This is a genomic window from Armatimonadia bacterium (assembly GCA_039679385.1).
Lineage (GTDB): Bacteria > Armatimonadota > Zipacnadia > Zipacnadales > JABUFB01 > JAJFTQ01.
The window spans coordinates 1-57671 of record JBDKVB010000138.1 but is presented as its reverse complement, the minus strand read 5'-3'; the positions used below and the strand labels follow the sequence as shown (position 1 = coordinate 57671).

Annotated in this window: 38 protein-coding genes (1 of these 38 running past the window's edge); 19 read left to right on the top strand and 19 right to left on the bottom strand. The window is 64.6% G+C overall.

What is annotated here, in order from left to right:
- Positions 1-760, bottom strand: the beginning of a protein-coding gene (locus ABFE16_15395; GenBank protein MEN6346685.1) for a phosphodiester glycosidase family protein. Its footprint begins 1367 nt before the window's first position; 760 of the gene's 2127 nt are visible here — the first part of the coding sequence; the start codon lies at positions 758-760; the stop codon falls past the left edge of the window.
- 150 nt (positions 761-910) lie between these two features.
- On the opposite strand from ABFE16_15395, the gene ABFE16_15390 reads away from it, so the two are divergent.
- Complete coding sequence (locus tag ABFE16_15390) at positions 911-4648, top strand: DUF6259 domain-containing protein (protein MEN6346684.1); 3738 nt, start codon at positions 911-913, stop codon at positions 4646-4648.
- A gap of 6 nt (positions 4649-4654) precedes the next feature.
- Here ABFE16_15390 and ABFE16_15385 read toward each other — a convergent pair whose 3' ends face one another.
- The 3 genes from ABFE16_15385 to ABFE16_15375 all read right to left on the bottom strand — a co-directional run bounded on the left by ABFE16_15385 (position 4655) and on the right by ABFE16_15375 (position 7434).
- The gene (locus ABFE16_15385; GenBank protein MEN6346683.1) at positions 4655-5899 is read right to left on the bottom strand and encodes an FHA domain-containing protein; all 1245 of its coding nucleotides are present in this window, start codon (positions 5897-5899) and stop codon (positions 4655-4657) included.
- A gap of 132 nt (positions 5900-6031) precedes the next feature.
- Entirely contained in the window at positions 6032-6694 is a 663-nt protein-coding gene (locus ABFE16_15380) for a Mov34/MPN/PAD-1 family protein (protein ID MEN6346682.1), read from the bottom strand.
- 14 nt (positions 6695-6708) lie between these two features.
- On the bottom strand, positions 6709-7434 hold the full coding sequence (locus ABFE16_15375) for an RING finger protein (GenBank protein ID MEN6346681.1): 726 nt from the start codon (positions 7432-7434) through the stop codon (positions 6709-6711).
- Positions 7435-7738: 304 nt separating this feature from the next.
- Between ABFE16_15375 and ABFE16_15370 the strand changes: the two genes are divergently transcribed.
- From ABFE16_15370 to ABFE16_15300, 15 genes are all read left to right on the top strand, one after another.
- The gene (locus ABFE16_15370) at positions 7739-12760 is read left to right on the top strand and encodes a hypothetical protein (protein ID MEN6346680.1); all 5022 of its coding nucleotides are present in this window, start codon (positions 7739-7741) and stop codon (positions 12758-12760) included.
- A gap of 72 nt (positions 12761-12832) precedes the next feature.
- A complete protein-coding gene (locus ABFE16_15365) occupies positions 12833-17389 on the top strand; it encodes a hypothetical protein (GenBank protein ID MEN6346679.1) in 4557 nt (1518 codons plus the stop codon).
- 195 nt (positions 17390-17584) lie between these two features.
- A complete protein-coding gene (locus ABFE16_15360; GenBank protein MEN6346678.1) occupies positions 17585-18634 on the top strand; it encodes a zinc-binding alcohol dehydrogenase family protein in 1050 nt (349 codons plus the stop codon).
- 194 nt (positions 18635-18828) lie between these two features.
- Positions 18829-19860, top strand: coding sequence for a DUF933 domain-containing protein (locus ABFE16_15355; protein MEN6346677.1), 1032 nt, complete (start codon positions 18829-18831; stop codon positions 19858-19860).
- A gap of 180 nt (positions 19861-20040) precedes the next feature.
- Positions 20041-21357 carry a sulfatase-like hydrolase/transferase gene (locus tag ABFE16_15350; protein ID MEN6346676.1) on the top strand — a complete coding sequence of 439 codons (1317 nt, stop codon included), beginning with the start codon at positions 20041-20043 and terminating at the stop codon, positions 21355-21357.
- A 218-nt stretch (positions 21358-21575) separates the two neighbouring features.
- Positions 21576-22406, top strand: a complete 831-nt coding sequence (locus ABFE16_15345) for a DUF6544 family protein (GenBank protein ID MEN6346675.1) — start codon at positions 21576-21578, stop codon at positions 22404-22406.
- A gap of 21 nt (positions 22407-22427) precedes the next feature.
- The gene (locus tag ABFE16_15340; protein MEN6346674.1) at positions 22428-23453 is read left to right on the top strand and encodes a C-terminal binding protein; all 1026 of its coding nucleotides are present in this window, start codon (positions 22428-22430) and stop codon (positions 23451-23453) included.
- Between the two features lie 101 nt (positions 23454-23554).
- Positions 23555-24391: a site-specific DNA-methyltransferase gene (locus ABFE16_15335; GenBank protein MEN6346673.1), complete on the top strand. Its 837-nt coding sequence runs from the start codon at positions 23555-23557 to the stop codon at positions 24389-24391.
- 29 nt (positions 24392-24420) lie between these two features.
- Positions 24421-24969 carry a BglII/BstYI family type II restriction endonuclease gene (locus tag ABFE16_15330; GenBank protein MEN6346672.1) on the top strand — a complete coding sequence of 183 codons (549 nt, stop codon included), beginning with the start codon at positions 24421-24423 and terminating at the stop codon, positions 24967-24969.
- 24 nt (positions 24970-24993) lie between these two features.
- A complete protein-coding gene (locus ABFE16_15325) occupies positions 24994-26091 on the top strand; it encodes a Gfo/Idh/MocA family oxidoreductase (GenBank protein ID MEN6346671.1) in 1098 nt (365 codons plus the stop codon).
- 91 nt (positions 26092-26182) lie between these two features.
- Positions 26183-27496 carry an aspartate aminotransferase family protein gene (locus ABFE16_15320; protein MEN6346670.1) on the top strand — a complete coding sequence of 438 codons (1314 nt, stop codon included), beginning with the start codon at positions 26183-26185 and terminating at the stop codon, positions 27494-27496.
- Positions 27497-27780: 284 nt separating this feature from the next.
- A complete protein-coding gene (locus tag ABFE16_15315; GenBank protein ID MEN6346669.1) occupies positions 27781-28482 on the top strand; it encodes a hypothetical protein in 702 nt (233 codons plus the stop codon).
- Positions 28483-28608: 126 nt separating this feature from the next.
- The gene (locus tag ABFE16_15310; GenBank protein ID MEN6346668.1) at positions 28609-30048 is read left to right on the top strand and encodes a hypothetical protein; all 1440 of its coding nucleotides are present in this window, start codon (positions 28609-28611) and stop codon (positions 30046-30048) included.
- 62 nt (positions 30049-30110) lie between these two features.
- Positions 30111-32078, top strand: coding sequence for a hypothetical protein (locus tag ABFE16_15305; GenBank protein MEN6346667.1), 1968 nt, complete (start codon positions 30111-30113; stop codon positions 32076-32078).
- Positions 32075-33826 carry a hypothetical protein gene (locus ABFE16_15300; protein ID MEN6346666.1) on the top strand — a complete coding sequence of 584 codons (1752 nt, stop codon included), beginning with the start codon at positions 32075-32077 and terminating at the stop codon, positions 33824-33826. The genes ABFE16_15305 and ABFE16_15300 overlap by 4 nt, the downstream gene beginning before the upstream one ends.
- Positions 33827-33915: 89 nt before the next feature.
- Here the strand turns inward: ABFE16_15300 and ABFE16_15295 are convergent, their stop codons facing one another.
- Together ABFE16_15295 and ABFE16_15290 are read right to left on the bottom strand one after the other, a co-directional pair.
- Positions 33916-34509 carry a nitroreductase family protein gene (locus ABFE16_15295; protein ID MEN6346665.1) on the bottom strand — a complete coding sequence of 198 codons (594 nt, stop codon included), beginning with the start codon at positions 34507-34509 and terminating at the stop codon, positions 33916-33918.
- A 58-nt stretch (positions 34510-34567) separates the two neighbouring features.
- Positions 34568-35311, bottom strand: a complete 744-nt coding sequence (locus tag ABFE16_15290; GenBank protein MEN6346664.1) for a class I SAM-dependent methyltransferase — start codon at positions 35309-35311, stop codon at positions 34568-34570.
- A 146-nt stretch (positions 35312-35457) separates the two neighbouring features.
- Here ABFE16_15290 and ABFE16_15285 point away from each other — a divergent pair, with 146 nt between their 5' ends.
- Positions 35458-37146 (top strand): DUF4091 domain-containing protein, encoded by a 1689-nt coding sequence (locus ABFE16_15285; protein MEN6346663.1) that lies wholly within the window; start codon positions 35458-35460, stop codon positions 37144-37146.
- Positions 37147-37209: 63 nt separating this feature from the next.
- Here the strand turns inward: ABFE16_15285 and ABFE16_15280 are convergent, their stop codons facing one another.
- From ABFE16_15280 to ABFE16_15225, 12 genes are all read right to left on the bottom strand, one after another.
- Positions 37210-37899 carry a response regulator transcription factor gene (locus ABFE16_15280; GenBank protein MEN6346662.1) on the bottom strand — a complete coding sequence of 230 codons (690 nt, stop codon included), beginning with the start codon at positions 37897-37899 and terminating at the stop codon, positions 37210-37212.
- The gene (locus tag ABFE16_15275) at positions 37871-41344 is read right to left on the bottom strand and encodes an ATP-binding protein (protein MEN6346661.1); all 3474 of its coding nucleotides are present in this window, start codon (positions 41342-41344) and stop codon (positions 37871-37873) included. Before ABFE16_15275 ends, ABFE16_15280 begins: the two co-directional genes overlap by 29 nt.
- A gap of 206 nt (positions 41345-41550) precedes the next feature.
- On the bottom strand, positions 41551-42489 hold the full coding sequence (locus ABFE16_15270) for a type II secretion system F family protein (protein MEN6346660.1): 939 nt from the start codon (positions 42487-42489) through the stop codon (positions 41551-41553).
- A 23-nt stretch (positions 42490-42512) separates the two neighbouring features.
- Positions 42513-43472, bottom strand: coding sequence for a type II secretion system F family protein (locus ABFE16_15265; GenBank protein ID MEN6346659.1), 960 nt, complete (start codon positions 43470-43472; stop codon positions 42513-42515).
- 49 nt (positions 43473-43521) lie between these two features.
- Positions 43522-44850, bottom strand: a complete 1329-nt coding sequence (locus ABFE16_15260) for a CpaF family protein (GenBank protein ID MEN6346658.1) — start codon at positions 44848-44850, stop codon at positions 43522-43524.
- An 87-nt stretch (positions 44851-44937) separates the two neighbouring features.
- Positions 44938-46095 carry an AAA family ATPase gene (locus ABFE16_15255; protein MEN6346657.1) on the bottom strand — a complete coding sequence of 386 codons (1158 nt, stop codon included), beginning with the start codon at positions 46093-46095 and terminating at the stop codon, positions 44938-44940.
- Between the two features lie 61 nt (positions 46096-46156).
- A complete protein-coding gene (locus tag ABFE16_15250; protein MEN6346656.1) occupies positions 46157-49429 on the bottom strand; it encodes a BON domain-containing protein in 3273 nt (1090 codons plus the stop codon).
- 97 nt (positions 49430-49526) lie between these two features.
- Positions 49527-50618, bottom strand: coding sequence for a Flp pilus assembly protein CpaB (gene cpaB / locus ABFE16_15245; protein ID MEN6346655.1), 1092 nt, complete (start codon positions 50616-50618; stop codon positions 49527-49529).
- Between the two features lie 629 nt (positions 50619-51247).
- A complete protein-coding gene (locus ABFE16_15240; protein ID MEN6346654.1) occupies positions 51248-51757 on the bottom strand; it encodes a TadE/TadG family type IV pilus assembly protein in 510 nt (169 codons plus the stop codon).
- Between the two features lie 37 nt (positions 51758-51794).
- Entirely contained in the window at positions 51795-52328 is a 534-nt protein-coding gene (locus tag ABFE16_15235; GenBank protein ID MEN6346653.1) for an A24 family peptidase, read from the bottom strand.
- A 79-nt stretch (positions 52329-52407) separates the two neighbouring features.
- Complete coding sequence (locus ABFE16_15230; protein ID MEN6346652.1) at positions 52408-52575, bottom strand: Flp family type IVb pilin; 168 nt, start codon at positions 52573-52575, stop codon at positions 52408-52410.
- 452 nt (positions 52576-53027) lie between these two features.
- On the bottom strand, positions 53028-53210 hold the full coding sequence (locus ABFE16_15225) for a Flp family type IVb pilin (GenBank protein ID MEN6346651.1): 183 nt from the start codon (positions 53208-53210) through the stop codon (positions 53028-53030).
- Between the two features lie 404 nt (positions 53211-53614).
- Here ABFE16_15225 and ABFE16_15220 point away from each other — a divergent pair, with 404 nt between their 5' ends.
- Positions 53615-54805 (top strand): glycosyltransferase family 9 protein, encoded by a 1191-nt coding sequence (locus ABFE16_15220; GenBank protein MEN6346650.1) that lies wholly within the window; start codon positions 53615-53617, stop codon positions 54803-54805.
- Here the strand turns inward: ABFE16_15220 and ABFE16_15215 are convergent.
- Positions 54802-56646 carry a glycoside hydrolase gene (locus ABFE16_15215; GenBank protein ID MEN6346649.1) on the bottom strand — a complete coding sequence of 615 codons (1845 nt, stop codon included), beginning with the start codon at positions 56644-56646 and terminating at the stop codon, positions 54802-54804. The two genes, ABFE16_15220 and ABFE16_15215, sit on opposite strands and share 4 nt — an antisense overlap.
- A 126-nt stretch (positions 56647-56772) precedes the next feature.
- Between ABFE16_15215 and ABFE16_15210 the strand changes: the two genes are divergently transcribed.
- On the top strand, positions 56773-57671 hold an 899-nt coding region (locus ABFE16_15210), incomplete at its 3' end, for a sulfatase (GenBank protein MEN6346648.1).

Below are 57671 nucleotides of genomic sequence, written 5' to 3'. Positions count from 1 at the left end.
GAAGGTCCGGTGTGTCGAGCTTGAGCGTCACTGCGTCGCCGGGCTTCAGCCGCGACAGAGCGTCCTGAGCAGTGCCGGCAGCACGGAGGATCAGCTCGCCTTCGGCGGCTACGCGATTGCTCCCGGCCGCCGGCGTCTCGGTGACGGTTGCCTTCCACTGACCGGTCGGCGTCAGCGGCAGGCCCTCACCTTTCAGGACCACACAGGGCAAGGTCTGTACCCAGCCGTAGCGAGCCGTGAACACGCTGACACTGTCCTTCGGCGGCTCCTGATTGACCCCGCCGACTGTGACAGTCCCGGCCGGTGTCTCCAGGGACCCCGTGGTGTTGAAGGTGCCAATCCGGGGAGTACCGTCGGCCATCAGCACAGCCGCCGGACGGTTGCGGGCGGTCATCACCAGCTCCCCGTGGCGGAGCGTCAGACCGCAGAGCGTTCCTGCGAGCGGGTTGCCCGCCATGACGAAGAAGTCGGCGTTGACTGCAGCGACCACATAGTCTCCAGGCTGCGTCTCGCGCTTGATGGTGGCCGAGAGTGCCTCCACGCCCTTCACGGTGCCCTGAGCCAGGGCGGTCTCCAGACGGACACGCTTCTCGTCGCGAGCGACCCGCAGGACGCGGATCTCCCAGGGTCCGGCCTCTCGGCGCAAGGCCGTGTATGCCACTCCGGGCGCAACCATGCGCTCGGATACCGTATCTGCAGCGCAGGTGGCTGCGACGAGCGCCAGCAGCACTAGCCACAGTCTTCGCAACTCAAGCCTCATCGTCTAGCCTCCATCACGACCAGATGAACGCTTCATACATACGTTGAGCAGCGGCCGTGGCGAATCCTTCCTTGTGCACGGAGGGTAAGCCAGAGGCCGGGACGAATCACCTGAGTGGACATGACCAGCGATCGACAGGAGGCCCCTCCCGTGAACAGCCGTCACTATCTACTCCTCGCGACAGCGCTTTTCTGTGCGGCCTTGTTGCCTCTCGTGGCATCCTCTGACGAGGAGGCGCGAGACGACTTCACTACCCTTGAGGGCTGGACCGCGCGTCCGGACTGGATGGGAAGCGCAGCGGATCCCCAGGCCAAAGCGGAGGTCAGTGATGGAGTCGGGCACTTCACCGCCGGGCCCTCAGGGCGTGGGATGAAGTGGCGCAAGGACTTCGACGACATTGAGACGGGGCTCGCGCCCTGGCTGGTGATCCGGTATCGGGCCACGGGGTATCCCTCCAGCGTCGATTACCTCCTGTGGCTGGGTGACTCCTCGAAGGGCCGCGATGGACTGCGGCTGATCCGCGACACCGACCTGATGGCCGACGGTAAGTGGCATACCCGTGCCCTCAACCTCTCCGAGGCGGGCGCGGTCGCTCCGGTGCGGGCTGTCGCTCTGGCCTGCCAGGCAGGCGGAGCTCCGAAAGCTGAGTTGTGGGTGGACTGGCTGGCCTTCACCGATGCCCCGCCGACGGATGCCGAGGGCTATCGTCCACCTCAGGGCGAGGGGCAGCGCTGGCCGGTGTCCCTGGATGAGCCGACCTCCTGGACAGCGCAGCCCGGATGGCTGGGCAACTACGCGCCCGATAGCCACATCGAGAAGACCCCAGAGGGCCTGCGTTTCGCCGTGCCGGAGGCCGGGATGGGCTGCAAGTGGTCGCGTACGCTGGCAGAGCCGGTGACCGGTGCCCGAAGGGTGGCCTTCCGCTACCGTGCTCGCGGTGTTGGCGGCGCGACCAGCGACTACGCCCTCTATGTAGCGAACCAGGCCGGTGGACGTGCGCCGGAGGAGCAGTACCTCGTCCAGTTCGGGGACCTCAACTCGGATGGTCTGTGGCACGTGTCCTCGGCAGCGATTGCGGTCGCCTCGATCAACACCTTAGCGGTGCAGGTGCAGGCGGCAGCGCCCGACGCAAGTCTTGAGATCGCCGGCATCACCTTCATGGAGGGGGTTCCGGCGGTGCGCCTTGCGGACGTTTTCCCCTACACTCAGGGCTGGCCTAACGAGGCCGCCGGTTGGCGTCCGGTATCGCTACCGCCGGGCAACCAGGAGGGCCTGGGCCTCTCCACTCGTCTGGGCTTTGAAGGCTGGATCGAGGGTGAGCGCATCACTGCACAGGGCATCCCCTTCTCCCTGCGTTCCGGGCTCGATGCGGCGGTGATGACTCCCGTCAAGGACGTGGGCAGCATCGAGGTCCCTGTCGACGGCAAGGCTGCAGAGCTGTACCTGATACTGGCCGCCAAGCTTCCGCCTGTTGAAGAGCCTTCCTTCGGGGGAGGCAACCTGAGGGCGATCCGACAGGTGGAGCGGTTCGTGGCCGGTGTCGCCTATGCGGACGGGAGCTCCGAGGAGCAGTTCCCGGTGATCCTCCCGACCGGTCTTCACCAGGTCACGCCTGGGCTGGCAGTGTATGCCCTGGCTCTTGACCCGACCAAGCCCCTGAAGACTGTGACCCTTCGCGATGGAATGCGCAACGCCGCCTTCGGAGTCGTGGCTGCAACGCTCAGCGACAAACCGGGACCTGCCACCAGCGCGAGCATGCTCACTCCGACCGCGGCAGCCGCGCCGCGCAAGGCAGCAAGAGACCAGGAACCCGGCTTCCGACGCGAGGGCGGCCGCTTGCGATTCGATGCCGGCAAGCTCAGCCTGCTGCTAGACGTCACCGAGGGTCTGCGGGTGATCGGCCTCGAGAACCACGACGGATCCGGCGCGTTGCTGGGCATCACACCTGGGCCACTCTTCCATCTCGAACTGGGAGACCAGAAGGTCACCTCCGAGGACTTCCGCGTCGAGAGCGTGCGACCGAGCAGTGCAGCGCAGCCCGGTCCCGTGGAGATCAGTCTGGTCTGGGACAAGCAGAACCCGCCGGTGCGCGTCACGGTGAAGATAGACCCGCGCCCGGACACCTCGGGCGAACTGGCACTCAGCGCCGACTGCGATACCGGCGGTCGTGACCCGCTCACGACGCGCTTCTTTTTTCCCGAAGTCGGTGGTCTGAGCTTCAGCGACAAGCCCGACGACACCTGGTACTGGATGCCCCGACGTGGTGCGGTCATCAGCAACGTCCCGATTGGTCTGCGCGAGACCTACGCAGGCGCCGGGAACCCGCTGCAAATCATGGGAACCTTCGCGCCCCGTCTGGGGACAGGGCTCTACCTGATGACCAGGGACCTGCAGGCGGTGCCTCGGTTCTACCGACTCCAGAAGGGCAACACGGGTGTGCGCCTGGCAGTCGAGTGGACGCCCTACGGAGGCGACCTCGCGGTCTGGGACACCTCTGCCGGTCTCGGGCGCCTGGCCTCGACGCGTCAACGCCAGACAGGAACGCCCTGGGTTCGCCTCGGGTGCCTGCAGGGAGACTGGCACGAGCAGCTTGAGCGTTACCGCCAGTGGGTCGCCGAGTGGTACACGCCGGCCACGCCGCGGAAGGCGTGGTTCCGTGAGGTGTTCAACTTCCGCCAGCACTTCCTGCATTTCGGCACGCCCAACCCGAGCGGCATGTTCGATGCCCAGACAAAGACGCTGCACGTGAAGCAGGTCGTGGATCAGGACCGCGAGGCCTTCGGCGGCGTGGACTACCTGCACCTGTTCGACTGGGGATGGGACCCGGTCCACGGGCGCTGCGGAGACTATGCGCCGTGGGACTATCTCGGCGGTGCAGAGGCCCTCCACAAAGCGGTGGCGGAGGTGAAGCAGGACGGCACTCCGGTCGGCCTGTACATCGAGGGCTACCTCGTCGATCCGCCCTCGGACCTGGGCAAGGCTCACGGAAAGGACTGGCAACTCCTGGACGAGAAGGGCCGGCCCTACACCTACTTCGCCCCGAGCTACAATATCTGCCCCTGGGTGAAGGACTGGCAGGACTATCTCTCGGCCACCTATGCCCGCGCGAAGTCACAGACAGGTGCGGTCGGTTTCTACATCGACGAGTACGGGTTCAGCGCGACCAACCACCTGTGCTACAACCCGGCGCATGACCACCCTCTGGGCGCGACACCGATCCTCGGGGAGCGCGAGATGACCCGGCGAGTGCATGAGGCCCTGGGACCGGAGTGCGCGCTCTACACGGAGGAGAACCCGACCGACGTCAACTCGCAGTTCCAGGATGGCAGCTTCACCTATGCCATCTCCTCGGTGTCCGATGTCTGGTCGCCCAGTCACGTGAACCTGTACCGATTCGCGATGCCGACCTTCAAGACCATCGAGATCATCACCTGTGATCACCCACTGGGGAGCAACACCGAGGCCCTGCGGCGCATCCTGTTCAATGGCGAGGCCGTGTGGCTGGAGGGGATCGCCGACCGGTGGTTCACGCCGGAGGCCCGAGCCTACATCGCCCGGAGCCACAAGGTGCTGCGCGACAATCGGAGCTGCTTTTCCGGGGACTACCCGCGTCCGCTGGTGCCGACGCTGCTGGAGGGCATCTACGCCAACGAGTTCGCCGAGCGCGCCGATGGCCGGGGGAAGACCTGCTGGACGGTGTACAACACGAACTACCGGACCGTGCGAGGTGGGCTGCTCCGCGTTCTGTACCAGCCCGGTGCACAGTACCGCGACGAGATGACCGGACGCGAGGTGCCCTTCCGCGTGGCAGGTGCGTACGCTGAGCTGAGCCTGGAAGTCGGTCCGAGGGACGTTACCGTAGTGTCGCGACAGGTGCCGCTGCCCTGAGGCAGATCAGCTCAAGGGGCCGGAGGCGAAGGGACGCGTCTGGTACTGTAGCATAGTGCTACCCAGTTGCAGGACGTCACCAGCCACGAGCCTCCGGTCCGTCGGTGGCATGCCGTTGACCGCGGTGCGACCGCCGGAGAGATCGCGCAAGACGTGACCGCCGCCTACCTGCTCCAGTGAGCAATGCTTGGGCGCCAGGGTGCGGTCCTTGAGCAGCGGAAGGTCCATGCCCGGAGCGCTGCCGATCCAGGTGACCGGCTTGTAGAGGATGAACTGCTTGCCGGTCAAGGGTCCACCAACGATCAGCAGCCAGGCCTCCTTGCGGATCTCCTCGACCAGACCGATCCCTGCGCCGGTGGCCATACCCATCACGAGGATGCCCACAAAGCGCGAGGGCGTGCCGACGAAGCTGCCACTGGCCATCAGAACGGCCCCGAGCGGATCGAAGAGCAGGCCACCGAGGAAACCACCGGCTGCCCCGCCAATCAGCCCATTGAGTATCTTGCGGGGCACCATCATCATCACGCCCGGGCCAAGGCCAACACAGGCGCCAACCAGAGCCCAGCCGAGGGCCCGCGCAAGGACAACGCGAAACATGGTGCCGGCGCCCGGACTGTGCCCGACGCCGCTGAGAAGCATCGAGAAGATCGCCTGACCGGCCAGGCCACCAAGGGCTCCGCCGACGCCGCCGATCAGCAGCCCCAGGGCCGCTCCAGTGGCTGCGCGTCCCCAGGCCGAGACCACCAGCCCCTCCACCGCGCCCAGAGCCATGCCGATCATTCCGCCCAGGGCCGCCCCGAAGAAGGTGACGTTGGCCAGCATCGCCCCCAGGCCAGGACTCTCGAAGCCCCGGTGCAACTCACTGTAGCGGAGCCCGGGCTCAACCATCAGCCAGGCCAGGAAGGCGCCCACGGCACCCGCGATGATCATCTGCAGCATCATGGAGCCGACGAGGCCGCCCGACAACAGGCCCGGCTTGACCTTCTTTTTCGCCGCCCACATCCCCATCGGCGACGTATCCACGGGTGGGAAGTACCCGGCCTCCGCCGCCGGGAAGGGCTGATCGTCAAGGTCGGCCAGGTCCTCGGTGTCGATGACCAGCACGTCCTCCTGCGCCGGCGCAGGAGGGAGCGCATCTGTGTCTTCGCCCGGCGGCTGAGCAGGCGCAGTTGGAGGCTGGAGCTCGATCTCGAGCTCGCCGTCGCTGTCGTCCTCGGGCAGATTGTTGGGTGCGGCGTCAGGGGTGTCCATGGGTGTTCGCAGTCAGTCGTGTGCTTGCCCGTCAGGCCGTCAGGGCAGCGCTGCTTTGCCGCTCAAGGCATCCTTGTAAGTCTCAACGGTACCGGCGCAGTCAGTGGTTCCCCTCACTGCCGTCCAGCAGGCCTATCGGTCGGCTCCTCCCGCAGCCTGACTGGCCGGACGCCCACGCAGGTGATTCAGGACCGCCGGCAGGCGCAAGGTATCCGGCGTTTCCTCGGCATAGACCCAGAACCCTTGCAGCATCCGTAACTGCTCGCCACACCAGCCGAACACCGCCCATTCGCTCCCCTGCAAATCCAGGACCACGGCGATGTCCCGAGGACCGTGGAAGAAGCTGTGGTGGATGAACTGGTCCGGGCCGGACAGGAACACTTTGAGCCCCGGATGGGTATGGTACCAGCCGACGACGGACGCATCGGGATAGAGCTCCTCCGCGGTCGTGAGCATTCCGTTCCAGGCTTCCTGGGTGAAGGTCAGACTGGTGCTCGTGCCGACCGCATGATGCGCCGCGATGGCGTCAACGACCTTGAGGTACTCACCCCGAGAGTCCTCGCAAGGCTGGCCGACGAGAAGCCCGCCGGTCTCAAGGTTGGGGAACTGCTGGGCGAAGACAAACATGGCCTCGATGGAGCGCAGACTCAGATAGACCGCAAGCTCACCGGGCGCGCTGACGCCGACAACCTGTGCCGCTTCCTCACCAAGGCCGGGACGCGGACGCCACAGGGGAGCAGCAGCCGCCAAGGGCGTCAGCTCAATCGAGAGATCGTCGTCGGGGACCTGAACCATGAGAGCACTCGCTACTAGTGGAGGGATCCCGAACCAGCAGTGCCGGAGATCCACAGCGCAGCCCACGCGATGGGGATGGCAGCACCCACGATGAGCGCCCAGGTGGCCTTCATCTTTACGCTGGGGCTGTCGATACCGATGCGGGTCATCGTTCCGAAGACACTCACGGCCATGAAGAAGCCGACCAGCGACGGAGCACCGCAGCAGAAGACACCCAGGATGCTCCAGAGCAGGGCGTTCGTTGCACTGCGCTCCAACTCAGCGACCATCAGGGCGATTGGTGACCCCGTCGGAGAGGATGATGACGGTCTGGGCGGCCTGCCGGGGTAGCCCGGAAAGGGTCCAGGCGGCATCGTTCCCTGTTCCGCCGACTGGGCCGCAGCCGTGCGTGCCTGCGGCGACCGTGCACACCCATAGGTTGTGCAGCCGTCGTTCTCCCGCCAGCAATCAGCATGGTGGGGTACGCCGCACTCCGGGCAGACGATGACCTGCTCGCCCACGGAGATCGGGTACTGGTCAAAGGGGCAGGTCTTGCCAACGGTATGTGGGCCGGAAGGCTCAATCGGCGGCTCAGCAGGCTGCTGCAAGGTCGGCACTGCCCAGGGAGGCGTCGTCGGCGCCAGCGGTCGAGGCGTCACCGGAGGTTCGGGCGTAGCCGGTAGGCCGAAGATCTGCCGTCCACAGCGGGGGCAGAAGCGTCCGGCCACACGGATATCATGTCTGCAGTACGGGCAGCGCATGGGTCTAGTTTGCGGTGTGTCGGCGCACCTGTCAAGGGCGCTGCCGTCTACCGACGTGAAGACGCCGCTTCAAGCGACCAGATACACGAATCGCCATCGCCTTCGCCGAGTACTCCAGGGCGTCGTGTTACTGCTGCGCTGCTGGTAAAAATGTCGGAGGCACAGGAAGGAAGCCATACCGACAACGCGAATAGCCCACTATTCTGCCTGCTATGAGTGATAAGTCTCTTGCCTGGACGAGTCCCGGCGACCCTCTGGGGCGCCGGTAGGAGTGTCACCTCGTCGGGCATCAGGAGGCAAGGCAATGGCGGCTGACAACTCTGAAGGCCGTTCCCTGCTCAAGGTGGCAGCTCTTCGTGAGAACCTGCTGCCACGTCCCCTGCAGACGGCGCCTACTCTTGGTGAGATCGCCACTGCGGGTCTGGACGTGCCGATGTCCCGTCGTCATATGCTGGGACTCGCCGGCACCGCGGCCGTAGCCGCCTCACCGCTCTCACGAGCTCTGAGCGGACGCATGGCCGGTCCGGTGGAGTACTCGGCCGACCGGCACCGCGTCGTCTTCCGGCTGGGCGGCCAGGAACGCTGGGTGATCGACACGCGGCGCTTCGCCGGTGCGCCGAAGCTGCACTTCGAGCGCACGGGAGAGACGGTGCACCTGGCCTTGAGCGGGGCTCGTTTCCCCGGCACCGAGTTGCCTGCCGACTTCACCTGCGAGCTGTCCCGAGGCCTAACGGGCTGGACCATGAAGGTGCAGACCTCGCTGGGAGGCTTCCGGGCGGAAGTTCCCTTCGAGCGCTGGCTCAGCGGGTCTGAGGCCGCTCGTGGGCACCTGCATGGTCGAGCGGTGTCGGCGCAACTGGGTGACGTCGGCCGACTGCGGGTGGAGAGTGCTGCCGAGGCGGAGTTCCGCCCCGACTGGACGCTGCGGCTCACCGGCACATCCGTCGCGCGGCTCGATCTCACGGCACCGGCGGTTCGGGATGCCGGGAGCCTCGGGGCCGAGGCGGTGGTGCTCAGCTTGCTGGCGACCCAGGAGCCGAGCCTGCTGGAATCGCCTCAAGGCCCCAGGTGTCTGGTCTGCCTCGAGCGCGGGGAGCGGAAGTGGACGCTGCACAGCACCGCTCCCGACCCCACAGGCGGTGAGATCCAGGCTCAGGGCGAACCCTTCGATGTGGTGCGGCTTGAGTTCGCGGAGCTTGACCCCTCACGGGTGCAGCAAGCCTTGGTAGCGCTCGCGAAGGACGGTGACCCGCGGCTGGCCTTCGTCCCGCGTGGGCTCACTGGTGCCGACGGCGGTGCTGCCCGGCTGCCACTGGCGCACCCTCGCTATGCCGTGGCCTTCGACGATGGCCACGGCGAGAAGGCGCTGATGGCGGGGTTTGCCGAGGAGCCGGTGTGGGTGCAGGCCGGAGACCTATCGATCCAGGTCGGCTCGCCCTCGGATGCCTCGGCCTTCGAAGTCTTCGCCCGTGCGGGCAAGACGCTTGTCAGCCACTGCGTACCGGCGCTGCTGGGAATGGCTGCTCCCCTGGCCGGAGCGCTGGTCTCACCTGCACGAGCCCTGGCCGACACCCGGGTGGAACTCATCACTGACGGAGACCGGCTCGCGCAGAACACACCCGTCCTCAAACCGGCCCCTGTGGAGGAGCAGCCCAAGCCGCTCCCCAAGCCGACCCTACGGCCCGGGGTACGCGTTCCGCCTGTGACGACCCCTGCGACCGGTGCAACGACGGTCACTCCGGGTGCGGCCACTCCCGGAACGATCACGCCGCCAACGCGGATCACCCCGGACGCCACTCGTATCCAGATCTCGCCTGACCGCCTGGCCGGTCTGCTGAACCTCGAACCCTTCACGGTACAGGTCACGCGAACCGCAGACCTGCTGTCGCTGACCTTCCGCTTCGCCAACCTCGTTCTCAAGACCGAGGCCGGGAAGCCGGCGGTTCTGCAGCGGTCCAAGCCCAACGAAGCCGCCTACCTCGTCGTCCAGTTCCCGCCCCAGCATGTGGGTGAGGAGGCCATCCTGGAGAAGGCCCCGGAGATCGCCGGGAAGCCCGACAACGACGGGGTCAGCACTCTCCCCGGTGTGAATAGCCCAGTCCAGACACGCCTCAGTGGCGCCTCGCGACTGGTGTTCAAGCTCCCGGCGAGTACGCAGCAGATCCCCTACACTCTGGAGGCGCTTCTCGACTGGACGCAGATGGAGCTCTCGGTGGCGCCGAATGCGCTGCCGCCACCGATACGCGCAGTGGCCATCCGCCCCGGGGCCCTGCAGGGAAGCCAACTGCGTCCCTTCCTGCCGGCCGGTGCCCTACCAGCCACTGGAGTCCCGCGGACACCAACGACCGGCGGACCGGCCACACGCGCTCTGCCCCCAGGTGCCGTCGCTCCGGCCACCGGAGCCGCTCCTGCAACCGGCACAATCCGCATGCGCCCCGATCTGGTGAGGGCGACGCCGGTCACAGCGACTACCCGCACGGCCGCGGACATTCCAACGAAGCGCGTCGAGTGGGTCAAACCCGGCACCGACTACATCGCACCTGTTGCGACCGGGGTGGTCATGCTACCCTCTGCGCCACCTCGTCCAGCGGCGCCAGACCCGACACTCCATACCGCCATCGAGGCGCCCTACCGGCTCATCCTGTCGCCGCACTCCGGCGCCGGTTGGGTACATGCTCTTCAGCCGGTCACGCGGGGCACTCGTACGGAGCTATGGCATACTCGGCTGGGTGTGAGATCCGGCCCGAACCGCATCTGGGACCGGCAGTATGCCTACGAGGTCAGAAACGGTGTCTTGCAGGTCGTGGAGGTGGCCTCGGTCCCAGACCCGGCCGGGTACTACCGAACGCTCCGCGCGATCTGGTCACCTGACTGGTCCGACCCCTCTCCCGATCGGCCTAACACACCGCAGCCCTTCCGCATGTCGCTGGACAAGCGGGATCGCTCAGACCTGGTCACGCTCACCTCGGACTTCCAGAAGATCACGGATGCCCGGGAGCGCGTGATCGAGGCCAACCGGGTCATGCTCAGCTCCCTGGGCGCCTGGCTGGATGTTCACTACGGGGCGCCCAAGCCGATCGGCATCAGCATCTCCCTGATCGAGTGGGTCCACCAGGCCACAATGGGCCGCGACCAGTACGTGAAGGTCGTCTACAAGGGCTACCTGTTCCCCTTCGGCAACATGGCGGCCCTTGTGAAGGTCACCGAGCGCAAGTTCGAGGACACGCGCGACGGCTCGGTGGCGTACCTGCGCCAGCGCTACTTCATCGTCGTCCGCCAGCCCGAGAAGGACTACCCCGCCTTCTGGCAGCTCAACGACGGACGCCAGATGTCCCTGCGCAAGGTGCGGATCAAGACGCTGGTGACCCCGACTCTCGACGACCCGGCCGCCTGCAAGGCGGGCAACATCAGCAACACCGCCCAGGAGGCGTTCTGGCCCAAGGTCAACGGCAAGGAATTCGAGTTCCACATGGTCGGCGAGGACTCCGAGGGCAACACCATCGAGTTCACCTGTCCGCTCATGTTCATCGAGTCCACGATCTCCTTCGACTACAGCAAGATGGCGGCGGCCTGCAACTACTACAACAAAGAGGTTCCCGTCGCCCTACGGAACCGTGACATCGCAGGCCAGTCCGTGGCCCTGGCGGAAGGCACCGCCGGGAAGGACGACACCAGCTTCGAGACAACGACGATCCGCTTCGGCGCTGAGGCACCGACCCAGTGCGCGACGATCCTCAACTCGGTTCCGGCACCTGTCAGGCCCTCGGTCGCCCAGCAACTCGGCGTTGCCTTCGAGCTCCAGGACCAGCCACAGTTCTACCCGACCGTGGCTCAGGCTCTGGTTCGAGTACCGGCGATCACCAACATGATCGGCCAGGACGTACCGGTGTGGGTGGCGCTGGACTCGGCATACGTGAACAACGCCTGGGACGCCGCCAAGAACGCCGGTGAGGTATTCCTCAAGCTCGTCGACGACTTGGGTAAGGCGGCCAACCAGGGTCTCATGTTCCCCACGGACAAGTCCGGCGGGATGCTCTCCCCGGACGTCCTCATCAACGGTCTCTCGCGTTCCTTCGGTCCTCTCGGTGGTGCGCTGTCGAACGTCGCCGGCGGGCAGTTCGACCCGTCGGACTTCTTCAGCGGGATGTTCCCGAAGCTGTTTGGCTGCGTCGATCTGGTTAGCATCATCATGAAGGGCCTTGGGCTTGCACAGGTGCCCGGACTGACCACCGAGACGCAGAAGAACTCGCTGGGCATCCCGGAACGGCTCATCGCCAAGTACAACTGGAGCCCCAAGGTGAGCAGCGCCGGTCCCTTCGAGGACCGTGGTGGGGCGGCCAAGTTCACCTTCAATGCGCGAGCCGAGACGCCGCTGCTTCCCGGACCACAGGCTCAGCCACCTCTGTTTGAGGCCGAGGCGAAGCTCGAGACCTTCGCGCTGAACCTGTTCGACCTGCTCATCGCCAACTTCAAGCTGGCACGGTTCTCCGCTCGCACCGGGATGCAGCCGGATGTGGAGGTGGACCTGGAGGGCGTGGAGTTCGGCGGAGCACTGACCTTCGTCAATGAGCTGAAGGAAGTGCTCAAGAGCGGCGACCTCGGCGGGCTCAGCATCGATCCGCAGCCGACGAGTATCACGGCGGCCTTCAGCATCACGCTTCCCAGCATCGGCTGCGGCGTGATGAGCATCGAGAACATCCGCCTGGGAGCGGCGCTCACACTCTCCTACCTCAACGATCCCGTCACCTTGCGCTTCAACTTCTCGGAGAAGGCCGACCCCTTCATCATCTCGGTCGGGATCTTCGGCGGCGGCGGTTTCTTCGGCATTGAAGTCGTGCCCGATGACATCAAGCTGATCGAGGCCGCCTTTGAGTTCGGCGGCAACATGGCGATGGACATCGGCGTCGCCAGTGGCGGCATCCATCTCATGGCGGGCATCTACTTCAAGTATGTCGACTCGATCAGCCTCACCGCTTACGTGCGCTGCGGCGGAAGCCTGTCGGTCCTGGGCCTCATCACGATCTCGGCCGAGTTCTACCTGGGGATGACCTACGAGTCGGATGGCAACCGCCTTTACGGTACTGCCAGTCTCGAGGTGGAGATCGAAATCCTGTTCTTCAGCTTCGGCGTCACCCTCACAGTCGAGCGGCAGTTCGCAGGCTCCTCAGAGACCGCCATGCTGTGGGACGGCGCGAAGTTGGCGGCGGCGGATGATCTGCGCGGGCTGCGGGCTACCCGGCCCCGGGCGGTCAGTCTGCCGCGAGCGACGCTCAGCGACGTTCTGGAGCCCCAGACCTGGGCAACCTACTGCGCCGCCTTCGCCTAGCCGACTCGACCGGCCGAGACCGATGCAGTGCCCGCCGTTATCTATCTGAGCGCTCTGGACAGGAGGCTCGCCATGAAGAAGCAGACGATCATCTGGACCGCAGTACCGAAGGGCATCACCCAGGATGGTGCGCGGCTCCAGTTGTCTGTGTTTGTCTCCCCTCGCCTGCAGACCAACGAGGGAGGGAGCAATCCGACGCTGCAGCAGTTCCCAGACTTCCTGCACTGGCCCGACAAGATGGCAGCGGCCACTTTTCAGGTCAAGTTCGATGGCGGCCCGACGGTGGCTGCGACCCGGGTGGCTCCCGCGGGTGACCCACCACCCGCTGACCTCTGGAAGGCGATCTTCCATGAGCAGACGCGGCTGAAGACCTATGTCTTCCCGGACTACACCGGCCGCGTCATCAACTCCTTCCCGGTCCAGAACATCCAGGAGGACGTCCGGGCGGTCTACGAGACAGTCGCCGTGGTGTCTCCCGACCGGCCGCCGGACTTCGGGCCCACGCAGCCGGGACTGGGACCTACGAGCGACCTTCTCAAGAACCTGGTGCTGCCGAAGACCCAGCAGCAGGAGCTGACCAGCGGCCTAGGCCGGCAGATGCAGAGCTTGCAGTTCAAGGCTCTGTACACCGAGCCGCCGGCGACGACTCCACGAAGGGCGCTCATGGGAGGCACAGCGCGTCCGGCCACGAGTGCCTTCGTCGCCCGCACAAACGCCTTTCGGACAACCGTCACACCGTCCGCCCTGGCCTTCCACCAGGTAGCGATGTTTCATGAGCCTGTCGAGCGCAAGGTGGGCAAGCTCTCGCCGAACCTCATGGCGATCAGGGCGCCGACGCCCGACTTCCATGAGATCCTCACCCACCTCGGCCAGTATCCCGAGGTGATGCGCCGACTTGGTCTGGTGATTGAGCTGGAGGTTCCGCTTCAGGCGGGGATGACCGCTGCGACGGCCGTGCGAGTGGTGCCCTCCTGGACTTCGGACTTCGCGACGGCGAACGTCACTCCGCGGACCCGTTGCACGGTTGCTGCGAACTCTTTCGTTGCCCGTCCCCGGCAGACTCCGGCCGAAGGCAGCGACATTGAGGACGGGATGCTTCGCCTCAACGATCCCGGGCTGTTCGAGATCGGGCAGATGGATGTGGATGCCGCTGCCCTTCGCGCCATCGACTACGCCGGCAAGGTCACGCAATGGGTAGCCATGGCGGCCGCTGCATTGCAGGTAGGGGCGCCGATTCCAACACCGCCTGCGGCTGAGACGACTCCTCCGCCCCTTCGCACAGCCGGGATCTGGGTGGCGAGGGTGAACCGGGCCATCCAACTGGCGACCCAGATTCTGCCGACGGCCACCGCTCGCAATGAAGTCGTGAAGGCCCTCGAGAGCCGATTCGCAGCGGCGCCCGCCTTGCGCAGCGCCGGACCGGTCGCGCCCATCGCCACGAGCGCGACGGAAGATGCCCAGATGGAACTGTGGGCCGAAGACCTGGTGCGCGGCTGGCGGGTTGACGTGTGGGACGACAAGTCGAGCCAGTGGCACTCGCTGTGCCGGCGCATCGGGACGTACCACTTCGCGAACGCCGCGAAGGGCGTCGACCGGATGATCGCCGGCGTGGAAGACGAGGGGTGGATCAGCTCGGGTGCGCGCGGTGCTGCGGACGGCTCGAAGTCCATGAGCCTGCACGAGATCTTCGTCCGGTGGGAGGGCTGGAGCCTATCTGCGCCAAGGCCGGACAAACCGCTCGCGGAGCCCGGCGTCACACCGGGTGACACGACCGAATATGGGCTCGACACCGAGTTCGTCGCGAAGCCCGGCAGCCTGCCCAGGCTGCGTTTCGGTCGCCAGTACCGACTTCGTGCTCGCCTGGTGGACCTCGCCGGGAATGGTATCCCCTGGACCTCGACAGCGGCCGGATCGGCCTCGGAGCCTCTGGTGTTCTCCCGCCATGAGCCGGTGAACGCTCCGGTGATCGTAGCCCGCAAGGACCTCAGCAACGCCAAGGGCGAGACCGTCGATCACGTGGTGCTTCGCTCGATGAACCAGGCTGGTCCAGCGGCCCCCGGCGGCGTACCGGGTGCCTTCCTCCCGACCGATGCATCCCAGGCACAGGCCCGGGACGCCGCACGCACGACGGAGGTGTCGGCACGGCATATCGCACCGCCCAAGACCTCGGAGTTGATGTCGGAGATGCACGGCATGCTCGACACCGACGCCGGAATGAAGGGCGATCCACAGACCTTCCAGATGCTCATCGACCACGACAAGCCGCTGGCCAAGTTCTACGATGCCGACCGGATGCCGATGCCCTATCTGCCCGATCCTCTGGCGACCCTGGCCCTCGTGCGGATCAAGTTCCCGCTGTCGGCAGACCCGGCGAAGGAGTACGCGCTCCAGGTTCCCTTCACCGGTACTTGGCCGGACATCGAGCCCTTCCGACTGGACGTGTATGAGCCCGCAGCGGCGGGAGCCGTGCCCGAGTTCGATGCAGCCAGTCGGACGCTGCGCCTGCCGCTACCGAAGGCAGAGACCGCCGAGATCAGTGTGAGCTGCAGCCTGCCGGCCCAGGCAGTCGGGAACATGGCGGTCTGGCGGATGTCGATGGACAACCTGACGATCCCGAAGCTTGCCGCTCTTCAGGCCGCTCCCCTTGATAGGCAGCGACTACGCTTCCAGCTTGCCGATCCGCGCCAGCTCAGCCTGGCGGCTCCCCGGGCAGGCCTCGACGCGAACCTGACCCGCCGCCTCGCGGATCTTGGGCGGATTGCTACCGAGGGGCGCAACGTGCTGCTCACCCCTGCGCACCCAATCACGGTGCTTCACGCGGTGCAGCAGCCTCTTGGTGTGCCGCAGATCCAGTACCTCACCGTCGCCCGCGACTTCGGCGACACCTATGCTTCCTTCTACGGCCGCGTGGCCCTGGACGGCAAGAGCGCGGTCAAGGTGGATGTCCATGCGGACTGGACCGACCCGGTCGATGACCTTGCCTGGCCACAATGGCAGGGCGTGACCGGCAGTTCGCACGTGTGGGAGATCGGCGTCGAGACGAGTGACAAGTACGCGCTCATCGCCCAGCCGGTCGCCAAGATCATGGAGGTCAACCCGGCCTTGATAGGCGCCGTTGCAGGGGCCATCAGACCAACACCCACTGCTGTGCAGCCACCTGCGGCAACGGTGCAGCCCCTGCCCGGCCGTCCACCGGTACGGCTGCAGCCAACCCAGCCCATACAGCCCATACAGCCCACGGCGCCAGCCGCCCAGTCGGTGCCGATCGGTGCCGCGACACCGATGGTACTGCGCACCGGCACGGCAGGGAGGGTATCGGCCGCCTCACTCGCTGCACGCCCCGAGGCCAGGACCGGGCTCACGCGCAATCTGAGCAACCAGGCCCTGCGCAAGGATGTGGCCCGATCGCGTCTTTTCGACCCGGGTCTCCTGCAGGTGCTCCCGGCAGGCATCCCGCGACGGCATGAGTTTGGCGACACCAAGTACCGCAAGGTGCGCTACACCGCGATCACCACGACCCGGCACAAGAGCTGCTTCAACCTCAGCGAGGCCGACATCAGGAGCGGCAAGACGCCGATCACTCGTGTCTCACAACAGGTGACAGTCGAGGTGCCCAGTTCGGCGCGCCCGGCGGCTCCCAAGCTCATGTACGTCATCCCCACCTTCGGCTGGGAGCGACAGGCCCTGCCGAACGGACAGATGAGTCGCCGCACCAGTGGCGGGATGCGCGTCTACCTGGAGCGCCCGTGGTTCTCCTCAGGTGAGGGCGAGCAACTCGGCGTCGTCATCCCGTGGCCACGAGCGGCCGGAGTAGACGTGATGCACAAGGACACCTATGGCTGGATGCCGGTGCTCAAGTCCCTCGTGACGCAGATGGGTGCCGACCCGACCTGGCGAACGACTGCGACACCAGCCTGGCCGGGTCCTGAGGCCTTCACTCACAAGCTGGCCTGGGAGGGCGACCTAACCCTCGATGAGCTCACCCAGGGGCCCGACAGCCTGATGCGGATGCGCCGTGACCTGCGCGTGGCAGTGGTCGGCCACGAAGTGCTCTATGATCCGCAGCGCCAGTTGTGGTACAGCGACATCGAGCTCGATCCGGGGCAGTCGTACTTCCCCTTCGTGCGCCTCGCCCTCGCGCGTTACCAGCCGAAGTCCGTCCAGCACGACGGCATGGACGTCAAGCTCTCCCGCGTGGTGCTGGCCGACTTTGTGCAACTGCTGCCCGAGCGCATCGCGACGATGACCTACCTCGACAACCGCACGATCGCGATCTCGGTCACGGGCGTCAGCTACATCGGCAGTGCCAGGGTAAGCGGCAGCAGCCGCATGGAGGTCTCGTTGGAGACCGCCAGCGCAAACCTGACTGGTGACCTGCGTTGGCGGCCGGTAGCCGGCGATCCCATCCAACTCTCTGCTCAGCGCCCTGCTGATGGAAGCCGCCGCTGGACCTGGACAGGGCGCATGACCCTCCCGGCTGACCGTGGGACCCAGGCCTTCCGCCTGGCGCTGAAGGAGTACGAGGTCTACGAGATCGATCGGCCCGGCGGGATACCCCTGGCCGTGGTTGCCGTCCCGGCACAGCCGACGACGCCGCGTCTCGTATACGCCGAGACCTTCGAGTTCTGATCTGAAGTCGCCATCGCCGCCTCCGGGCCGGCCTCCTTCTGGAGCGCCGGCCCGTCAGCTTGTTGAGGGTCCTGTGACTCTCACGCAGGACACAGGCGCCTGCACGCGGAAAGATGGGCGTCTGTGGCCTCCCGGAAGCGCGATGCGGAGGTTCCCAGCACAAGCTCTTCGCCAAGCAGTGAGAGAGGGAACGTTGTGAAAGCCTTTGTGATTCGTGGCCGACATGATGCCGTCGTGACCGACCGTCCGCAACCCACGCCGCAGCCGGGGCAGGCGCTGATCAAGGTTCATGCCTGCGGCATCTGCGGCTCCGACCTGCACGCCTATGAGGGCACCCAGCCCTTCTTCCGCTATCCTGAAGTACCTGGTCACGAGGTGGTCGGCACAGTGATGGAGGTCCGCCCACGTCCTGAGGGCCTGCTGCGTCTGCCGAACCGTCCGGTCGAGGAGAACCTGCAGCCGGGAGATCGCGTGGTGCTCGACCCGGCAATGCCCTGCGGGAAGTGCTACCCGTGCACCCATGGCCGCTACAACTGCTGTGAGAACCAGCAGGTAATCGGGGTTCATGCGCCGGGAGCGCTGGCGGAGTACTACCTCGCACCGCTTGAGTGCCTGCACCGAGTTCCGGTTGAGCTCACCGACGATCAGGCAGCGCTCGTGGAGCCGCTGTCCATCGGTGTGGAGGCGAACAACCGCGGACGCACCGGTCCCGAGGATGCGGTGCTTATCATCGGCGCAGGCACCATTGGGCTTTGTGTGATGCTGGTGGCGAAGGCCCGTGGGGCTCGCGTTGCCCTCAGCGACCTCTCGGCGGCGCGACGTGAGAAGGCCCTGGAGTTGGGGGCAGATGCCGCCTTCGACCCTCGTGAGGAGGGCTTCGTGTCGGCACTGAAGGACTTCGCCGGAGGCAGCGGCCCCAGCCTCGTAGTCGAGGCCGTCGGAACTTCGGGGACCGTGGCACAGGCTCTGGACCTGGTCGTCCACGCCGGACGAGTTGTCCTGCTTGGCCTCATCAGCAGCGACATCACGATCCCGGGGAACGTGATGGTGAAGAAGGAGCTCGACTTCCTGGGCTCCCGCCTCCACTGCGGCACAGTCCCCCAGGCGATAGAGCTGATCGCCCGTGGCCGGGTCGACGTCCTGCCCCTGCTCACGCAACGCCTGGAACTGACGCAGGCGGAAGAGGCACTGAAGCTGATGGGAGAGGCGCCGGAGCGGATACTGAAGGCGGTCGTGCGACTCTAGAGCGACTGCTCGCGTGTGGCATATGGCGGGCCGTCAGAGCATTGACTTGATGCGCCCGGCGAGGTTATCATTAGGTGTATAGCGCTGTCTAGGCGTACAGGGCGTCTACGGGTTTCCCGCAGCGTCGCGACGAAAGTCGCGACGTTTGCTTTGTGTGCCAACTCCCAGCCGGCGCCGGCATGAGGTGACGTGAAGTGAAGATCGGCATTATCGGCCCCGAGGGGTCGGGCAAGACCACTGTCTTCAGCAGCCTGACGGGTCTGGACCTGGAGGGTTTCGCGACGCGCGGTCCGAATCTGGGCGTCGTCGGCGTTCCCGACGACCGTCTCGAAGTCCTGTCGGGCATGTTCAACCCCAAGAAGACCACTCCCGCCGAGATCACCTTCATCGACCTCGGGGCAGCCGGTGCAACATCGGACAAGCTCTCCGCCATCACCGGAGCCCTGGCCGACTGCGACGCCCTGGCGGTCGTGGTCGGCGGGTTCCTCCCGGGCGATGCTGCGGGGAGTCTCGATAGCTACCTGCTCGACCTCACCCTTGCCGATTTGTCGGTGGTCGAGAACCGCCTCGAGCGCATCGACAAGGACCTCCTGCGCGGCAAGAAGGAGTCTGCCTCCGAGAAGCCTCTCATGGCGCGTCTTCAGGAGACACTCTCCTCAGGCCGCCGGATCGCCGGTGTGGAGCTCTCGGAGGAGGAGTTCAAGACGCTGCGCGGGTACCAGTTCGTGACCCGCAAGCCGACGCTGGTTCTGGCCAACGTGAGCGAGAGTGACCTGGGCAAACCAGTGACGGCGTCGATCAGCGAGGTCGCCGGCGCTCAGGGCCTCCCCACCTTCGAGCTGTGTGCGCCCCTGGAGGCTGAGATCGCCCAGCTTCCAGCGGAGGATCGAACTGCCTTCCTCGCCGACTACGGAATCTCGGACTCAGCGCGCGACCGCTTCATCCGCGCCGCCTACGCTCTGGTCGACCTGATCAGCTTCTTCACCGTCGGCCCTGACGAGGTACGTGCCTGGAGCATCCCCCGGGGCACCCTGGCTCCCCGTGCTGCAGGCAAGATCCACAGCGACATCGAGAAGGGCTTCATCCGAGCCGAAGTCGTGGCCTATGACGACCTGATCGCCTCGGGCTCTCACCAGGAATGTCGCGCGAAGGGCCAACTGCGCCTGGAGGGCAAGAACTACGTGGTGCAGGATGGCGACGTGATCGAGTTCCGCTTCAGCGTCTAGGCGCGACTGCGTCAGAGCGGTCCGTTCAGACGTGAAGTCGGGGCGCAGGAGAAGCGACCTCCTGCGGGGAATGTGTGGGGTTGAGGTCGCGTCTTTGCGGCGGCCCTCGACACTTGGGTTGGTCGTGCCCGGTCGATCCTCGGGGGCAACGCCGATTCCCACTTCAGAGGAGGGTGTCTCTTGCCGACCGCCAGCCCGAACGTCCTGGTGTTCTTCACGGATCAGCAGCGCTGGGATACCTGCGGTTGCTACGGGTGTCCGATGGACCTGACGCCCAACCTCGACGCCATGGCCCGTCGCGGCGTCCTGTTCCAGAACGCCTTCACTTGTCAGCCCGTCTGCGCACCCGCCCGTGGCTCGCTTCAGACCGGCAAGCACGGCACGGGACATGGAGTCTGGCGCAATGGGATTGCGCTGCCCCAGGACCAGCGAACCCTCGGGCATTGCTTCACCGAGGCCGGGTACGACGTCGGCTACCTGGGCAAGTGGCATCTGGCCAACACCGGGGCCGATCCCGTTCCTCGCGAGCTCCGCGGCGGCTATGAGGGCTACTGGGAGGGTGCAGATGTCCTGGAGTTCACCTCCCACCCCTACGACTGCCGGATGTGGAATCAGGACAACCAGCAGGTGTGGTACCCCGGCTATCGTGTGGATGCTATGACCGACCGGGCAGTCGAGTTCGTCAGCCGCGACCGCGACAAGCCCTTCTACCTGTTCATCTCCTACCTCGAACCCCATTTCCAGAATGACATGCACGCCTTCGTCGGCCCCGACGAGTACCGCGATCACTACAAGGACCCGTGGGTTCCGCAGGACCTGCTGAGCCGTCCGGGCGATTGGTACGAGTCGCTTCCGGGATACTACGGCTGCGTACGGAGTCTCGACGACAATCTCGGCCGGCTGCTGGGCGCCCTCGAGCAGCAGGGCACGCTGGACAACACCGTGGTGGTCTTCACCAGCGATCACGGCTGCCACTTCCGCACGCGCAACGGCGAGTACAAGCGCAGTTGCCATGAGTCCAGCATCCGCATCCCCTTTGTGATGCAGGGGCCGGGGATGGACGTTTCGCGCACGGTGCCCGAGCTGGTCAGTCTGGTCGACGTTCCCTCGACGATTCTGAGCGCAGCCGGGCTGACGGTGCCTGCTTCGATGCAGGGACGCGACGCAACACCGCTGACCCGGGGCCAGAACAAGGACTGGGCTAACGAGGTGTACGTCCAGATCAGCGAGGCCGAGGTTGGACGCGCCGTGCGGACGGAACGCTGGAAGTACGCAGTCTATGCCCCAGACAAGCAGGCCTGGAAGGACAGCGGCAGCGACCACTACGTGGAGCGCTACCTGTACGACCTCTGGGCCGACCCTTATGAGTCCGTCAACCTGATCGGCCGCAAGCAGTACGACGCGGTGCGCCAGGAGCTCAAGGCCCGTCTCAAGCGGCAGATGGTGGCGGCCGGTGAGCCCGAGGCGGAGATCACGGACGGGAAGTTCTACGAGTAGGCTCCGGCGACTGCGAGGACGGCTCTTGCGAGGTAGCCGACGTCCGTCCTCGACAAGCGGCAGTACCAAAGGTATCATGACCCCGACGGGTGGCGCCGACGACGTGGAGGATTCGGGCTGTCGGTTGCGGAAGGTCAGGAGTTCGTCGGCAGCTATGTCGCATCACGCCTCGACCGTGCCCGACCAGGCGCAGGTCATGGAGGCCTGGAGCAATCCCGATGGTGCCCTGGTTGGGGGTCTCAATAGGTCTGATCCTGCTGGCAGCGATCGGCGCTCTGCTGGTGTTGGCGTTCCGTGAGGACGCCCGCGTGCAGGCCGCCTGGGATTCGCTCTCGGCGCCCGGCGACGGGCAGGTCTTCGACGCCTCGATGGTGGCCGACCTGCCGGAGGCAGCACAGAGGTACTTCGCCCACGCGATTGCCCCTGGTACTCCGGTCAGCGACTGCGCGGTCGTCACACTGCACGGGCAGCTCCGGGAAGGACCCGAGGCGCCCTGGATCCGACTTCAGGCCCGGGAGGTCCTTCGCCCGGGCGTTGGCTTTGTCTGGTCTGCGAGGGCGAAGATGGGGATGATTCCCCTGCGCGGCGCGGATCAGTATGTGGACGGCGTGGGCATGGTGCGCTTCCGAGTGGCGGGGATCATCCCGCTGGTCAACCTGTCGGGGGAGGCGGCTTCGTGGTCCTGTGCGGGTCGGCTCATGGCGGAAGCAGCCTTCTGTCCGGGAGGTTTGCTGCGGCTGCCCGAGGCGAAGTGGGAAGCGGTCGGCAGCGACCAGGTCCGCGTGTCGGCTACCATCCACGGAACCCCCGTGGCGACTGTACTGCGGGTGAGGCAGGACGGAAGTCTGAGTGAGATCGTGGTCGACCGCTACGACGACAGCAACCGCGATCCGGAAGCGGAGTACGTGCCCTTCGGCGCCACCTTCCGACGCGAAGCCACCTTCGGCGGCTATACAGTGCCGGCGGAGGCCGCCGCTGGTTGGCTCTACGGAACTGCCAGGTACTCCGAAGACCTCAAATGGACCATTGATGCGGTATCCTATATGTGACACGCCTGGAGGGTCATAACCGTGCCGAAAACCAAAGTCGTGGTCACCGACTACATTGAGAACGATCTGGACTGGGAGATTCAGGAGTTCGCCAAGATGCCCGACGTGGAGTTCTCCTACCACCAGCTCAAGCTGGCGCCCCGCGAGGAGCTCATCGCCACCATCGCCGACGCGGACATCATCGTGGTCAACATGGCCAAGTTCGATGAGGAGGTCATCGCCGGCTGCAAGCGCTGCAAGCTCCTGATCCGCCATGGGATCGGGTACGACAACGTGGACGTGGACGCCTGCACCCGGCACGGTATCCGCTTCTCCTACCAGCCGGACTACTGCGCCTCCGAGGTGTCCGAGCAAGCGGTTTCCCTGATCTTCTCGTGCGCACGCAGGCTGGACATCGGCCGCCGCATCCTCCAGGAGTCCAGCACTACCGGGCAGTGGGATTTCTCGACCCTCGGCGACATTCACCGGCTCTTCGGCTCCACCCTGGGGATCGTCGGTTGCGGCAGAATCGGCGGACGCGTCTACCGGATCATGAAGGCTGTCGGGATGCACCTGATGGTCTGCGACCCGTACCTCGACGACCGGCAGAAGGGTGCCCTGGGCATCGAGGAGACCTACGACCTGGAGACGGTGCTGAAGACCGCCGACATCGTGACCCTGCACACCCCTCTGAACGACGAGACGCGGTACATGATCGACGAGCCGCAACTCCGGAGGATGAAACCGACGGCATACCTGGTCAATACCTCCCGCGGCGGCGTCATCAAGACCTCGGCACTCGAGAAGGCGCTGCGAGAGAACTGGATCGCCGGTGCGGGCATCGACGTGTATGAAGTCGAGCCGCCACCCGCGGACCAGGAGCTGCTCAGTCTGCCCAATGCGACCCTGTCGGCGCATCTGGGTTGGTGCTCAGTGGAGGCGGGCTGGCGGATCCGGCAGAACATCATGGACGACGTGAAGGCGTGTCTGCGCAAGGAGCCGCCGGCCTACACAGTGAACAAGGAAATCGACACAATTCTGGACGGCCGCGTGTATCGGGAGGTGTAGCGAGATTGGGTGCGGAGCCCCAGCAGCAGCTGATAGAGACTGTGACTGACCGCGGAGCCTCAACGGTGGCAGCGCGGTATTCAGCCACGAATAGAGTCACACTGTACGAGGGCGACAGGCTTGACCTGCTACGCCAGATACCCGACGGCGCCGCGCAACTGGTCGTCACGTCCCCTCCCTACAACATCGGCAAGGAGTACGAGAGCCGCCAGCGTCTAGACGACTATGTGGCTGAGCAGGCGGAGACCATCTCCGAAGCCGTTCGTATTCTCGCTGCCAACGGGAGCATTTGTTGGCAGGTCGGCAACTGCATTGCAGCGGACGGCGAAGTGATTCCGCTGGACATGGCCCTGTACCCCGTGTTCAAGAGTTTTGGGCTGAAACTGCGCAATCGGATCGTCTGGCACTTCGGGCATGGTCTCCACTGCTCGAAACGTTTCTCGGGCCGCCACGAGACGATCGTGTGGTTCACGAAGAGCGACGACTACATCTTCGATCTCGATCCTGTTCGAGTGCCTCAGAAGTACCCGGGAAAGAGACACTTCAAGGGGCCGAGGGCGGGCGAGCTGTCGGGCAACCCACTGGGCAAGAACCCGACGGACGTCTGGGATATTCCCAACGTGAAGTCGAACCACGTGGAGAAGACCGAGCATCCCTGCCAGTTTCCCGTGGAGCTGATCGAGCGGCTGGTGCTGAGCATGACCCTGCCCGATGGTCTGGTCGTCGATCCCTACATCGGCGTCGGGAGCACGGCGGTCGCTGCCGTGAGGCACGGGCGACGTTGTGCAGGGGCCGACATCATGGCTCGGTATCTCGAGATCGCCAAAGGGCGCGTTGACGCTGAGGTAGCCGGTACTCTGCGGACACGCCCCATGGGGAAGCCGGTCTACGAGCCCGACCCGTCCAGCACCTTGTCGCAGCGTCCGCTCGACTGGTGATCGCACAGACATCGGGGGGTACAGCGCCCATGGAGAAGGTCTACGAGTACTCGCACCTTGGCGGAGCCGAGATACTGCTCGTGCGCTACCCGGAGATTGGCGCCGAGATCGACGCCACAATCTCGGCCATCAGCCAGATCGGGAAGAACAAGGAAAGCCGCGAGAAGACGAAGGTCGGTCGGATGCTCTACTCTCCGAAGGAACTCAATGCGCGTTTCACCGAGGAGTTCCGCTCTCGTGGCTTCGAGGAGCTCAGGGATACCTACACCATCCGTATCCCCGGTTCCGAGGTCGCGATAGCCGGTGCATACAAGCAAGTCGACTTCGTCAAGGATCGAGTGTTGGTAGAGGTCCAGTTCGGCAAGTACGCGTTCATGTTCTACGACATGGCCAAGTTCCAGTACTTCTTCAATGAGAGCAAGTGCGACGTCGGCGTTGAGATCGTGCCGTGCCACTCGCTGCACCGGGAGATGTCGAGTGGCGTCTCCTACGGCGAGCAGCTCGTGTACGACATCGAGCGTCTCAAGAGGCATTTCCCAGCCGTACCTGTCAAGGTCATCCTCATTGATGTGGATTAGGGTATCCACGGAAAGAGAAACAGCATGAAGAAGGTCAGAATTGGCGTCATCGGTTGTGGCAAGATCAGCGGTGCGTACCTCAGCGCTGCTGCGAAGTTCCCAATCCTCGAGACGGCCGCCTGCAGCGACATCAATATGGAGGTCGCCAAGGCCAAGGGCGAGGAGTACGGGGTCCCGAAGGTCTGCACGGTAGACGAGTTGCTGGCAGACCCGAACATCGACATCGTTGTGAACCTGACCATCCCCGCCGCCCATGCCGAGATCAGCCTCAAGACCCTCGCAGCCGGCAAGTGCGCGTACACTGAGAAGCCCTTCGCAGTCGTGCGCGAGGACGGTCTGAAGGTCATCGAGTCCGCGCGCCAGAAGGGCCTGCGCGTCGGCTGCGCTCCGGACACCTTCCTCGGTGGCGGCCTGCAGACTTGCCGCAAGCTCATCGACGACGGCTGGATCGGCAAACCCGTGGGCGCCAGCGCCTTCATGATGGGTCACGGCCCAGAGCACTGGCATGAGAACCCCGAGTTCTTCTACAAGGCAGGCGGCGGCCCGCTCTTCGACATGGGCCCGTACTACCTCACCACACTGGTCAACCTTCTCGGCCCGGTGCAGAAGGTCGCCAGCGCGGCCACGATCTCCTTCCCGCAGCGTCTCATCACCAGCAAGCCGAAGTACGGGACCCTGATCGACGTTGAGGTGCCGACCCACGTGAACGGTATCCTGCACTTCGCCGGTGGCGCAGTGGGCACCATCACCACGAGCTTCGATGTCTGGGGTTCGCGGCTGCCGCGCATCGAGGTCTACGGAACGGAGGGCACGCTCAGCGTTCCCGATCCGAACACCTTCGGCGGCCCGGTCAGCGTCTGGCGTGCCGGTGAGTGGAAGGAAGTACCTCTCACCCACGTCTACACCGAGAACTACCGCAGCATCGGCGCCGCCGACATGGCCTATGCCATGCAGTCCGGTCGGGCCCATCGCGCCAGTGGTGACCTTGCCTTCCACGTGCTCGACATCATGCAGTCGCTGTACGACGCTGCAGAGAAGGGCGCGACCGTCGCTCTGAGCAGCACCTGCGAGCGGCCGGCACCGCTGCCCATGGGCCTGCGTGAAGGCACTCTCGACGAGTAGCACCGACAATCAGTGAAGGCGCGGGAGCGCTCTCCCGTCAGGGACATCACAAACCGGCGAGAACGGAGAGCGCCCCGCCGGAGGAGATACCATGCCCAAGTACCAACTGCCCGGGCCGAAGTCGGCCGAGTACATTGCCATATCGCAACAGTACGAGCCGGGGTGCACCTCCCAGCAGGCACCCATCGTGTGGGAGAGTGCGCAAGGCTGCATCGTGCGGGATGTCGACGGCCATGAGTTCATCGACTGGACCTCCGGCGTTCTGGTCGCCAACGTGGGCCACTGCCACCCGCACCATGTGAAGAAGATCCAGGAAGCCGTTGCGCGGCTCATGAACCCGTACGACTTCCCCACCCCGGAGCGCGTGACGCTCGCGAAGCGCATGGTCGAGGCCATGCCCACCTGCGCCAAGAACCTCGACACCTGCTTCATGCTCACCACCGGGGCCGAGGCAACCGAAGCCGCGATGCGCGTCGCCAAGCGCTTCACCGGCAAGCACGAGATGCTGTCCTTCTGGGGCGGCTTCCACGGTCGCACCTGGGGTTCAATGAGCATGGCCGGCAAGATGGGCACCAAGAAGCAGTGGGGTCCGCTCATGCCGGGCTGCCTGTACAGCCCCTACGCCTACTGCTACCGCTGCCCCTTTGGCATGAAGCCCGAAAACTGCGACTTCTACTGCCTGAGCTGGATGGACCGCGTAGTCGAGACCACCTCCACCGGCGACCTGGCTGCGGTAATCGTCGAGCCCTACCAGGGCAGCTCTGGTTTCATCATCCCTCCGGACGGCTGGCTGACCCGCGTCCAGGAGTGGTGCCGCCAGCACGAGGTGCTATTCATTGTTGACGAGGTGCAGGCGTCCTTCGGGCGCACCGGCAAGCTGTTCTGCATCGAGCACGAGGGGCTCAGCCCCAACCTACTATGCCTGGGCAAGGGCATCGGCAGCGGCATCCCGACCGCGGCCCTGATCGCGGAGTCCCGTATCATGGCCACACTGCCACCCGGTGACATGAGCAGCACAACCGGCGGGAACCCGGTCTCGTGCTCCGCGGCGCATGCCGTTCTGGATATCATGGAGCAGGAGCACCTGGTCGAGAACTCCGCACGGATTGGCGCCTACCTGCTTGAGCGGTTCAAGCAGATGGAGGAGCGCTACAACGTCCTCGGCGAAGCCCGCGGGAAGGGCCTCGTCATCGGCCTGGAGTTCGTCAAGGACAGCCAGACCAAGGAGCCCGCGCCCGATCTGACCATGGAGATCATCCGGCGCATGTGCACCGAGGGCGTCGTCTGTGGACGCGTCGGCTTCCACGGCAACGTGATCCGTGTGGCACCGCCGCTGGTCATCACCATCGACCAGGCCGAGCAGAGCGCCGACGCAATGGAGAAGGTACTGTCCGAGCTGAGCTAGCGTCGTGCCGTGAACCATCGCTCACGGCAAACCAGGGACACCCCCTGTCCCTGGGGACTGGAATCTGGTAGACTCGCAGTCGATGCTATCCTGGCTGCGAGTCTATCAGGTGTTTTTCGGTGACTGACGCCCGAGACCGTGACCTGGACCCCAGGGACGAGACTTCGCAGGCTCCCGGCGAGGGAGAGCAGTCCTCTGGGGTGCCCGGGGTCCCGCAGCCCAGTCCTGCTGGGTCCGCATCCCCAGCGCCCGGCGGGCCACTCGCGGCTGAGGATTTGCCGGCGGTGGAGGAATCCTGGCAGCGGATCGCGAAAGGCGGCAAGGGCCTAGCGCCGGGTGCCGGGCTCAAACCGCGGCCACAGCGCGCCGGTCGCAACGCAGATGACTTTGTTTGGGGGCTGAACCTTCTAGGCGCGCTTCTCGTCCTGACCCTCATTGGCGCTGTTGCTTGGTACTTCAACTGCCCGGCCACGCGTGCCCGGGCAGTGTACCAGTCAGGGGTCCAGCGGCTGGCGGGAGGCGATGTCTCGGGGGCGCAGGCGGATCTGGAGACGGCTCTGCGGATCGACCCGGCACTGGCCGAAGCGGCCCTGTGTCTGGGCTTCGTGCGTCTGGGCATCCGTGAAGACGGACTCGATCCTGAAGCTCTGGAGGAGCTGTTCCGGCACGCCCGGTGGGGTCGCACGGAGCAACTCCAGGCCGCTGATGAAGCCTTCAACCAATGCCTGCGCGCCGGTGCACGCCGTCCCCTTGATGCGCCGGTAGGCGGGCTGGCCATTACCAATCGTGAGATGCTTGCTCTGGCGTGGAGTGGCACGGCCGCCACTGCCCTCACACGCGCTGCCGCTGCGGTCGACACCAACCATACCGAAGACGCACGCGCCTGGGCCCGAGTTGCCCTGAGCGCCCTTGACAAAGCTGATATGCTCAGCCCCAGGCATGGCGCCCGTTTCCTGAGGCCCGCTGCTGAGGCCATGTTGCGTTAACTGGAACATCGGTCCAGGCCTCTGGCCGAGTGAGGTTGCTGACGCAGTAACGGATGACAAGTGACGGACCTGCAGGGACCCGCAAGGGCCCCTGCGGGACTCCCAGGGAGAAGCAGGAGGATGCCTATGCTCGACTCCAGCAAGGCCCGCTGCCTGACCGCCCTTATCGCCCTCCTCACCTGCATCATCTTCGCTGTCGGTCCAGCCCTGGCCGCAGACGGAGACGAGGAAGCGCCGCCGCCCCGTCCCACCAGGCCCACTTTCACCCGCAGCGCCGGTGGCCCGCCCGGTGGTCCAAGACCCACAGAGTCTCCTGCTGCGCCGGCTACCGGCACCGACTCAGAGAAACCGAGCCTCTCGGTCTCGATGTCGGACAAGGGAATGTCGGTCTTCGCTGTCAATGCCGACGCCCATGACGTCTTCTCCAAGGTGGCTGCGGCCGCCGGTCTCCCCCTCATCGTCGACGATACTGTTCAGGGCAACATCACCATCAACATCGTCAGCAAGCAGCCCAAGGACATCATCGCCCTCCTCGTCGATGCGTACGGCTTCTCGTTCTCCGAGGTGAACAAGGTCTACGTCGTCAGCGAGGGCGTGCCCAAGAAGCCTTCCTCCTATATGCTCGGCGAGATCGAGGCCGTTACGACCAAGTACGTGCAGCCCGCGCGTGCCCGGTCGCTCCTTCCCATCTTCCTGCAGAGCGACGTGAAGATGAACACCGACCAGAACTCGGTCGTACTCTCTGGTCCACGCGCAGTGCTGGACAAGTTCCGGCGCGATGTGGAGCAGTTCGATATCCCGGCAGCCCAGATCATGCTGGATGTGCTGGTTGTCGAGTACACCGACGTGTCGACGGACACCTTCTCGGCGAGTCTCGGGTACCAGAACGACAGTCTCGGCCTCACCACCGACTCCCTGACCGGCCAGACGGTGCTAACCGCCATCACCCACCTGCCTCGGGACTTCTATGCCAACCTCGATGCCCTCATCACACAGCGCAAGGCCCGCGTCCGAGCGAACCCGAGAGTCGCCACCATCAGCGGGCTGTACGCAAACGTCTTCATTGGCCAGCAGCGCTATCTGACCAAGCCCGTGAACATCCCCGGCCGCGGCCAGACGAACTCGATCGACGCCGGTGTGCGGCTGAATATGCGTCCCCTCACCGGCGGCCAGGGCGAGATCATCCTCTGGATCAACCAGGAGATCAGCACCCTCAGCGCTCTTGACCCCGCCACGGGACTCCCGACCAAGACGAAACGCACGGCCCAGACCACCGTGCGTGTGAGGGACGGGCAGACGGTCGTTATCGGCGGCCTGTGCCAGTCGGAACTGCGCGAGAAGCGCAGTCGCATCCCCATCGTCGGCGAGATACCGATCATCGGCCGGCTCTTCCAGTCCAAGCGCATCGAGAACACCAACGTCGAGCTCGCGGTGTTCATCACCGCGCGGGTCCTCGATGAGAAGGGGCATCTCCCCGCGGAAGAGGAGACGCGCATTCGCGACCACTTCAACGCGAACGGGCTTAGCACGACGCCAAGCACTGCAGCTACCGCAGGCCCGCAGTAGCAGCCGAAGCGATCGGCTGCCACCAGGAGTCCGACCCTACAACCCGGCCACGGAGACGGTCAATGCCCGCACTTGGCTATGACAACCGGCCGCAGTCTGCACGCCCACCGATCGACCTCGGTTGGCGTGTATCGTGGCTGGGTCTGCGCTGGTCGGCCGCCCTGGTCCTGGTGGTGCTTGCCGGGGCACAGCCGGCGCACTGCCAGTACACCTGGGGCAGCTCGTCGAACTACGTCAACATTACCGAGGCCAAGGTCGAGCGCCTCAGCAACGCGATACGCATCATCCTCCAGGCCGACGGAACCCTGACCGCCAATGCCAGCGAGAGTTTCTTCGCCTATGATCAGCGGCGCCGGCGCTACCTGCCGGCCCAACTACAGCGCTTCCCGATCAGCCTCTACAATGCTCGCTCGCAAGTCGGACGCTATGTGGACGTCGGCATCTACCCGGTGAGCCACATCACTCTGTCCGTTCCGGCAGATGCCCAGGAGGGTGTCGGGCTTGAGGTAGCGCTGTTCACCTACATACCCGCTCAGATCGGTGCCATGCAGCAGAACGATTCCGTGGCCGAGTGGGGCCGCTACAACATAGTGGTCCCGGTGCAGGTGGACCTGATCCTGTCCGACGACCGGCGTCAGCTTATCCTCACCGTCCACTCCGACCGGCAGTATGAGGCGGAGGCGGATGCCGGGGCACGAGCTGCCGGGCCTCTTCGCGAGAGCATGATGGTTGAGCCCTGCGCCGAGGGCCTGACCCTTCGCACCGTCAACGCACCCTTCGGCGACGTGATAGCTGAGGTTAGCCGGCTCGCAGACCAGCCGATCGTTGTGAGCCCGTCGATCGACCGTCGGGTCACGGCCAACCTGCCCCATATGGCCGTGGATGAGCTTCTGCGTGCAGTCTGTAGCTCCGCGTGCCTGGAACTCGACGAGCACGGGGGCACCTACTACATCAGCCAAGGCGATGTGGTCGACGTCAGCTCCTACTGGTCGGCCAGCGTTCGCAAGGTGCGCCTGCAGAACATCTCCGTAGGCGATGCAATCAAGCTCCTGCCCGACTTCGCCCTCCGGTACGTGAAGACGGACGTCGAGAGCAACACCCTTATCGCCTACGGGCCCGAGAGCTTCCTCGACAAGATCGAGCGCGACATCAGGGCGCTGGACCAGAAGGGCAAGCAACTGCGGGTGCGGATGGTCGTGCTGCAGTCTGAAAGGTCGCAGTCCATCACTCGCACTCTGAACGCACTCTTCGAGCGCGGGACGACTTCTGTGAGCCTCACGCCGGTGTCCGGGTCGATCCAGGTCGGAGTGGTGACCGAGAAGCTCGACCATATCCTCGTCGACCTGCGCCACCTGCTGGAGGACGAAAGCGTACAAACCGATGTGCGGCCCTCTGTGACCGTTCTCAGCGGCAGCGAGGCAACGGTCTTCGTCGGCAAGCGCCAGTACTACCAGTCGGTGCGAGAGAGCTGGCGGGGGATCAGAGTTCAGTTGAGCAGTGTCGATGTAGGCGTGCGGGTGAGCACCTCGCCATGGACAGGAGACGGACGCACGATCACGGTACCCTTTGAGATCAGCGCCGACAACCTCATCGGCAGGACCGCAGAGGGTGCGCCCATCGTCGCACAGCAGCAGGCCGACGGGTCGCTCCGCATCCTGGCCGGCAACACAATCGTCGTCGGCGGCCTGCGCACTCGTACCGTGGAGAAGACACGTGACAGTCTGTCCCCTCTGGCCTCGGCTCCCCTTGTTGGGGACTTGCTGACCGACACCGACGAGGAGAGCGCCCTGACCGACGTGATCGTGTTCCTCAGTGTGGAAGAGGCCAAGGTCAACGAGATCAGCTCTGACTTACCATCGCAGGCGGCCGCTTCCAATCCAGCGACTGCCGGCGCAACAGGAAGCCATCCCAGTTCCCAGCAAGTAGGCACAATGGGACTTCGAGCACCCAGAACCGCACCGCCCGGAGGCCCAGCTCCAGCCCCGACGTTCCAGGACCTCGGCAGTGCCTTCAAGGTGGCGAGATCATGAACCGAAGACTGACAGGTCGGCTTACGGCCGTGCCGCGCTCCTTCATCCCGCTTCTGTTGGTGTTGGGAGCCCTACTGGCGATGGCCGGGCAGGCTTCCGCTGAGACCTGGTGCAACATCACTGAGGTCAAGGCGGACCCGGCATCCAACGCAGTGCAGATCACCGTCAAGGCCGACGGCATCCTGAAGTGGGACTGGGAGAGCGGCGATGATAGCTCGCCGCGCCAGTTCATCAGCGTGCGTTTCCCCGGTGCGCGGCTCAAGATGGACGAACACTTCATCGACGTCGAGACCCCTCCGGTCAGCACTGTGGTCCTCTACACCCCGCAGAACGCCCAGGGCGGGACCGGTATCGTAATGGAGGTAACCCTCTCGGAGCGCAGCCGCTTCAAGGGGGTAGGGAGCACCGACGAGCGGTCCTTCATCCTGAGCATAGATGCGCCCCTGCGCTCGGAAGGTGGAGAGGCCGCAAAGACCGGGGCGAAGAGCAAGCAGGAGGAGTTCCTGTCCGTGAACGTCGCTGACGGCCGGGTCACACTGCGGGCGCTGCGGGCAGACATCCACAAGACCATTGCCGAGGTAGCCCGACAGACCGGCCTGAACATCACCCTGGATGACGCAGTCGCGCACAAGGTGAACGTGAACCTCAAGGACATGGCTCCGCTGGAGGTGATCCAGGCGATTGCCACCGGCTATGGACTTGCCCTCTCAACCAATGGCGACGTCTACATGCTCAGCGAAGGCGTGCCGCGCGACCTCACAACCTACAACCGCAGCGGCACAGCGTCTTTCCCCATGCGCTACCTGCGGGCTGAGGATGCCAAGGAGCTCCTGCCGACCTTCCTGACCAAATACTTGCAGTCCAACGAAGAGCAGAATGCCGTCGTTGCCACGGCGCCGCAGCAGATGCTGGAGAAGATCCAGCGCGACCTGCAGAGCGTCGATATCCCGCCTCCGCTCATCATGGTGGAGGTCGTGGCGGTCGAGCTGACCAACACCGGCGGGGTCGAACGCGACCTTAGCTGGCTCTACAGCAGCAACGAGCAACGCTTCGGCACCGACAGCTCCAACGGCAGCGTGAGCTTTGAGGATGCTGCGGCGGGCGCACTAACGAAGACGGTGGCCTCGACCTCAAAACTCAAGGCTACCCTGGAGGCCCTGACCAGTTCCGGCCGGGCCAAGATCCGCTCCAATCCGCGCATCGCGGCCGTGAATGGGAAGACTGCGGATATCTTCATCGGCCAGGACCGATTCGTCCTCGTGGAGTACAACAGTGGCGGACAGCTCCAGCAGCGCATCGAGGCTGTCCCGGTCGGCGTCCAGCTCAAGATCAGGCCCTGGACCGGTGGCAACGGGGAGATCACGTCCCTCGTCAACGTAGCGGTCAGCAACATCAGCGAGGTGGACCCGACCACCGGTCTGCCCTTGCTGAGCAGCCGAGAGGCAGAGAGTTCGGTCCGCACCAAGGACGGGGAGACGATCATCATCGGCGGACTGCGCCAGCGCCAGAAGGAGACCACAGACCGCAAGATCCCACTGCTGGGAGATATCCCCATCATCGGCGCGCTGTTCCGCGGCAAGTCCTCGACGACCATCGATACCGAACTGGTGATCTTCGTGACCCCGCGCATCCTCAGCGTGGACGGCGAGATCTTCGACAAGTCGCAGGCAGACCTGCGGAACCGTCTCCTGGAGCCCGGCGATTGCGGCTACCAGGCTCCCGCGTCGACCCCACCACCGGCGAAGTAGCCGGTTGTGATCCCGCAGAGACACAGGGCCGCCCCAGTCAAGGGGCGGCCCTTCGATTCCAGGTAGAGTTGGCGGACCGGCCGGCAAGGCTACCGAGGCCGACGCCGAAACTGGAGCTTGAGGAGCCGCAGCAGCACTTCGAGCGGGCCTGCCCAACGCCCCAGCGAGGCATGGCGGCCGGCGAAGCCATCCCGGTGCATCATCTCGTGCAGCTCGCGTCGAGGGGGCGCGGGTGTCTCTCCCTCCTGGTAGCCGACGGTGCAAAAGCCCGGCAGGAGATACGACTCCGGGATTGCCAGGAGTTGCTTCAGGACGCTCTCGTCGAAGCCGCCGATCCAGCAGGTGCCAAGACCTCGGTCAGCGGCCGCCAGCATCAGGTTGGCACCGGCGAAGATGCAGTCGTCCCGCGAGAACGCCGTCAGGCGCTTTGCGCAGACGGCGATCAGTGCCGGAGCCTCGTGGATATGCGGCCAGCCGACCCCGAAGTAGCGTGCCCTCTTCCCCACTTCCTGCTTGAGCGCAGGGTCGGTGACGACGATGAATTCCCAGGGCTGAGTGTTGACCGCTGAGGGCGCCCAACGTGCCGCCTCGAGGAGCTCTTCGAGAAGTTCCTCGGGGACCGGCTCGGGACGGTAGCGCCGGACACTGCGTCGCGTGCGAGCAAGTTCCAGGAAAGTGTTCATCGTCGGCGCAGCACTCCCGCGATGCACAGAGGTCTGCCCACAGGGCAGCCAGTGCCGATCATCGGGCGGACACTTCCAGGCCCTCACCGTCGAAGATCACGTTGACACTCGCGCTCAGGTTTGCGGGATCGCGCACGAAGGCCAGGTAGTCCTTGAGCCGCTCGGCACAGTTGACGCTGTTGTGGGCGAGGATCACAGCTCCCGGCGTCAGCTTGTCGTACCCGGCCTGCAGGATCTCCAGGTAGATACCCTTGCCGCGCTGCCTGTCGCCGTCGGCGTCCAGGTAGAGCAGGCCGAGTGAGCCGGGGTACTCCGCGACAACTTCGACCGCATCGGCAGCGACAACGCGGGCGACGCCGGTCGGATCGATTCGCCGCACGTTGCGCTCTGCCCGTTCGGCTTCTTCAGGCTTGATCTCGACGCCGATCAGCTCCTGCGCTCCGTAGCAGGCACCGGGGCCCACTCCCGCACCCGCGTTCGAGATGAAGGTGTTGCCACAGAAGACGCCCGCTGCGATCATGGTCTGGGGCTGCCGGATGGCGCTGATCGCGTACAGGAGACGCTGCATCCGTGGCGTGATGGCAGTCCAGGGGATCTCGAAGGACTCCGCGACGGCCTTGCGATGCGCCAGGAAGCGCTCCTGATCGTAGTCGATGTGCGGGAGGATTCCTGCCTGCTGCAACACCGCCAGTGCGCCGTCAACGGCCGCGATCTCTGCATCCAGCGGCTCCAGTTCGCGGTGCGGCTCGCGGGTCTGCATCTTGTAGGTGTTCCAGTCGTCGGTGCGGTATTCAGTAGTCATAGCGTGCCTCCTCCTCGCAGGGCCAGACGCCTGTAGTGTTAGGCTATTCGCCCTCTTGCCCGGCGTACCCTCCGCGCAGGAAGGCAGGGCTCGGGAAGCGAAGTAACGCCCAACATTGCTTCACCCGTTTCACTGGAGGGATGCACATGGACCTAACGCAGTTGGGTGGGGTGCTGGGGCTTTCCGCAATGCTGGTGCTCCTGTTGGCTGCCGGAGCTTGGCCTGCCGAGCTTCCGGAGGTGGAGCAGGGCATGAAGGATACCGTCGACCCCTGGGGCCTGGCCTTCAGCGACCAACTGGCACGGTTCGAGGCCATCTTCGCAGACAGACCGCAGGCAGCCTTCGCCCTGGGGATCACCCATGACTTGGTGAAGGTATGGCCGACCAAGTACTGGTTCCGCGGCGAAGCCGCGCCCGCCGGTTCGGCAGCGATCACAGCCCGCGAGCGCTGGGCCGCCGCCGGAGAGACCCAGAGCTTTCAGGTTGTGGCGCTTCCCCGCATCGCTGCGCAGGAGGCTACCTACACACTGACTGTTGAGGCACCCGGCGCACAGGTTGAAGTCTACCGCGAGGTCTTCGTCAAGACCTCTGCCGCGGCCACCTATCCGCGGTTCCACTCCGAACGCTGGCCTGACCCACTGCTGCCCGAGGATCACGTAGCGGTCTCGGGCACCGACTGCGGCGTCTTCTGGGTCGATGTGCACCTACCGGCGGAAATGAAAACGGGGACCGTCACCTGTCGCGTTGCCCTCAGCGACGGCCGAGAGACTGCCGGTGCGGTTGTGCCGGTCCGCGTTGTCGGTGGGCTGACACTTGATCCGAAGGCTTACCCCTTTGTCTCCTGGTTCCGGCGCAACAAGCTGTCGGAGGAGCAGTACCGGGACCTGTGCGCGCTGGCTCTCGACCACCATGTTGTGCCCGTGGACGCTCTCCGCGGCCAGTGGGACCCGGCAGATCCCGCCAAGTTCGATAGCCTTCGCGAGTTCCTCGCCGCGCACGGCCAGCGGATGTTCGACGTGGATCGTCCGGGCACGCGCAACGTCGACTTCGACTCACTGTACGCCCACTTGCGTGAGAAGGGATGGCTGGAGAACACCTGGGTCTACAGCAACCGTGACGAGCCGGACGCCCAGACCTTCCTCAACGAGAACATCCCCTTCTGCCGGATGGTGCATGAGAAGTACCCCGGGATCCGCGTCTACCTGGCCTCGGACGGCCAGGCGGACATGGCCCAGGGCTGCGACGCCTGGATGACGGACCTGTCTGCCAGTGGGTATGATCCGGAGAGCCAGCGTCACGTGAAGACGCCGCAATTGTGGCACTACTACTGCCACCTGCCGGTCCGGTGGCAGATGCGCGCACCGCTGGTCCAGGCGCCCAACATGCAGATCGACAACCCGGCGCTGGAGCATCGCCTGGCCATCTGGATGTCGCACTGCTTCGGCGCCAGGGCGATCTTCATCTGGGCCGGGAGCGCGTACACCTTCGGGCCGGACTTCTGGAAGACGCTTACGCTGGACGACAAGCCTTCGGGGTTCCCCTATGGTGGTGTGCACAACGGCAACGGCTGGGTCGTCTACCCATCCCCCGATGGCGGGGCTACGGTGCCATCGCTGCGGCTGAAGGTCATCCGCGACGGGCTCGAGGACGTCGCGCTTCTGGAAGCCGCGCGCAGGGAGCTGGCCTCCGGTGCCATCTCAGGTGACAAGGCGACGGAGCTGATGCAACTGTTAGCACCTGTGCCAGGGGTCTTCGTCAGCCCCCATTACTTCGACCAACTGCCGGAGACGTTGCTGGGCAGACGCGAGGCCGTCCTGAGGCTCCTGAGCCGGTAAGCAACAGAGACGCCTGTTACCAGGCGTCTCTTTCCTGTTGCGTAGGTAGTGCCTTGGCGGCGTCTACCCGAAGCGGTAGCCGAAGGACCGCAGCGTCTGGATGCGCTCCGGGTTCTTCGGATCGGCCTCGACCTTGCTGCGCAGGTTCGCGATGTGGACCTCGACGAGGTGGGTGTCGTACTCGTCGTATCCCCAGACCTCATCGAGCAGCTCCTGAGCGCTGACGACCTCGCCCGGCCGCTTCATGAGGGCGACCAGCAGCTTGTACTCGGTCGGCGTCAGGGAGATCGCCGAGTCGCTGACCTTGACCTCGTGTGCGCGCAGGTCGACGGTGATGCCCAGGCCCTCAAGATAGGAAGGCTCTTCCTTGGGCGGTTCACGCTGCGGCTCCATGCGGCGCAGCACGGCACGAGCGCGTGCGACCAGTTCGCTGAGGCTGAAGGGCTTGGTCACGTAGTCGTCGGCGCCAAGCTCGAGGCCGACGATGCGGTCGGTCTCCTCGGCCCTGCCGGTCAGCATGATGATCGGCACGCGTGAGAAGGCGCGGACATCTCGGCAGATGTCCGTGCCGTCATCATCTGGCAAGGCAAGGTCGAGGATCACCAGGTCAGGGCTCTCGCTCTTGACCCGCTCGCGGCCCTGTCCGCCCCGGGTCGCCGTGATCACCTGGAATCCGGCGGTTTCGAACTTCCGCTGGATTGCGCCCACCAGCAGTTCGTCGTCGTCAATGATTAGTATTTTGCGCCCGCTCATGCGTATCCCCCAGATTCATAGGCAGACCAGGCTGCTGTGCCTCGGCTGCCGTGACTTGCTCGGCGACGGGCTCCAGCGGAAGCGAGACGTAGAAGGTCGAGCCACGTCCGGGCTCGCTCGCCAGCCACATACGTCCGCCGAGCACACCAACGACCCGCTTCGCGATGGCCAGGCCCAGCCCAGCGCCCTCTTTCCCTCTGCTACGTGCGTCGGTTCCGTGCTGGAACTCCTCAAAGATAAGGGCCTGGGCTGACTTGGGTATCCCAGGTCCGTTGTCTGCCACACTGAGGACAGCCTCTGCCCCTTCGCCACGAAGGCTGACGCGCACCCAACCGCCCTCGTTGTTGAACTTGATCGCGTTGTCCACCAGGTTGGTCAGGACCTGCTCCAGTCTGCCCTGGTCGGTCACGGTGACCGGAAGGGGGTCGATTGGGCCTATCTCCAGCACGACCCCGGCGTCGTTCGCCTTCGGCGTCATGGTGTCCATGACGCTCTGAACGATGTGCGACAGGTCGGACGGTGCCCTGGTGATCGTGACCTCGCCGGCCCGCAGCTTGGACAGGTTCATCAGGTCGGCGATCAGCCTCTCCAGGCGGGCCGAGGCCTTCTCGACACGCTCCAGATACAGCCGCTGCTCGTCATTGATCGCACCCGCGTCGCCTGCCAACACCAACTCGTTGTAAGCCCGAATGGAAGCCAGGGGCGCTCGTAGCTCGTGCGAGACCGACGAGATCAGCGTTCCACGCAGCTTCTCTACACGGGCTCGCTCAATGGCGACGCTCGCAAGCCCCGCCAGGGAACGCAAGAGTCGCGTCTGCTGCGGCGAGATCGGGGCACCCGATTGCGGATTGTCCGCCACGAAGAGCCCAACCAGCATGCCCTGCGAAGCCAGGGGAACATAGAGCCGTTCGTGTCGACTGACAGCTCCGACCTCGGTGTCCTCGACCGCATCGATCATGTACGGAGCCGATCCCAGGGCGGCTTCGGCCAGACGGTTGCCCGGCTCTCGTCGCAGGGGAACGACATCGAGCTCCTTCACGGTCTCAACGACGTCGGCCCTCGCCTCCAGCTCTCCCACGAGGGTGAGGTGCTCCTGGTCAGCCAGGTAGATTCGTGCCCGCTCGAAACCGATCTCAGCGCAGGCGCTCTTGGTGACAACAGTCAGGATCTCGGGCAGGTCGGTCTTCTCGGACACGGCCGTCGCAACCTCGAAGAGAGCGCGGGCACGGGCCTCTTCCTGCCACGCCTGGGCCGCGATCACTTCCATGTGCTGACTGCGGCGTCTGGAGACCTCGTAGAGCCGGGCGCTATGGAGAGCCGCTGATGCCTGGGCTGCGAGGAGCTGTAGGCAACTCAGCTCGGCATCGGTGTGAGGCTTGCCCGGGGCCGCCCGCGAGATGATGGCACCAAGCGGGTCGCCATCGACGAGCATCGGCACCGCCGCCTCGGTAGCTGCCTCAGTCTGGCCCTCCAGCAAGGGCAAGGTCTGTACGGCCAGCCTGCCCCCGCGGATCGACTCCCAGACCAACTCGCTGGACTTACGCCCGCAGGCGGCGCTGACCCCAGCGCGACAAGCCGTGTAGTCCTGCTCGAACTGCTGCCCTTCCTCGTCCAGTAACTGCACGCAGCAACACTCGGAGTTGATGATATCAAGGGCCGATTCAGCGACCGTCCGCAGCACCTGCGCCTGGTCTCGGCTTGCACCAAGGGCAACCGAAACCTCGAGAAGCTTCTCCTGGGAGGTTGCCGACGACCGGGTCCTGCGTGTCGCTCCCAGGGCGTGAACGCGGCTGGCAGCACAGCCTGCCAGAATCTCTGTAAGGGGACTGCAACTGTCCGCGAACTCGTCACTGCGCCGTCTGCCCAGCAGCATCCAACCCACCACCTCGCCAGCCACCCGGAATGGAGCTTCGCACAAGGTGCGAACGCCTTCAGTGGTCAGGACGTTGCGGAGTGCCTCCTCGTTCGGGCCACCCTGGATGGAGTTCACCTGCGAGACAGCGGGATGAGTCGGGGCCGAGCCCATGCTCACCCGTTGCTCAAGGGCTTCCTGAAGCGCCTGCGTCGAGACCTGGGACACCGCGCGACTCGCCCGGGCCATCTGCACCGCGTCGCCGACGCGCACGACGGCGATGCCCATCTCGGCGCCAACCAGGACCTCTGCCGCCTCCAGTACTCCTGCCAGGATTGCCTCAGGATCGGCCTGTCGCGAGACGATGTCCAGTGCTGCGGTGAGTGCCTTGATGCTGGCGTCGGTGATGTTGCCTTCCCTCTCTTTGCCCGTCGTCCCCTGCCACTCCTGGAGCACCAGGACCGCTGCATCCATCCGACCCGTGCCGTCCAGAACGGGGCTAAGGTAAAGCTTCTGTGCCGGGCCACGCCCAACAAAGGTGACCGGGGAGGGCATCTCGGCACTGCGGCCGCGGCTGACTTCGGCAAGGGCCAGTACCAGGCCCTGCGGATCAGACAGATACTCCTGGAACCGGCGTCCCTGGGAGGCGGCTATCCCATGCGCACGGAGGAACTCCTCCATCGCCCGGTTCTGGCGGAGTACCGTGCCGGTGCCGTCCACAACGGCCAGCGGCACCGCTACGGCCTCCAGAGCCCCCACTGTCAGTCTGGCTGCCGGTGCCAGTTCACGCGCTGCTTCTTCGCCGCCGGCAGCACTCTCAGACACAACCATCACGCATCCGTCGAAGCGACCGGCCGCCGAGCTTACCGACCGCAGCTTCACGTCACAGAGCGCATAGCTGCCGTCGCAACGGCGTAGAAAGGCTCGCAGGAGGATCCCGCGAGCATCCTCGTTGACTTCCAGAAGTCCGCGCTCGGACCGTAATTCCCGGACCGACCTGCCGGTTGCCAAGACACCGAGTACAGCGTCCGCAAGGGATGAGGGCTCGAAGAAGAGCCCGAGCCTTGCCCCGATGACCGCCGCGGAATCGTGGCCGAAGAACTGCTCCGCAGCGTCATTGAAGTGCGTGATAGCCCCAAGGCTGTTCGTCACCAGGGCCGGTTCGGACATGCTCCCGAGCAGGCTCTGCTGCACCAGCCGCAGGGCATCCACGGAGTCTTGCTCCGAGCGGCGGCCCTTGGTCTCCGCAGCCCGTTCGGCAGCACACTCGAGGACCTCAGGGAAGTAGCTCTCCCAGCCCTGATGCCTGACGAGAGGGTAGTCGGCGCCCTGGGCCATGGCTTCGGAGAGAGCCCCACTGTCTTCCGGCGCACACCAGGCCACAATGACCGGGCGCTCCGTTCCCCTGCGATGGGGCCAGCGCCCCAGCTCAAGGTCCCAGACGACTATATCCCACAACCCGCCACGGTCAAGTTCGCGCCAAGCCTCAGCACCGTGGCAGGAAATGACCTCCCAGTCCCGTTCTCGTTGTGTCAGCAAGTCAGCCCCGATCTCGGAGGACCGGATGTCCTGACTTGTGATGAGTACTCTCATGCCCATCCGCGCTCCCGGGCACTGACAACCCTGTGGCGCCCTCGCCGCCCCAGCGGAAGGAGCCAGAGTGCGCGTTGCGGTTGTCTCAATACCATACTAACCAACCGTTCAATAATCCGTCAAGTTCCGCATCACACGAAATCGTTACCCTCCCGCTGTCGAGCACCATGCGAGGGCGACGTGTGGCGACGTGGGTCAGGCTGCTTCTACCAGCCCAGGCCGCTCATGGCAGAGTTGATGGACATTACGCCAGGTCCCAGCACGACTACGAACAGCGATGGAAAGATACAGAAGATCAGCGGGAACAGCATCTTGACCGACAGGGTAGCTGCAGCCGCCCGGATCCGCATGCTCCGGCGGGTCCGCAGGGAGTCGGACTGGGCGCGAAGGGTGTTGGCGATACTCACACCCAACTCCTCAGCTTGATGGAGGGCGGCCACCAGGTTCTTGAGGTCCTCGATGCCGCAGCGCTCAGAGAGGTCCTGCCAAGACTCCATCCGTCGTTTGCCGAGGCGGATCTCGGTGAGCACCCGCCGGAACTCATCAGGTAGCGGCCCCTTCTTGCGCCGTACGACTTCGGCCAGAGCGCCATCGAGACCGGTTCCGGCTTCTGCGCTGACGACCAGCAGGTCGATGATGTCGGGGAGGCTCTTGGTGATGATGTACTGCCGCTTCCGAATGGAGTTGTCCAGCAGATACTCTGGCAGCATCATGCCTGCACAGAGCGCGAATCCGGCAGCCCCAATACGGTGTATGAGCATGCCGTGCTGCCACATGACCATGATGGCGATCGCACCGAGGACTCCGGCGGCCAAGGCCAGGGCGCGCAGGACCAGGTAGGTAGCGACCGACAAGGACTGGGGTCCTCCCGCCATTTCCAGCTTTGTCTTGGCGGTATCGACGGCCCCTCCCGGGGTCATCTGCAGGATAGTGGAGCCTGCCTTGCTCAGGGCCGGCTTGATGGCGCGTTCATACAGGGATTTCTGCAGCTCGCGAGCCAGGGGGGATCCGCCAGCCCACTGCGAGGACTGAATGCGGTCGATGCGCTCGCGGACGCGGATCGACCGGCTCTCAAGGAAGGAGCCGACGACCAGGACAGCCACACCCGCAAACATCAAGCCCACGATAGAGTATACGAGTACCAACTTGCCCGCCTCCCTCTGACCCGTCAGACGTCAATCTCGATGAGTTTTCGCATGATGATGGTGCCAAGCCCCATCATCACCAGGGCGACGCCCACAAGAACGAGCCCCAGCTGGCTATGGAAGAGTGGTGCCAGGTAGCCCGGGCTCATGACATTCACCGCGAGCGCCATCACAAAGGGCATGGCCAGCAGGATGCCGGCAGAAAGCCGGCCCTCAGCGGTCGCCGCCTGCAGTTCGCCGAGCAGACGCACACGCTCACGGATCATCTCAGCGATGCTATCGAAGATCTCAGCGAGGTTACCACCGACCGCCAACTGGGTCTGCACGGCTGCGACGATTAGCTCGAGGTCATAGCTTCCACTGCGCTCTACCAGGTTGTCGAGGGCGACCTCCAGCGGGATGCCGTACTGCACCTCGTCGACCACGCGGCCGAACTCCTCGGCGATTGGTGGGTGCATCTGCGAACGTACGACCTGCATCGCGCGAAGCACTGAGAAGCCACTGCGCAGCGATCCTGCGAGCATGTCCAGGCCATCAGGCAACTGTGCGCTGAGGTCTTTGATGCGCTTCTGCTGGCGGCTCTTGAGCGCAAAGTGAGGCGCGACCACGCCGGCGAGACCAACAAGGATGCCCGTGATCAGGCTATGGGAGATCAGCATCACCAGCGCGGCGGTGCCGGCGCCGACCAGCAGGCACAGGGCGACAAACTCTGAAGGCCGCAGCATCCATCCGGCGCGGATCAGCCCCACCTGGAGCGCCTGCCCCCACTCGCTGTTCTCCAGGGCACGGGTTAGCGTCGGTGCGTTGTCCGCGCGTGCCCCGGTGGTAGAGACCGTGGCCTCGCCAGAGGTCGCTCCTTTCGCTTCCAGGGTAGCCAGGCGCTGCCTGCCGCGGTCATTCGAGCCCACGAAGACCAGCACGAGTGAGCCAATCATCACTGCGCCCAGGATGAAGGCCCCGATCAAAAGGATGGTGGGCGTCATACCCCTCGGTCCCCTTTCGACTTACACGACAACCGGCCCACGGCACCGGCTAGTTGGTCGGCGTGAAGATGTCGGCGGGCAGGTCCTGCCCTTCAGCAGCAAGCGTTTCCATGAACAGCGGCCGTACACCGGTTGGGCGGTTGTTCGCGATGATGCGTCCGTCCGGCCCGATCCCCTGCCGCTCTAAGCGGAAGATGTCCTCCAGCACGATCCCGTCGCCTTCCATTCGCTGTACCTCGGTGACGTAGCTGATGCGCCGAGTTCCATCGCGGAGACGCGTCTGCTGGACGATCAGGTTGATGGCCGAGGTGATCTGCTCGCGGATTGCCCGCACCGGCAGCTCAGTACCGGCCATCAGCACCATGGTCTCGAGACGGGACAGTGTGTCGCGCGGCGAGTTCGAGTGGAGCGTGCTCAGCGAGCCGTCATGGCCAGTGTTCATGGCCTGGAGCATGTCCAGCGCCTCTCCACCACGGCACTCACCGACGATGATGCGGTCAGGACGCATACGCAAGCAGTTGCGGACGAGGTTGCGGATCGTGACCTCGCCCTTGCCCTCGATGTTGGCCGGTCGGCTTTCAAGGGTCAGCACGTGTGGCTGCTGCATCTGCAGTTCGGCCGCATCCTCGACGGTGATGATACGTTCCGTCTCGGGAATGAAGGAGGAAAGGACGTTGAGCGTAGTCGTTTTGCCGCTACCCGTTCCGCCCGCGACGAGGATGTTGAGCCTCGCCTTGACGCAGGCCTCGAGGAAGATCTTCATCTTCTCCGTCATCGTCCCGAAGCTCACCAGGTCATCGGCGGTGAAGGGGTCCGCAGAGAACTTACGGATGGTGACGCAGGGCCCCAGAAGCGCCAGAGGGGGGATGATGGCGTTGACACGAGAGCCATCCGGGAGGCGGGCGTCGACCATCGGGCTGGATTCATCGAGGCGGCGGCCCAGGGGAGCAATGACCTTTTCGATGATCCGCATGACATGGCCGTTGTCCATGAAGGTCTTGTCGGTTCTCTGGAGGCGGCCCTCACGTTCGACGTAGACCATCTTCGGCCCGTTGACCATGACCTCGCTAACGGTCGGGTCATCGAGGAAGGGCTGGATCGGTCCGTAGCCGGTGACCTCGTTGAGCACCTCGTTCTGGAGCTGCTCACGGGTTTTGGCTGAGAAGGACACGCCCATCTCGTCGGACACGATATCCGTCAGGTACTGGATTCTCTCCAGCAGCTGCGTCTGGCTCATGTGCTGCAGGACGGTGAACTCGGTCTCACGCAGCAGCTTCTGGTGGACCTTGACTTTGGCTTCGGCAAGATGTGCAGCCGGGCCGCCCTCAGAAGGCTTCGCGCCGCCCGTCTGCGGATAGTCAGCTCTCGGGATTGCCATTCGTGTTCCTTCCTCCTACGGCGGCTATCGTAAGGGCCGTCCCCCGGTGTGTGCCCAGACCCTTTGCGCCCCCCAACGTCCCTGGGGCTAGAGCTCGCCGGCCAGCCGGTCAGCCAAGGTGTTCAGTGCGCGTGCAAGGGCGGAGTTCGGGCTCTCGAGCACCGCCGGCACCCCTGCGTTCAGGGCTCCCGTCGCGGTCTCCAAGTCGTCGGGTAGCTCAAAGAAGACCTTCCGCCCGGCCGTGGTCTGGAGGTCATCGAGCTTGAAGTCACCTCGCCACGGCGACCGGTTGGCCACGACCTTGATGCGTGACTCGTCGCCCATCACAGCGGTGATCAGCTCCAGCAGTGCCTTGGTGTCGCGAATCGCTGCGAGGTCGAAGAGGTTGGTGACGACCAACACCTGCTGGCAGCGCGAGAACACGTACTGACTCGCCGGCCAGACAAGCGGAGGCAGATCAAAGAAGACGTAACGGTAGGATCGCCGGAGCAGGCCGATCAGCTCGGCCATGAAGGGGATGTTCAGGCGGCTCATGTCCATGTCGGAGCCGCGAAGAACATCAGGGCTTGCGAGCAGACGCAGAGAGGAGGCCTGATGGATGCTGAGGTGGGTCTCGACGAGATCGGGGTCGAGCTCGTCAAAGGAGGCCAGGTCGGCGATCGTCTCGTGAGCTGCGATGTCGAGAGCAAGAGCAGCATCGCCGAACTGCCCGTGGAAATCCACGAGAGCCACCTCGTTGGGGAACCGCTTGGCAAACAGCACCGCCAGGTTCACCGCACAGGTGGTCTTGCCCACTCCGCCCTTGGCCCCGGTCACGGCGATGCTGCGAGGCATCAGGTTGGGGTCAGTAACGAGCGGGAACTCCGGCTCCTCACGGACGCTGTTCATCCCGCCGACCTCTCGCAGAACCTCCAGGAGTCTGTCGGCTGGAGCGTCCACTGAGACGACGGCACGGATGCCTGCGGCCATGGCGCGCCGGAGTGTGGCCTCGTTCTCGCGATTGGCGAGGAGTACGACAGCAACGTCGGCGGTGGCGGCGTTCACCAGGCCAGAGACCTTGTAGCCGTCGACGCCGGGGAGGTCCTCATGGACCAAGAGCACATCGGGCTTGAGCTGAAGGGCCATCTGCGCGGCCTCAAGGCCGTCGCGTGCGTACCCGATGATCTCCAACTCGTTGCTCGCCAACCGTCCACGCACACCCTCAGCCGCCCCAGGGCTTGCTTCCGTGATCACTAACCGGATCAAGGTTGCCGACTCCTTTGTCTGAGCCCGGGGCGGGAGGGTGAAGCGGTCCTGTGGGACCCGCTCAGGGCTTGCTTGGTTGTAGTATCTCTGGCGTGACCAGGATCACCAGTTCATTGCGACGTTGCTGCGTATCGGTGCTCTTGAAGAACTCTCCCAGGATCGGCAGTTTGCTCAGGAAGGGGATCGCCCTTACAACCTTGCTCTGGTCCTGCTGGATCAGGCCACCGATGACCAGTGTCGCGCCGTCCGGCATATCCAAGGTGGTCTTGGCGCGTCGTGTGCGGAAAGCGGGAACGGCGATACCGCCGATGCTGACCTGGGTGGAGGTGTCCACGGAGCTGACCTCCGGCTCGACCTCCAGCTTCACCGACTTGCCGTCCGCCATGATCTGCGGCTTGATGCGCAGTACTACGCCGTACTGCTTATACTCAATTGTGATGGCCGAGCCGCCCTGTCCCGTCTGGGGAACCGGAATGGGAACCTCTCCCCCGACGAGGATCTCGGCCTCCTCGCCGTCGTTGACCACCAGGTTGGGCTCCGCGAGGATCCGCGCCTGGTCGTTCTGCCTGAGTGCGTTGAGGTTCGCTCCTACGTCGCCGACCTTGTGGGCTCCGTCGTTGAGGTTGAACAGGAAGGGCTGATCCCCGAAACTGACCGTGCCTTCCTGGCTGCCCGCGACGATATTGCCCCAGTCGATGCCCAGTTTTTTGGATCCGCCCTGGGTGATATCGACTACCTTGACGTGGGCTACCACTTGCCGCTTGGCCGGGTCCACGACTGTGACCAGATCAACGATCGGCACATCACTGCCCATGGCGCTCATGATGGATCGCGCTCGCTCGGCTGCGACCTTGGTGGGCACTGTGGCCTCGACCACCACTGCCCGACCCTGAAGTGTCTTGACCTGGAAGTCGTCGCCCAGGACAGTGCGGAGAGCTTCGGCTCGTGCGGTCAGTGACACGGTCGGCGTCTCAGCCAGCGTCGTGAGGTTGAGAATCTCGCCTTCGTCGGTGAAGGCTTTCAGTATCTCCTGCAGTCGGTTGGCCGCAACCTGATCGGTGGAGACGCCCTCCACCACGTACTTACTGCTCTTCAGGTGCCAGACCCGGTACGGCTCACCGATAGCTTTCGAGAGTCTCTCCACGACAGCGGCGGAGGCTTCCGGTGTAGTGGTCCCGGCACCCGCTGCGCCATAGGTGACCAGGTTCCCGACCTTCCAGTCCTTGTCCGCTGCCTCGAGGATCTTTGTGACGCGGTCCAGCTCCTGCTGGGAATCCACTTGCCCGTCCACCAGGACCGTCTCGTCATCCCAGACGATGTAGTTGTACTTGTCGCCGAGGATCTTCTTGAGACCCTCGATCCGGCGTGCCGCCGGTGTCTTCGACTGCATCTGCGTCAGCACGAGCGACACGACGTTTACCTGGCTTGACTTCGCGGTCATCTCCGCGATCTTGTCCATGCGGTCCTTCTCGATGGTGGTCGGGACGATGCCCTCGACGAGCACGGTCTTCGCATCGAGTTCCACGAGCTTGACCTCAGCCGGGACAACCGCCTTGAGGCTCTGGATGGCGCGCTGCGCGGGCGTGAGGGTACTTGCACCGACGCCGGCATCGATCATGCTGACGATCGTCACGTCACCGGCAATCTGTCGCAGCACACCTTCAAGCCGCTGCTGCTCGGCCTCGCCTGGTGCGACGCCCTGGACCAGGACGGTCTTCTCGTCTACCACCGAGGCCTTGTACTTGTCGCCGAGCACCTGCTGGACAACTCTCGCCTTGCGGGCCGCGGCCGAGTCTCCGACGACCTCCAGCCCTGGCTTGACCGTCACGAGGTTCAGGACGTTGACGCCGCCACTGAGGGCCTTCAGGACGCTGTCGGTCTTCGCCTTGTCCGCGGCGCTGATGGCCTCACCCTCGACCATGAGCGTATTGTCGTCGAGCACGCGGTAGGTCAGGTTGCCGCCGAGCACGGTCCGGAGGGCCTCCGCGTAACGGGCAGCGGCTCGGTTGTCATGCCCCGGCTCGCCTATCGCTACGCAGTTGACGACCTTGGTGTCAGCGGGCACTGCGGCCACGAGCTTGTCCACCCGGTCCTTCTCAGCAGTGGTGGCTGCCAGCCCGTCGACCAGCACGACATCGTTGGTAAGCAAGGACACCTGGTAGCGGTCGCCGAGGGCCTCCTTGAGCATGGCCTGTGTCTTCTGCCCGGCTGTCTGTGCGCCACCGGCGGACACCAGATTGACTACCTGTACGCTCCCCTTGAGGAGGTCCACGATCTGGCGCACCCTGGCCTCGTCAGCCGAGGTCTGAGCAGCGCCTTCGACGACGAGACCCGTATCGCCCATCGGGGTGAGTTTGTACTGGGATCCGAGGGTCGCTTTCAGGACCTCGGCATAGCGCGCGGCCGGTGAACGGGTATCGCTGGCAAGCATGACAGCGTTGATGACGGTCAGGTCGCCGGCTGCGGCGGTGGCGATCTTGTCGATGCGCTTCAGCTCGGCCTCAGAGGCCGCCTCGCCGCTGATGACGAGGATCTTGTCCTCGAGCGCCTGGTAGCGGTAGACGTCGCCGACAGCCTGCTTGATGCTTTCGATGCGCTGCTGCTGAGGTGTGAGTTGGTTCTCCAGGCAGCGGACCAGATCGACGGTCTTGATGCCGCTGGCGGCGGTGAGGATGGCGGTGAGGCGCTGCTTCTCAGCAGTGGTTGCGACCTCTCCCTCCAGGACGAGGGTCTGGTCGTCGATCGCAGTGTACGTGAACTGTCCGGGGAAGAGTTTCTCAAAACCGCGGCGGTAGGACTCAGCCGCGGTGAGGTTGGCATCGCGTACGCGGACGAGGTTGACGACCTTGAGGCCATTGCTGGTGGCCTCGACGACCTGGGCGACGCGATCGCGCTCAGCGGTGCTTTCGACCTCACCGTCGATGAAGACCGTCTTGTCATCGACGATGTTGTAGCGCAGCCCACGGCCGAGGTAGCTGCTGATCTCTCGCAGCACCTGGTCGGCCGTTGGGAGACGCTTGGTCTCCACGGCATATTCGTGTCTGCCCTGGGCGTCCCAGACGTAGAGCTTGGTATAGCCCACGGTCTTGGAGTAGACAAGCAGTTCGTTGTAGCCAGCGACGACGACGTCGATGATGCTGGGATCGGTGACCCACACCCGAGTCATCTTGTTGAACTTGAGGATGCGGGCATCGCCCTGCTTCAGGACCAGCGCGTCGCTGGCGAAGCAGTTCTCGAGGACGAAGCAGAACAGGCAGGCCATTCCAACAGCCATCAGCAACGGACGAAGGCCAGGTGTTGGAGGCTGGTGGCTGTGCCGGGGCCAGCGCTTCATGGTGGTATCCTCCCCAGGATGCGATCAAGGCTGCGAAAGAGGGTAAGGGCGCGTAAAGGGGGACGCGCCCACCCGGACTAGTGCGAGTTCAGTGCTACTAGGGAGCGACCGTCGTGCTCTGATTGCCGCGGATGATCTCGACCTCGGGAACGCGCTTCTGAGGTTTGTGGGCGGCAGGAGCACTCCTGGTCGGTTGCTGCGGCTGCGTGCCCGTCCAGCCCTGGGGCGCCATGGTTTGCCCGGGCTGTGGCGCTTGCTGCGCTGCGGGTTGAGGTTTCTGCTCCCGTGCAGCCTTCTTCTGCGCCAGGAAGCGTTGGTACTCTGGTCCAGCCACTGAGGACAGGTTCTGCTGGGGAACCGGGATGAAGTCGTGCTCACCCACGGGTCGCAGCGCCAGACGGAGGTCACCACGTTGGTCGGCGATGATCAGCTTCTGGGCGTCCTCAGGTGAGACGGCCAGGGTGGCGTTCGGGTAGAGGGTCTTCTTCTCGGCTCCCCCTCCGGCCGGGGCTGAGCCCGACTTGGGCTGCCCCTGAGCCTGGCCTTGCTGCTGGCCCTGCTGCTGGCCCTGCTGCTGGCCCTGGCCCTGCCCGGCCTGGCCCTGCGGAGCGGCACCGGACGCTTCTGCACCCTTGACTTCCTCAGTGGTGGGGGTCGTGCTGGTTTCGGTGCCGAGTGCCAGGAGCTCAACATCCTGGAGGATGGTCCGAGCCACGGTGTCCTGTTCCACTTCGAAGGTGGCAATCACATCCACGCGATCGCCGGCCTTGAGGAGCCCTGCCACACCGACTACCGGATCTACGGCGACGGTGACAGCCCTCATGCCCGGTGGGACAATTCCCGAGAGTCGTCCCATGCCCGCTCCGCGTCTCGCAACTTGTTCCATACCGATCGGTCGCTGAGAGGGAAGGGGTACCAGAGCGACACAACCGACGACCTCAGCCGGTGACGAGGGAGCCGACTTGGGGGCTTCCTCCACTTTGACCTTCCGAGTCGTCAGCATCCCGCTGGCAATGATGGTGCTCGCGGGGATGTCCACCGTGGGCACGACCACCTCACGCTCGGTGGGAGGTGGTGGCTGCAGGGGCTTCTTGGGGACCATGCTCTTGAGGTACACCATCGTGAGCACGGCAGCTAGTCCGCCGCATACCAAGGCGATACCTATCGCGACTCGTCGCGTTAGGCGCATGGGTTGTCACCCTCTTTGCTGCGTTGAAAACCGCATCTATTGCTGTTGCGACTACTAGTGGTGCGCAGTATAGCACAGGTATAGGGACAGGACGCAAGTGTATCGAGCACTTTTTTGCCGACCTTGACACTCGCCACTCACAAAAAAGCCCCACCGTGAAAAGGTGGGGCGCCACGCCGCAGCGGGTGAACATACAGCGCGGCGCCCCTGGGTGGGGGGGAGACAAGGCTCAAGGTACACGAGCTCTCAGTTCTGTAGTTGCTATCCTGTCCTCAAGGTCGGCGGCATCCCACACGAATCCGCAGCGACGACTTCACGACGCCTGAACACCTCCGGGGCACCCGTGCCGGTCTGGACCTTTCCCGGTTGCTGGTTCTCCCCGGGAGGTCTGCGCCCGGCAACCTTACCCGGATCGCGTTCTAGCAGGCAAGTGATCGGTGCCCTACGCAACGCCCTGCGCCATGTCGCCGTGGGGCCGACTATCTGCGAGTCCCTAACCCCCCCAAGGATTTCGGGAACTCGCGGTAAGCACTGGCTTCAGCCGATGATAGCCCAACGTCTCGGTTGTCAAGGAACACATCCCCGGTCGAAGCCGCAAGGAGTCAAGGTGCCTGGCCCGGTAGCGCTGCTTACTCACGCCTCATGACCATCGTGCCGCGGAGTCTGATAGCAGTTCCGTTCTGCGCGTTGGCGAGGCGGGAGAACAGGCCCCCAGTTACCAGTCGGTGGGGATACTCGAGACGCACCCGCACCTGGTCACCCGACAAGGCGTCGTTGCGAACCGGTGTCGTCGCGGTATCCCCCAGAGTTGTGTAGGTCCACGCGCCCGTGCTGCCGTTGTAGACCCCGCGCTCCAGGTAGTAAGTGATGTCTGCGGTTCGGAGGGTCGCCCCTGCCGCCGTCATCTTCGCAACGATCTCGCTGGTAGACTTGCCCACTGCGGCGGTTCGCGAGGCCTCGCGTGCCGCCTGGTTGAGGGTGAGCATGTCCTTGAAGATGAGCCCGAACTCGATCGCCCCGAACATGAAGATGATCAGCATCGGAGCGACGATAGCGAACTCGACTGCAACGCTGCCGCAGGCCCGCTTCCCTCGGTGCCGCCGAGACCAGTTGGCGTAGGAATCGGTTAGCCGTACCATGCTCACCATCCCCTGCCCTGCGATACTGATAGGATGCCTAGTGCAGCCCATGGAAGGTCACGACATAAAGTGCGACATAGCTACCAAGGGCGATCGGGATCGCGTAGGGCAACTTTGCCGTGGTCTTTGTGTTGCCGACGTCAATCGGCACCCTGGCAAAGGCCCGCATCATGAGCCCCCCGGCCAGACGTCGGAGACTGGCGAACAGGTCGCGATGCCAAAGCGAGACCACGATAGCCAGGACCCCACCGATCAGGGCCATATACATGAGGGTCCAGAGGAGGAAGACGGGACCTTGGATGGCACCGATGGCCATCAGGAGCTTCACGTCTCCCCCACCAAGGATCCTGCCGAACATCGAACTGAAGAGGAAGACCCCGAAGCCGACGGCCAGCCCTAGGAGGCTGCTGGTGACGCCGTCCATTCCGTCAGACACACCGTTCAGGACGAGACCCAGCAGTGCGCATGGCGCGGTGACAGCGTTGTAGATGCGACCCAGGCGAACATCCGAGTAGACGGCGATCGCTACCATCGCGCTCATAAGGACCGCCGATACGATCGTCATCGTCATCAACAGACTCACCCGCTGACTGGCGCAGAAGCCGCTTGGTGCTTTCCGTAGCAAGCGCCCCCCCAGGCACTGCCACGCACTATTGATCGAAGGAGTTCTCGACCTCAGTGATTGATTGTATGATGCGGTTGCGCAGTGACACCCAGGCGCCCATCGTCGCCACGACTATCACTACCAACAACAGGGCATACTCTACCGAGGCTGCTCCCTCCTCATCCGTCCAGAGTTTCGAGATCACCCGTCTCATAGGTGAGGCTCTCCTTTGACGCCACCCAACGCACCACCTCGGCAAGATGCCCATCCCCGTCTGTTGCCCCACGGGCGACCTGGAAGCCTTCCGCTTTTGCCCGGCCCGTGCGTACGCGGAACACTGCCTCCCGTTCCGTTCTGCTCAACTCGCCGTCTGGGGTCCGTCCCGCCTCTTACCCCTGAGGCCCTGCTGCGTCCGCCGTCGCCTGCCAGACACCGATCCCCTCTCGGGATCGGCCGCACACCGTGCCTTTGCGTCGCCGTCTGAAGGATGCTGCTTGGGGTGGAGGTGTCTGCACCACTACTTGGCCAGGTTGAGCTGGTTCTCGGAGGTGGACAGAGGCAAGCCCGCGGAGTGGCCTTCCCTAGTCCTGCGCCTCCACCCCCCTGCCAAGGTGCAAGGACAGTAGGGACCCGGCACCTTCGGGCACCGGGTCCCCAAGAGCGATCCTACTTGGTGGCAGATGCGTTGTCGAAAGCGGACGTCGAAGCGTTGACCGAGCCCTGAACCTTCGCGCCGAAGGCAGTCCAGACACCGATTGCAGCCACGACGAGCAGAGCCAGCAGCAGTGCGTACTCAACAGTTGTCAGACCGTCTTCATCTTTCCAAAGCGCCTTGACCATCCCGAACATGGTAGTGCCCTCCTGGTGTTGTGTTTGTGCCCGACTTGAGACCCGTCGGATCACTCAACCGCTCCGCGCTGTGCTTCCTGTCGAGTTTCCAACGTTCGCGCGCCCAAGTCTGGCGGTCGTCTCGGTCCTTTTGGACCATGTGTCTCAGAGTTTACTCAAGACCGGCTCAAGAGTCAATACCCATTTCAAGTTTTTTTCTGGGTTAACTCTGGATTTACTCAAGGATCACTCTCGAACGGTCCAAGCCTACCCCACGGGCTTCCACCTCAAACCTCCTCGCTCGAGATTCCCTTGCAGGGCGACCCAGGAAGGCCGGGCAGGACTCCCCGCAGGCGCAGGCGAACCTGCCGGTGTTCCCGACCTTCTGCACGCTTCTACCCAACGCTCAACGCGCGGCGGTAACCATGCGTAGTAACCGTCTCCTCAAGTCTGCCGATGCGCTCACGGGCCGCGCTGCCTTCGCGGCTCTGGGCGCCTATGATCGTCTGCGACGCATTCTGCGGCCCTTCTATCTCCATGCCCGCACGGGTACGCCATCACCCTCCTCGATCCTGGCCATCAAGCTCTGCTGCCTGGGCGACGGGATCCTCGCGGTGCCTGCGCTGCGAGCACTGAAGACACGCTGGCCTGAGGCCAGGCTCACGATGCTCTGCACGACTCGCGACGTCGACGCCTTTCGTCGCCTTAACTTCATCGACGACCTCGTCCTGTTGCCGGTGTCTGGTCTGGGAGGACCTCGCGAGCTGCTGGCCGGTGGTGTTGAGGCGCTGCGGATCCTTCGTCGTGTGCGGGCGGCTCGGCCCGAGCTGGCGGTTGACCTGGATCTGTACTACCGGGCCACTCCGGTGCTCGCCTATCTAAGCGGAGCGCCTCTGCGAGTGGGCTTTGACACCCCTGGCTTTGATCGCGCAGGGCTCTTCACGCACAGCGTCGTCCGCGACCCCGATCGCTGGGAGCTCGAGTGCTTCCTTGAAGTCGTCGCCGCCGCAGGGGCTCACAGTGAGGATCGCCAACTCGAGTTCCCCCTGTCGGAGGAGAACCTCACGAGTGCAAGAGGGATACTGCAGGAGGCGGGCGTCGAGGGGCCGTACATCGCGATGTGTCCAGGGAGTAGCAGGAACTGGCCGCAGAAGCAGTGGCCGGCGGAGCGCTTCGCAGAGGTCGCACAGTGGGCCGCCGACAGCCACGAGATGAGCGTGGTCATCGTCGGCGCGAGCTATGAGCAGGAGATCGGTGAGCATGTCGCGGATGCAAGCAGAGCGGTGAATCTCGCGGGGCGGACCTCGCTGGTTGAGACAGCCGCGATCCTGAGCACAGCCCGGGCGCTGGTGACCAACGATACTGGTCCCATGCACCTGGCCTGCGCGCTGGGGACTCCTGTGGTGGCAGTCTTCGGACCGACTAACGAGCGAAAATGGGGGCCACGTGGGCCGCAGGATCAGGTGGTCCTGGACGATGAGTGCCCCTGCCGGCCCTGCTACACGGACAGTTACATGCCCGACTGCCAAGACCGGCGATGCCTGGAGCGCATACCCGCTCAGCGTGTGATCGAGGCTCTCGATCGGGCCCTCCGCAGGGAGACCGCGAGCAGCTAGAGTGCGTCAGCAGCTCCGACCGGGCGCAAGGTCACGTTGTCGATCGTCGCCCAGGAGTCCCTGGTTGCCGTCGCAGGGGCAACATAGGAGATGGTGGCGGTCCCCTCCTCCCCGGCACGGAAGCACAGGTCATACAGACGGTAGGCGCCTCCCTGAGCAAGAGCCCAGGTCCGCGTCTGTCCACTCTCCACGCCAAACTCAGCACCGATCCCCGAGGTTGCGCAGGCGGCGGTTAGGCGGTAGCGGCCACCGGGCTTGAGATTCCGCACGGTCTGCCACAGGCGTGCAGGAGCTTCAGCCGTCGGATGGAGGTAGGCGTCGCACAGGCCTCCCTGCGGGTGATTATCCTCGATCCCCGACAGACCATCCCGCGCGAACTGCCAGGCACCTGTCGCCTCTTCGAACCCGGCATCGGCGACGAGAGAGGGAAGCACCGCGCTATAGGTAAGGGTGATGGTCGTGACCGATCGCGCCGGCAAGTCGACCGACAAGCGCCTGTCTTCGCCGTTGCCCTCAAGCTTCAGAGAGGTCCCTGACACAGGCGCGTAGTCCTCGGTTTCCGAGGTGCGTCGTGCGCTCACCGCGGACACTTCCGCGAAGGCGTCCAGGTCGTAAGTCATGGGGACGTCCTCGGTGCTGCTGTTCACGCTGACAAGAACCAACCGGCGTTGTGCCTCGTCAAGATAGCCGGTGGTTCGGCAGGTCGTATCCGTCGCCTCCACCACCTGCATGCCCGGCCGTGCATGGCGTGTGAACTGGGCCACGGCGTAGAAGGCCTTGTTGGGCTGCACCTTCCCGCCCTGGGTGTCGAGTAGGAAGCCGGGCTCCCACACGCACCACACAGGAACCAGCATGGATCTGTGTGCCTGGTGGAGCTTCTGGGCGTAGTTCATAGCGAGGTCCAGGCCGTGGTGGGTCCAGTCGCCCCACTCACTCATCCACAGCTCCTTGCCCTGAGCGCGGGCTCTCTTCGCCCAACCCCGCAGAGATCGGTCGTCGGCCGAGTACTGATGGCAGGTAAGAGTGGTCAGTGCGTTCGCCACAACCGGGTCGGCAAGAAGCGTATCGACGTAACCGTGGCTTGCAGCGAAGGCCGCCTCGGGTGCCTGGATTCGCGTTCGCAGGCCTCTGGCACGCAGCACCTGCGCCAGCGCTGTCACGATGCTCTTAGCCTGGGCCGCGTCAACGTGGCAACCATCCTGGCCACCCTTGGCCGTCCACCAGTTGGCCTCGGGCTCATTGATGGGGCTCACATAGTCGAAGTCGACTCCCCAGGCCTCGTGGTAGTGCTCGAGCACCGCACCAAGGTGCTCCGCGAAGCGCCCCTCCATGCCTGCACGGAGGTTGTTGTCCTTGCCGTTCACCGATCCGGCGGTACACCCGCTGACCGTCATCCAGTGCGGAGGACTGTTCCAGAACGCCACCATCGTTGCTCCGCGTGCCTGGGCGCCCTGGGCATGCCACACCGAGACCTCGTGGCCCTCCCAGGAGAACACACCGTCTGCAGGCTCGTAGCCCAGCGGAGCGAGAGCCCCACCGGGACGACGGCTGAAGTGCTGGTGCCCGGGCGCGTCGCCGGCGCAGATATAGGTGCGGCACACGTTCCACCCAAGGCCATCGCCTTCGAGGGTGTAGAGGCGGTCGAGGAGCTCTTTACGTGCACCCTCGCTCAGTTGGTCATACCATGGCACGTTGCGTTGGTCCATGCTCCCTTGCCCATAGCCAGACAGGCTCTGATAGCGCACGGAGGGATCGAGCACAGTCAGCGGCTGGGACGCGCAGACGACACTCGCCGCAGTTACGAGCGCAGCTACAAAGGCCGGCAACATCGAAGGGGTCATTGCGGTCTCTCCCTAGGCTCTCCGGAGCGTACAAAAGGTGTGGACGCCACGCGCCCAAGGGTTTATGCTACGCCTCATTGGCGCATTGTCCGCCCAGATCCGCGTTTTCGCAAGGTGTGATCGGTCGTGAATGTTCTGGTACTGATGCTCGATTCCCTTCGCCCTGATCACGTAGGCTGCTATGGGAGCAAAGAGGTTAGGACGCCGAACCTGGATCGCTTCGCGTCTCAGTCACTGCTGTTCGAGTCGGCCTACGCTGAGTTCCCCAACACGATCCCATCGCGCACGGCCTATGTTTCCGGAATCTACACCTTCCCGGCGCGTCCCTGGCAAGCACTGGAGCCCGCCGACCTGCACGTAGCCGAGGCGTTCCGCGCTGCTGGGTACCACACTGCGGCCTTCTCCGACACCCCCTTCAACAACGGGGCGCACATGGACCGCGGGTTCGAGGAGTTCCACCACTTCGCAACCGGCAAATGCCTGCCGCCTGCTGATGGACGGCCGGTCATCGACTACTCCCATGCCTACTTCCCGCCCGGCTATCCGGAGAAGGAAGTAATGTACTACGCCAACACGATCACGAACCGCCAGATCTGCCTTGAGCAGCACGGGATGGTGCCCGGCGAGTACTTCTTCAGCGAGGTCAGCAACTGGCTCAAGAAGGGCAGCGACAAGCCCTTCTTCCTGTGGGTCGATAGCTTCCAGCCTCATGAGCCGTGGGATGCCGGGGAGCCCTTCCGCAGTATGTATGAGCCACACCTGGGCTACGAGGGCCGCTACCTGCCGATGCCGATGGCGCCGCACTCCGAGGAGTGGCTCATGCCCGGCGATGTGGAACACATCGACGCGCTGTACAAGGCCGGCGTCACCGAGACTGACACCTACGTCGGACGTGTCTTGGATACACTGGACGCGACTGGGCTGGCCGACGACACCCTCGTGCTGCTATTGTCCGATCACGGGATGCCGATGATGGAGCACGGGCTGCTGCGCAAGTTCTACTACCCCCTCTACGACGAGCTATC

Coding starts and splice junctions, on each gene's coding strand:
- ABFE16_15290 (MEN6346664.1), bottom strand. CDS start 35,311: ATGACTACTGAATACCGCACCGACGACTGGAACACCTACAAGATGCAG.
- ABFE16_15230 (MEN6346652.1), bottom strand. CDS start 52,575: ATGAGACGGGTGATCTCGAAACTCTGGACGGATGAGGAGGGAGCAGCC.
- ABFE16_15305 (MEN6346667.1), top strand. CDS start 30,111: ATGCCCGCACTTGGCTATGACAACCGGCCGCAGTCTGCACGCCCACCG.
- ABFE16_15280 (MEN6346662.1), bottom strand. CDS start 37,899: ATGAGCGGGCGCAAAATACTAATCATTGACGACGACGAACTGCTGGTG.
- ABFE16_15325 (MEN6346671.1), top strand. CDS start 24,994: ATGAAGAAGGTCAGAATTGGCGTCATCGGTTGTGGCAAGATCAGCGGT.
- ABFE16_15365 (MEN6346679.1), top strand. CDS start 12,833: ATGAAGAAGCAGACGATCATCTGGACCGCAGTACCGAAGGGCATCACC.
- ABFE16_15370 (MEN6346680.1), top strand. CDS start 7,739: ATGGCGGCTGACAACTCTGAAGGCCGTTCCCTGCTCAAGGTGGCAGCT.
- ABFE16_15385 (MEN6346683.1), bottom strand. CDS start 5,899: ATGGACACCCCTGACGCCGCACCCAACAATCTGCCCGAGGACGACAGC.
- ABFE16_15260 (MEN6346658.1), bottom strand. CDS start 44,850: ATGGCAATCCCGAGAGCTGACTATCCGCAGACGGGCGGCGCGAAGCCT.
- ABFE16_15220 (MEN6346650.1), top strand. CDS start 53,615: ATGCGTAGTAACCGTCTCCTCAAGTCTGCCGATGCGCTCACGGGCCGC.
- ABFE16_15345 (MEN6346675.1), top strand. CDS start 21,576: ATGGTGCCCTGGTTGGGGGTCTCAATAGGTCTGATCCTGCTGGCAGCG.
- ABFE16_15235 (MEN6346653.1), bottom strand. CDS start 52,328: ATGACGATGACGATCGTATCGGCGGTCCTTATGAGCGCGATGGTAGCG.
- ABFE16_15265 (MEN6346659.1), bottom strand. CDS start 43,472: ATGACGCCCACCATCCTTTTGATCGGGGCCTTCATCCTGGGCGCAGTG.
- ABFE16_15275 (MEN6346661.1), bottom strand. CDS start 41,344: ATGAGAGTACTCATCACAAGTCAGGACATCCGGTCCTCCGAGATCGGG.
- ABFE16_15215 (MEN6346649.1), bottom strand. CDS start 56,646: ATGACCCCTTCGATGTTGCCGGCCTTTGTAGCTGCGCTCGTAACTGCG.
- ABFE16_15225 (MEN6346651.1), bottom strand. CDS start 53,210: ATGTTCGGGATGGTCAAGGCGCTTTGGAAAGATGAAGACGGTCTGACA.
- ABFE16_15240 (MEN6346654.1), bottom strand. CDS start 51,757: ATGGTACGGCTAACCGATTCCTACGCCAACTGGTCTCGGCGGCACCGA.
- ABFE16_15250 (MEN6346656.1), bottom strand. CDS start 49,429: ATGAAGCGCTGGCCCCGGCACAGCCACCAGCCTCCAACACCTGGCCTT.
- ABFE16_15295 (MEN6346665.1), bottom strand. CDS start 34,509: ATGAACACTTTCCTGGAACTTGCTCGCACGCGACGCAGTGTCCGGCGC.
- ABFE16_15300 (MEN6346666.1), top strand. CDS start 32,075: ATGAACCGAAGACTGACAGGTCGGCTTACGGCCGTGCCGCGCTCCTTC.
- ABFE16_15310 (MEN6346668.1), top strand. CDS start 28,609: ATGCTCGACTCCAGCAAGGCCCGCTGCCTGACCGCCCTTATCGCCCTC.
- cpaB (MEN6346655.1), bottom strand. CDS start 50,618: ATGCGCCTAACGCGACGAGTCGCGATAGGTATCGCCTTGGTATGCGGC.
- ABFE16_15285 (MEN6346663.1), top strand. CDS start 35,458: ATGGACCTAACGCAGTTGGGTGGGGTGCTGGGGCTTTCCGCAATGCTG.
- ABFE16_15375 (MEN6346681.1), bottom strand. CDS start 7,434: ATGCGCTGCCCGTACTGCAGACATGATATCCGTGTGGCCGGACGCTTC.
- ABFE16_15330 (MEN6346672.1), top strand. CDS start 24,421: ATGGAGAAGGTCTACGAGTACTCGCACCTTGGCGGAGCCGAGATACTG.
- ABFE16_15320 (MEN6346670.1), top strand. CDS start 26,183: ATGCCCAAGTACCAACTGCCCGGGCCGAAGTCGGCCGAGTACATTGCC.
- ABFE16_15380 (MEN6346682.1), bottom strand. CDS start 6,694: ATGGTTCAGGTCCCCGACGACGATCTCTCGATTGAGCTGACGCCCTTG.